Origin of the sequence: Acidovorax sp. ACV02, from assembly GCF_014851475.1 — a bacterium.
Lineage (GTDB): Bacteria > Pseudomonadota > Gammaproteobacteria > Burkholderiales > Burkholderiaceae_C > Acidovorax > Acidovorax delafieldii.
This window is the reverse complement of record NZ_JACUZU010000001.1, coordinates 1-56445: the sequence shown is the minus strand read 5'-3', so window position 1 is coordinate 56445 and position 56445 is coordinate 1. Positions and strand designations below refer to the sequence as shown.

Below are 56445 nucleotides of genomic sequence, written 5' to 3'. Positions count from 1 at the left end.
GCACGCAGCTTGCTGTCGGCCCCGAAGGGCGCCAGCACCGAGCCACCATCGATGCGGTGCATGCGCACGCTCTTGTAGCGGCGGGCGTCGAGCTTGCCCTCGGCGAGCAGGCGGCGAACGAACTCGATGGCGCGCAGCTCGGCCAGCAGGCTGGCGTTGAAGGTGACTTCGTTCATGCGCTCCATGATCTCGGAGGCGCTGCTGGGCACGTCCAGATGCTCCACGGGGTTTATCTGCACCAGCAGGATGTCCGAGGTATCAGTCTGGTAGATCAGCGGGTGCAGCGCGGGGTTGCCGGAATAGCCGCCGTCCCAGTACGCCTCACCCTCGATCTCGACCGCCTTGAACAGCATGGGCAGGCAGGCCGACGCCATCACCGCATCCGCGCTGAGCCGGGGCCCAAAAAAAATCTCGCCCCGGCCGGTGCGCACGTTGGTGGCACACACAAAAACCTTGGGGCCGACGACGCCGGTGCGGGCGGAGCACAGCAGGCTGAAATCCACTTCGCGCTCCAGCAGCTTGCGCAGGGGGTTGATCCCCAGCGGATTGGTCTGGTAGGGCGAGAACCACTGCGACATCATGCCCACGAGCGGATTGGCGGCAGACAACGGCGTTCCCCAGGTCAGGCTGCCCAGCGCGCCCACCCCTTCCCACAGGCGGGTGAGCGATTCGCGGGCCAGGGCGCAGCCAGCAAGATGTGCGTCCTCGGGGTCCTTGTGCTGCAGCGCTGCCTGCGCAAACCCGTGCGCCAGGGCCACCGCGTTCATGGCGCCTGCGCTGGTGCCACTGACACCGTCGAACTGCCACTGGCCGTCCTCCAGCAGCGCATCCAGCACGCCCCAGGTGAGCGCGCCGTGCGAGCCGCCGCCCTGCAGCGCCAGGTTCAGACGCGGGCGGGGACGGGCTGCTTCATGCATCCACGGCCTGGCTCTTGTTCATGGCGACCATGCCACGCACGATGCGGTACAGGAACCAGATGGAGATCAGGCCCCAGGCGATCCAGCCGGGCAGGAAGAACAGCAGCCACAGCGGCGCCGTGACGATGTAGAGCACGCCGGCCCAGATCACGGTGCGGATGCGCCATGAGAAATGGTTGGCCTGCCAGGTGCCTTCGGCATCGCCCTTTTTCACCAGGTCGATCACCAGCGCCACGATCAGCAGCGCAGCGCCGGGCTGCGCGCCCGGGATGACCGCCCCCAGCGCCACGATCAGGTGCAGCACATAGCTGACCCAGCCGATGGCCTTGAGGTCCTCGGCCTTCTGGTCGTTGGTCTGCACGTCAATGATGTCGCTCACGGTGTGCCTTCTTCGGCAGCGCGTTCCGCCACCTTGCGCAGGGCCTTTTCCTCGATGCCGCTGGTGCCTTCGCGGCGCTCCAGCTCGGCCACCACTTCGGCAGGCGTGAGCCCGTAATGGGCCAGCGCCACCATGGTGTGGAACCAGAGGTCGGCCACTTCATAGACGATCTTGGACTTGTCGGCGCCGTGGTCGACATCCTTCGCGGCCATGACCACCTCGGTGGCTTCTTCGCCGATCTTCTTCAGGAAGGCATCGGGCCCCTTGTGCAGCAGGCGCGACACGTAGCTGGTGGCCGGGTCGCCGCCGTTGGCGGGCTTGCGGCTTTCGATGACGGCGGCCAGGCGCGCCAGGGAATCGTGGGAACTCATGCTCTTGTCGTCCATTGCCATTACTTGTAGATGGATTCGGGGTCTTTCAAGACCGGATCGACCGCGTGCCAGGCACCGTCCTTGAGCACGCTGAAAAAGCAGCTGTGGCGGCCCGTGTGGCAGGCGATGCCGGGCTCGTGGCCCTGCTGGGTGACCTTGAGCAGCACCACGTCGTTATCGCAGTCCAGGCGGATCTCGTGCACCGTCTGCACGTGGCCGGACTCTTCGCCCTTGAACCACAGCTTTTTGCGCGAGCGGCTGAAGTACACGGCGCGGCCCAGTTCAGCGGTTTTCGCCAGGGCCTCGCGGTTCATCCACGCAAACATCAGCACGTCGCCCGTGCCCTGCTCTTGCGCAATCACGGGCACCAGGCCCTGCGCATCCCATTTCACTTCGTTGAGCCAGTTCATGGGGCCATTGTCGGTGATCCGTGTGGCGCGCCAGTGCCAAGAAGAGCGCGCACCTGCACTTTTCCGGTGTTTTTGACTACAAGCGCAGGTATTACATGCGCTTGCAGCTATCAAATCAGGAGCAAATGTTGATCACATCCGCACGGGGATGCCACGCTCTGCCATGCGCTGCTTGGCCTGGCCCACGGTGTATTCGCCGTAGTGGAAGATGCTGGCGGCCAGCACCGCGTCGGCGCCACCGGTCTGGATGCCGTCTGCCAGGTGGTCGAGATTGCCCACGCCGCCCGAGGCGATCACGGGCACGCTCACGGCATCGCTCACGGCGCGGGTCAGCTCCAGGTCAAAACCTGCCTTGGTGCCGTCGCGGTCCATGCTGGTCAGCAGGATTTCGCCCGCGCCGCGCTGCGCCATCTCGGTGGCCCAGGCAATGGCGTCCAGGCCCGTGTTCTTGCGCCCGCCGTGGCTGTAGACATCCCAGCCCGCGCCCACGGGCTGGCCGTGGGCGCCGATGCGCTGGGCATCCTCGGCCGAGCGGCGTTTGGCGTCGATGGCCACCACGATGCACTGCGCGCCGTACTTGGCCGACACGGCGTTGATCACCTCGGGGTTGGCGATGGCGGCCGAGTTGAAGCTGGTCTTGTCCGCACCCGCATTGAGCAGCCTGCGCACGTCTTCCACGGTGCGCACGCCGCCGCCCACGGTGAGGGGAATGAACACCTGGCTGGCCACCGCCTCGATGATGTGCAGGATCAGGTCGCGGCCATCGCTGGTGGCGGTGATGTCCAGAAATGTGAGTTCGTCGGCGCCCTGGGCGTTGTAGCGCGCAGCGATCTCGACCGGGTCGCCCGCGTCGCGCAGTTCGACAAAATTGACGCCCTTGACCACGCGGCCTCCGGTGACGTCCAGGCAAGGGATGATGCGTTTGGCGAGCATGCGGTCCTTAGCCGTTCAGTTCGTCGGCACGTGCTTGTGCCGCCGCAAAGTCCAGATCGCCGCTGTAGATGGCGCGGCCGCAGATCACACCCTCCACGCCCTCGTCTTCGACGGCGCACAGCTGCTCGATGTCGGCCATGTTGGACAGGCCTCCCGAGGCGATCACAGGGATGCTCAAAGCCTGGGCCAGCTTCACCGTGGCGTCGATGTTGATGCCCGACAGCATGCCGTCGCGGCCGATGTCGGTGTAGATGATGGATTCGACGCCCCAGTCCTCGAACTTCTTGGCCAGGTCCACGACCTCGTGGCCGGTGAGCTTGCTCCAGCCGTCGGTAGCCACCTTGCCGTCCTTGGCGTCGAGCCCCACGATGATGTGGCCGCCGAACGCGCTGCAGGCGTCTTTGAGGAAGCCGGGGTTCTTCACGGCCGCCGTACCGATGATCACGTAGCGCAGGCCGCCGTCGATGTATTTCTCGATGGTGTCCAGGTCGCGGATGCCGCCGCCCAGCTGCACGGGGATGTCGTCACCCACCTCTTTCAGAATGGACTTGATGGCGCTGTAGTTCTTGGGCACGCCCGCAAACGCACCGTTCAGGTCCACCAGGTGCAGGCGGCGTGCGCCGGCATCCACCCATTTGCGCGCCATGGCGGCAGGGTCTTCACCAAAGGTGGTGGATTGGTCCATATCGCCTTGCTTGAGGCGTACGCAGTGGCCGTCTTTGAGGTCGATGGCGGGGATGAGCAGCATGGTGGTGAAGTTCGGGTGAAAAAGGGCGAGACGCAGCTCGGCCCGAACGGGTGGGGGTTAAGGGATCAGGGATTCCAGTGCAGAAAATTGCGGTACAGGGCCAGGCCGTGCTCCGCGCTCTTCTCCGGGTGAAACTGGGTGGCAAAAATATTATCGCGTGCAACCGCGGCAGCAAACAAACCGCCGTAGTCGGCCTGCCCGGCGCAATGGGCAGGATTTTGCGGCACAACGTAGAAACTGTGCACGAAGTAGAAGTAACTGTTGTCGGGCACACCGGCCCACACCGGGTGCACGCCGCCGCCGTGGTGGGCGTGGGGCATCTGCCGCACCTGGTTCCAGCCCATCTGGGGCACCTTGAAGCGGCTGCCATCGGGCTGGGTGCGGCCTGCCAGGTCAAACTTGAGCACATCGCCAGGGATCAGGCCCAGGCCGGGCGTGTTGCCTTCAGCGCTGTGGTCCAGCAGCATCTGCATGCCCACGCACACGCCAAACATCGGCTTGGTGGCAGCGGCTTCGAGCACCGATTCCTGCAGGCCGGACTCGCGCAGCTCGCGCATGCAGTCGGGCATGGCGCCCTGCCCTGGCAGCACGATGCGCTGGGCGGCGCGCACGTCTTCGGGGCGCTGGGTGACGACCACGGTCCAGCCCGTGCCCTCGGCGGCGGCCTGCACGGCCTGCGACACCGAGCGCAGATTGCCCATGCCGTAGTCCACGACCGCCACTGTTTTTGCTTCCATATTCATAGCTGCTAGCGCATACAAATCAAGCGCTTACGCCTGATTTGACTGAAAAATTCACAGAGAACCCTTGGTGGAGGGGATGACACCGGCCGAGCGCGGATCACGCTCCAGCGCCGCACGCAGCGTGCGCCCGAACGCCTTGAAGATGGTCTCGCACTGGTGGTGTGCGTTGACGCCCTTGAGGTTGTCGATGTGCAGCGTCACGCCCGCGTGGTTCACAAAGCCCTGGAAGAACTCGAACACCAGTTGCGTGTCGAGCTGGCCGATGCTCCCGGCGGTGAACTTCACGTCCATGTGCAGCCCGGGGCGGCCCGAAAAATCGACCACCACGCGCGACAGCGCTTCATCCAGCGGCACGTAGGCGTGGCCGTAGCGGCGGATGCCTTTCTTGTCGCCCACGGCGCGCGCAAAGGCCTGGCCCAGGGTGATGCCCACGTCTTCCACCGTGTGGTGGCCGTCGATGTGCAGGTCGCCTTCGCAGTCGATGTCGAGGTCAATCAGCCCGTGGCGGGCGATCTGGTCGAGCATGTGGTCAAAGAAGCCGATGCCGGTGTGCAGCTTGGCCTGGCCGGTGCCGTCGAGGTTGATGCGCACACTGATGCGCGTCTCGGCGGTGTTGCGGCTGACCTCGGCAATGCGGTCGGCCATCGGGTCAGCCGATGGGGCGGAAGGTACGAGTGCGGAGGAAGTCATAGGGAGGCTTGGAGTGCGGCCAGCATCTGCGCGTTGTCTTCGGCATTGCCTACCGTCAGGCGCAGGCAGTTGGCCAGCAATGGGTGCATTGTAGAAACGTTCTTGACGAGCACCTTGCGGTTTTTCATGCCCTCGTAGGCCTTGGCGGAATCCGCCACACGGATCAGCACCATGTTGGCCTCGCTATCCCAGCACTTTTCGACTCCCGGCATCTGGCGCAACGCGGCGATGAGCGTGGTGCGTTCGACACGGATCTCGGCGGCCTGGGCGGCAAACACCTCGGCATGTTCCAGCGCAAACAGGGCGGTTTCGCAGTTGAGCACACTCACGTTGTAGGGCGGGCGCACCTTGTCGATCTCGCTCACGAACGCCGAGGGTCCGATGAGGTAGCCCAGGCGCACGCCCGCGAGGCCAAACTTGCTAAGCGTGCGCATGAGCAGCACGTGCGCATTGCGCGCAGGCTCGGTACGCATGCGGTCGATCCAGGTGCGGCTGGCAAAAGGCTGGTAGGCCTCGTCCATGACCACGATGCCGCCCTGCGCGCCCGCAGCGTCGATGATGCGCTGCACCGCGCCCTCGTCCCACAGCGTGGCCGTGGGGTTGTTGGGGTAGGCGATGTAGGTGATGGCCGGGCGGTGCTGTTCGATGGCAGCCAGCATGGCAGGCTCGTCCAGCTCGAAGTCGGGCGTGAGCGGCACGCCGACAAAGTCCAGGCCCTGCAGCTGCGCCGACAGCGGGTACATCACAAAACCGGGCATGGGTGCCAGCATGGTGGCGCGCTGGCCCGTGCCCGGCTGTGCGCAGGCCAGGGCCAGCAGGGTGATGAGTTCGTCCGACCCATTGCCCAGCACGATGCCATAGCCCTCCGGCATGCCCGCGTACTGCGCCAGGGCCGCCTTCAGGTCGGCAATGCGGTCGCCGGGGTAGCGGTTGAGTGCCACCGAACCCAGGCGCTGGCCCAGCGCGGCCTGCAAATGCGCGGGCAGGCGGAAGGGGTTCTCCATCGCGTCCATCTTGAGCATGCCGGTGGACGGCTGCACGACATAGGAATGCATCGCGCGCACGTCAGGGCGGATGCGGGCCAGGGCCTGGAGGGGAGACGACGCGGGAGTAGTCATTCGGTGGTGTCCAGTTCGTTGGGGGTGACAAGGAAAGGGTTGATGGGGCGCACGGCGTCCATCGGCTGATCGTGCGGCAGTGCCTCGGTCAGCAGGTAGCGGCAGCCTTGCTGGTGGGCGGACGAGAGGATGAGTGCATCCCAGTAGCCCAGGCGGTAGCGGTCCTGCAGGTCCCAGGCGCCGTCGACGGTGTAGGAGTCCAGGTGCGGCGGCAGCCACACGCGCAGGCGGCGCACCTGGGCGCGCACCTGCTGCAGCACGTGGGGGCCATCAAAACGCTGGATGGCCTGGTTGTACAGCTCGTTGAGCACCTGCGAGCTGATGCGGCCGCTGCGCGTCTGCCAGCAAAAGCTGATCCATTCGCGCGCCCGCGCCTGGCGCTCGGCATCGCGGTCGTCCACGCTGGCGAGCAGGATTTCGGTATCGACAAAGATGGGGACGGTGGCCATGCGTTATGCCCCGTTCAGCGCAGAAACAGGGTTTCGCGCGGCACATAGGGCCCGCTCGAAGCACCCCAGCTTTCAAAACTCAGCGCCTCGCGCATGGCCTGGGCGTAGGCGTCTTCCTGGCGCATCTTTTCGGCCAGCCATTCACCGAGCAGGCGGGACACGCTGCTGCCGCGCTTGGCGGCTTCCACGCGCACCCATTCGGCAACGGTGTCGTCCATGGTCACGGTGATGTTTTTCATGGGTTAAATACTACACGAACTTCGTGCGCCACGAACTTCGTGTTGATTAAAACACCACATTCAAGCCGCCTTGCGCTGTGCCCCGCTTTGCAGCATCTGGCACGCCATGTCACCCACGGTGCGCAGCGCCTCCAGGTGGGCGGGCGTCCAGTCGCCTCCCACGCCGATGCGCAGGCAGTTGCGGAACCGTCCGCTGGCGCTGAACACCGTGCCGGGTGCGATCAGGATCTGCCGGGCCAGGCAGGCCTCGTGCAGTTGCACCGAGTCGAGCGCGCGCGGCAGCTCCAGCCAAAGCAGCAGGCCGCCGGGCGGGTCACTCACGCGGGTACCCTGCGGGAAGTGCGCGGCAATCACATGGCGCACCTCGTCCATGCGCGCCGCCACGGCCGCGCGCAGCTGGCGCATGGCGGCGGCGTGGCCCGCCTGGGTGATGAGATCGGCCAGGGCCAGTTCCAGCACGGCGGACTGGCCGCCCGCCTGCAGGTCCTTGATGGCGCGCAGCTTGTCGGCCCAGCGGCCGGCCTCCAGCCAGCCCAGGCGCAGGCCCGGCGCCAGCGTCTTGGAGAACGAGTCGCACAGCATCACATGGCCGGTGGTGTCGTAGGACTTGACGGTGCGGCGCATCTCGTCCACCTCGACCAGGTCGTTGTAGATCGCGTCCTCGATCACCGCCATGTCGTACCGCGCCGCCATCTGCACCAAGCGCTTGCGCTCGGCCTGGGGCATGCAGCTGCCCAGCGGGTTGCTGAGCGTGGGCACCACCATCACCGCCTTGACGGGCTGGGTGTCCAACGCCAGTTGCAGCGCATCCAGCGAGAGGCCGTTGCGCGGGTGGGTGGGAATCTCCAGCGCCTTGAGGTGCAGGCCCTGCAGCACCTCCAGAAACGAAAAATGCGTGGGCGACTCCAGAGCCACCACGTCGCCCGGCTGCGTCACCGCGCGCAGGCACAGCGCAATGCTGTCCATGCAGCCTCCGGTGATCACGATGTTCTCGGGGTCCAGGCTGCAGCCCAGGCTGACGGCATAGCGCGCCAGGGCGCGGCGCGCGTCCTCATGGCCCGACGAACCGGGGTAGGTGCACAGCAGGTTGCGGTGGCGCTGCGCGGCTCGCACCACGGCGCGGCGCACGCGGTCAGGGTTGAACAGCTCGGGGCCAGGCGTGCCGCTGCTGTACGAAATGATGTCCACCGGCTGGTTGCGCCCCAGGATGCGCTGGCCCAGCCAATCCACCGACACCTCGCGGGGGCGGCGCATCGGGCGCGGCGTGCTGGGCTCGGGCAGGCTCACCGGCCGCGCCGCCACAAAAAAGCCGGAGCGCGGGCGCGCGGTGATCAGGCGCGCATCTTCGAGCCAGTGGTAGGCCTGCACCACCGTGGTCTGCGCCACGCCGTGCTGGCGCGCCAGCTCACGCACCGAGGGCAGCTTTTCGCCGCGCGCCAGGGTGCCGTTGCGGATCAGCTGCGCAAGCTGTTCGGCGATTTGAAGGTACAGCGGGGGTGCGTCATCGGTGGCCATGCTGCATTCTGTACTGGCATCTTGGCCGGCAGACAGTACAGAGACGGCCCAGTGCGTACAGTACAGATGGGCCGGTTCGCTGTTCTGTACTGGGCCAGATCGCACGCGCCTGTGGCTGGTGGCCCACGGCAGCTGGCCGCACAGTGAAGGCATGAACACGCTGCACACCCCCACCCCACCGTCGCCCACGCTGCCCACCCAGCCTGCGGTGCCCCTCACCCTGCAATGGAAGCGCCAGCCCCTGCCGCCGCTGCAGGCCGTCCAGGTGCTGGACTTCCGCGCGGGCGAGATCGCCCTGCTCGAAGTCGAACAGGGCCGCGTCTGGGTGACCTGTGATGGTCTGCTGGAGGATTATTTTCTGGAGGCTGGACAGCGCCTGTCGTTCGCCGGACCGGTGCGGCTGCGCGTCAGCGCCGAAGGCCACCGGCCAGCACGGCTCAACTGGGCGCAGCACCGGGCAGTGGAAGGCGCCGCGTATCCGCCAGCGCCCTCTACAACCGCAGCGCCGGCCGCACCCCCTCAGCCCAGGACAGCAGCCCCCACGCAGGGCGCCCTGCCCCGGGGTGCCATCAGCGCGGCTTGACGGGCGTGGTAAGCCGCATCTCTGCGGCTTGTGCGTGGGCCTGCAGGCCCTCGCCATAGGCCAGCTCGGCGGCAATGGTACCCAGCACCTGGGCACCGGCCTCGCTCACCTCGATGAGGCTGCTGCGTTTCTGGAAGTCGTACACGCCCAGCGGCGACGAGAAGCGCGCCGTGCCGCTGGTGGGCAGCACGTGGTTGGGGCCTGCGCAGTAGTCGCCCAGGCTTTCGGAGGTGTAGGCCCCCAGGAAGATCGCGCCCGCGTGGCGCAGCAGCGGCTCCCAGCGGTGTGGGTCGGTGCTGCTCACTTCCAGGTGTTCCGGTGCGATGCGGTTGCTGATCGCGCAGGCTTCTTCAATGTCCCTGGTGAGGATCAGCGCGCCGCGGCCGGTGAGGCTCTTGGCGATAATCTCGGCGCGCGGCATGGTAGGCAGCAGGCGGTCGATCTCGCGCTGCACGGCGTCGAGGTAGGCGGCGTCGGGGCACAGCAGGATGCTCTGCGCCAGCTCGTCGTGTTCGGCCTGGCTGAAGAGATCCATCGCCACCCAGTCGGGCGGCGTGGTGCCGTCGGCCAGCACCAGGATTTCGCTCGGGCCCGCGATCATGTCGATGCCCACGGTGCCGAACACGCGCTTCTTGGCGCTGGCCACGTAGGCGTTGCCGGGGCCGGTGATCTTGTCCACCTTGGGCACGGTCTCAGTTCCATACGCCAGCGCGGCCACGGCCTGGGCGCCGCCGATGGTGAAGGCGCGGGTCACACCGGCCACGTAGGCGGCTGCCAGCACCAGCTCGTTGCGCTCGCCCTTCGTCGAGGTGCCCTCGCCCGTTCCGCCGGTTGCCACGCTGCCGCGCACGGGCGTGGGCACCACCATGATGATTTCCTGTACACCCGCCACATGGGCCGGGATGGCGTTCATCAGCAGGCTCGACGGGTAGGCGGCCTTGCCACCGGGCACGTAGATGCCCACGCGGTCCAGCGGCGTGACCTTCTGGCCCAGCAAGGTGCCGTCTTCGTCGCGGTAGCTCCAGCTCTCGCCCGAGGCCTTCTTCTGCGCTTCGTGGTAGCTGCGCACGCGCTTCGCTGCAGCCTGCAGGGCGTCGCGCTGAGCCTGTGGAATGGCGTCGAACGCGGCCTTGAAGTCGGCCTGGGTCAGCTCCAGCGCGGCCATGTTGGGGGCGCTGAGGCCGTCGAAGCGGGCGGTGTACTCCAGCACCGCCGCGTCGCCGCGCTTTTGCACGTCGGCCAGGATGTCAGCCACGCGCTGCTCAATGGCCGCGTCGGTGTCGGCAGACCAATGCAGGCGGGCTGCAAAATCAGCCTCAAAAGTGGCCGCAGCGGTGGACAGACGGGCGGGAGCAGCTACCAAAGTCATAGTGTCAGTCGTTGGGTGGAGGTCAGTTCTTTTCGGCCGGTATGGCCGAGGCAAACGCATCGATGATGCGGCGCAGTGGTGCCTGCTTGAGCTTGAGCGCGGCCTGGTTCACGACCAGGTAGGAGCTGATGTCCATGATGCGCTCCACTTCGATGAGGTTGTTGGCCTTGAGGGTGTTGCCGGTGGAGACCAGGTCCACGATGGCATCGGCCAGGCCCGTCAAAGGCGCCAGCTCCATGCTGCCGTAGAGCTTGACCATGTCCACGTGCACGCCCTTGCTGGCAAAGAAGTCGCGCGCAATGCCGGTGTACTTGGTGGCGACCTTGAGGCGCGAGCCCTGCTTGACGGCCTGGGCGTAGTCGAAGTCATTGCGCACGGCCACGCTCACGCGGCACTTGGCAATGCGCAGGTCCAGCGGCTGGTACAGGCCCTGACCGCCGTGCTCGATGAGGGTGTCCTTGCCAGTCACGCCGATGTCGGCGCCGCCGTATTCCACATAGGTGGGCACGTCCGTGGCGCGCACCAGCACCACCCGCACATTGGGCTGGTTGGTGGGCAAGATGAGCTTGCGCGATTTTTCGGGGTCTTCGAGCACCTCGATGCCTGCAGCGGCCAGCAGCGGCAGGGTTTCGTCAAAGATGCGGCCCTTGGAAAGCGCCAGGGTGATCATGTTGCTGCTGCTCATGCTTTTACTCGTTCGATGTCGGCGCCAATGCCGCGCAGTTTGGCTTCCATGCAGTCGTAGCCGCGGTCCAGGTGGTAGATGCGGTCCACCACGGTTTCGCCGTCGGCCACCAGGCCGGCAATGACGAGGCTGGCCGATGCACGCAGGTCGGTGGCCATCACGGTGGCGCCGGACAGGCGGGACACTCCTTCGATGACCGCCACCTTGCCATCCACCTGGATTTTGGCGCCCAGGCGAACCAGCTCGTTGACGTGCATGAAACGGTTTTCAAAAATCGTCTCGGTCACCGTGGCCGTGCCCTGGGCGATGCAGTTCAGCGCCATGAACTGGGCCTGCATGTCGGTGGGGAAACCGGGGTACTCCGTGGTGCGAAAGCCCTGGGCCTTGAGCGTGGCCCCGCCAGCGCTTTGCACACGGATGCCGCCTTCGACCGCTTGCACATGGGCACCGGCCTCGCGCAGCTTTTCGATCACGGCGTCGAGGTGGTCGGCGCGGCCATGGCGCAGCACCACATCACCGCCCGTGGCGGCCACAGCGCACAGGAAGGTGCCGGCCTCGATGCGGTCGGCCACCACGCGGTGGGTGCAGCCGTGCAGTTGGTCCACGCCCTGGATGCGGATGCGGCTGGTGCCGTGGCCTTCGATCTTCGCGCCCATGGCGATCAGCATCTCGGCCAGATCCGAAATCTCGGGCTCTTGCGCGGCGTTTTCCAGCACCGTCTCGCCCTCGGCCAGCGCGGCGGCCATGAGGAAGTTCTCGGTGCCCGTCACCGTGACCATGTCGGTGGTGATGCGCGCGCCCTTCAGGCGCTTCCAGCCAGCGGGCAGCTTGGCGATCATGTAGCCGTGCTCGACCACGATCTCGGCGCCCATGGCGGCCAGGCCCTTGATGTGCTGGTCCACCGGGCGCGAACCGATGGCGCATCCACCGGGCAGCGACACCGTGGCCTCGCCAAAGCGCGCCAGCAGCGGGCCCAGGGCCAGCACAGAGGCGCGCATGGTCTTGACCAGCTCGTAGGGCGCCTCGGGCGTGCTCAGCGCGCTGGCGTTGATGCGCACGGTGCCGTCGTCAGCCCGCTCCGCCGCCACGCCCATGTTGCGGATCAGCTTGAGCATGGTGCTCACGTCCTGCAGCTGGGGCACGTTGAGCAGCGTCACGGGCTCGGCCGTGAGCAGGGCGGCGCACAACTCCGGCAAGGCGGCGTTCTTGGCGCCGGAGACCAGCACCTCGCCTTGCAAGCTGCGTCCGCCGCGAATCAGGAGTTTGTCCATCTCAAATCACCAAAATAGGGGTCAAAAGTGCTGCATGCGCTAGTGGAACATGCGCCAGCAGCTATCAAAAAGTGAGTTCTAGTGGGTGTGCAGGCGCTACTGCGCCTGGGCAGCCCATTCGGCCGGGGTGAAGGTCTTCATCGACAGCGCATGCACCTCGTCGGTGTGCATTTTGGCGCCCAGCGTGGCATACACGCGCTGGTGGCGCTGGATGGCGCGCTTGCCCTCGAACTCGGCCGAGACGATGGTGGCATACCAGTGGCGGCCATCACCTTCGAGCGTGATGTGTTCGCAGGCCAGGCCGGCAGCGATGATGTCTTTGAGTTGGTCAGCGGTCATGGTGGGGCGCTCGGGGTCAGTGAGAACTGACGCAAATCGGGATGCAACATCCGCCTCGCCCTGGAGGGAAGCGCATGCCTGAACCTTGTTTTGCGTCAGTCATGTCAGTTTCTAATTTTGTAGCCCGTGCGCAGCAGGTGCACGGCCAGGGCGCTCACGGCCAGCCAGGCGATGCCCACGATGCCCAGGCTGAGCCAGGGCGAGGTGTCGCTCTGGCCGAAGAAGCCGTAGCGAAAGCCGTCGATCATGTAGAAAAACGGGTTGAGGTGGCTCACGGCCTGCCAGAACGGCGGCAGCGACTGGATCGAATAGAACACGCCGGATAGGAAGGTCATGGGCACGATGATGAAGTTCTGGAACGCGGCCATCTGGTCGAACTTGTCGGCCCAGAGCCCCGCTATCAGCCCCAGCGTGGCCAGCAATGCCGCGCCCAGCAGGGCGAACGCCAGAATCCACAGTGGCGCAGCAAACTCGGGCCGCGCAAACACCAGCGTGACGATGAACACACCCAGGCCCACCACCAGCCCGCGCACGATGGACGAGCCCACGTAGGCGCAGAACCAAGCCCAGTGCGACAGCGGCGTGAGTAGCACAAACACCAGGCTGCCCATGATCTTGCTCTGGATGATGCTGGACGAGCTGTTGGCAAAGGCGTTCTGCAGCACGCTCATCATGACAAGGCCCGGCACAAGGAAGGCCGTGTAGCTGATGCGGTCGTAGACCTTCACATGGTCTTCGAGCACATGGCCGAAGATCAACAGGTACAGCACGGCTGTGAGCACGGGAGCCGCGACGGTCTGGAAGCTGACCTTCCAGAAACGCAACACCTCTTTGTAGAACAGAGTCTGCCAGCCGGTCATAGCGCAACGCCCTCCAGTGGGATGTTGGAAGCCGACGTGCCGGACATCACCTGCAGGAACACATCCTCCAGATCGGGCCGGCGAATCTCCATGTCCTGCACCTCGACCCCGGCCACGCGCAACGCAGCCAGGTGGTTTTCGATCTCTGCCGCGTCGTGCGCCGGCAACTGGACGATGCGACCGGTGACCCGCGCCACGGCAGCCAGCGCGGGCGGTAGGGCCGTGTCGGTCTTGAACTGCAGCACGCTGCCCGAGGCGGCCTTGAGCAGCTCGCTGGTGCGGTTGAGCGCCACCACCTGCCCCGCCTTGAGCATGGCAATGCGGCCGCACAGGGCCTCGGCTTCTTCGAGGTAGTGGGTGGTGAGCAGCACGGTGTGCCCCTCTTTGTTCAGGCGGGCGATGAAGTGCCACAGCGTCTGGCGCAGTTCCACATCGACACCGGCCGTGGGTTCATCCAGAACGATGATGGGCGGCTTGTGCACCAGGGCTTGTGCCACCAGCACACGGCGCTTCATGCCGCCCGACAGCTGGCGCATGTTGGCGTTGGCCTTGTCGGCTAGGCCCAGGTTTTCGAGCAGCTCGTCGATCCAGGCATCGTTGTTCTTCACGCCGAAGTAGCCGGACTGGATGCGCAGCGCCTCGCGCACGTTGAAAAAGGGGTCGAACACCAGCTCTTGCGGCACGATGCCCAGCTTGCGGCGGGCATCGGCGTACTGAGCCTGCACATCGCTGCCCTGCACCAGCACGCGGCCGCTGGTGGCACGCGCCAGGCCTGCGAGGATGCTGATCAGGGTGGTCTTGCCGGCACCATTGGGGCCCAGGAGCCCGAAGAACTCGCCCTCCTCAATGTCCAGATTGACCTGGTTCAGTGCCTGAAAAGGGCCTTTGGGCGTGGCAAAGGTCTTGGAGATGGCTTGGAAGGAGACTGCGGGCATGAAGCCTTCGATTTTAAGGCCTCAGCCCTCGGCGGGCGGGGCGGCCGCTTCAATGGCCCCTGGCGGGCGCTGCGGGCCCTCCGTTTCATGGCGTGGGTGGCAGAGCCACCCGGGACCATGAAAGCTATTTCATATCAAGGTGCGGCGACCAGCAGCGCATCCACCCCATACAACCCTGCCATGCCCGCCAAACCTGCAGGCATGCCTTGCACTGCAAACTGCTTGCCTTCGGACAGGGCTTCACGCCGGCATTCGAGCAGCACGGCGAGGGCCGATGTGTCGAACACCGTCAGCCCATGGGCATCCACCAGCACCGCGCTGTCACGGTGCACCCGCAACCCCTGCTTGAGCATGTGCAGGCAGGCAGTAGCCTGGCGGTGGGTGAGTTCGGGGGGCAGCACCAGCATGGCGAGGGGGCTGTCAGCCCTTGGCAGTGCCCGCATTGGTCTTGTTGCGCGCGGCCAGTGTCTCGATCAGGCCGTCGATGCCCTTGGCATTGATCTCCTGCGCGAACTGGCCCCGGTAGGTTTCCACCAGCCAGACACCCAGCACATTCAGGTTGTAGATCTTCCAGCCCGCGCCATCACCAGGAGTCTTTTCGAGGCGGTAGTCGAGCTGGATGGGGTCGCCCCGGCCCACGATTTCGGTGCGCACCAGCACGTCCTTGTCTTCGGCCGCCGCGCGCAGGGGCTTGACCTGGATGGTCTGGTCATTGACCTGGGCCAGCGCGCCGGCATAGGTGCGCACCAGCAAAATCTTGAACTCGTCCTGCAGGCGTTTTTGCTGCTCGGGCGTGGCCTGGCGCCAGCCGGGGCCGACGGCTGCAGCGGTCATGCGGCGGAAGTTGACGTTGGGCATCACCGTTTTATCGACCAGGGCGATCACCTTGCTCAGGTCCCCGGCCTGGATGGCCTTGTCGGACTTCACCGTGTTGAGCACATCGGCGGACAGCCGCTTGATCAGCGCGTCGGGCGCCTCGTCGGCCGCGAGGGCAGACAATGGCAGGCTCAGCACGGCACTGGCTGCAATGCAAAGGGCGGCACGGCCCAGGGAACGTCGGTTCATCATCTTCTCGGCTTTCATCGGTGCGGGCTTGTGCCCGTCAAATCATTGTGGAGGTGCGGGCCCACTGGCATGCGTCGCAGCGGTTGCGGATTGCAAGCAAGTGCAACAGGGCCAGACCCAGGGCGGCGCATCGGTGCATGTGCCCCGCCCGGCATGCCATCAGCGCGCAGGAGGTTCCTCGGGCAGCACGCCATTGCTGGCGCCGCCGTCGTCCTTGCCGTCCGCATTCGGCGCCTCACCGGCGTGGCTGCGCACCTGCAGGTACACATCACGCGTAAAGCTGTACTTGTCCAGGGCCGCACTGTCGAGCACAGAGCCCGCGCGCAGCAGGTTGGAGCGCACCTCGACGGCGCGCAGCGCATACAGCGAGTTGCGTGCCGAGACCGGGTCCACATAGCTCACCACGTTGCCCTTCATGTCCACAGGCAGAGCAAACGTGTCGCGCACGGTGGAAGGCCCCAGGATGGGCAGCACCAGATAGGGGCCAGTACCCACGCCCCAGCGCCCAAGGGTCAGGCCGAAGTCCTGCTTGTAGCGGTCGATGCCCAGCTCGCTGGCGATGTCCAGCAAACCACCCAGGCCCATGAACGTGTTCACATTGACCCGCATGAAGCTGGACGCAGCGGCTTCACCGCGCAGCTGCAGCACGTTGTTCACAAACGACCAGACATCGCCCAGGTTCCCGAAGAAATTGCTGACCCCCGTGCGTACCGGTGCGGGCGTGACCTCCTTGTAGGCTGTCGCCACGGGCTTGAGCACCATGGCATCGACCTGTTCATTGAAGTTGGTCATGCTGCGGTTGTAAGACTCCAGCGGGTCGCGGGGATCAGGGTTGGCCACCGTGGCGCACCCTGTGAGCAGCACAGCCCCCAGCAACAAGGCCAGGCTGGCTGCCAGGCGGGACATCGACAACCTGCCGCCATCAATGCGGGCACGGAGTGTATGGAGTGAATGCATCATTTTTTCCCACCTGTCCCTGCAGGTTTTGCGCCGTCTTCGGCTTTGCTGTAAAGAAATTGTCCGATAAGGTTCTCAAGCACCACCGCCGACTGGGTGGACGTGATCGTGTCGCCCGCCGCCAGATTTTTTTCGTCGGCACCTGCCTCGATCCCGATGTACTGCTCACCCAGCAGGCCGCTGGTCAGGATCTTGAGAGAGCTGTCCTTGGGAAAGGCATAGCGGTCTTCCATGGCCAGCGTGACCCGCGCCTGGAAGGTCTTGTCGTCAAAGGTGATGGACTCCACACGCCCCACCACCACACCCGCGCTGCGCACCGCCGCCTGGGGCTTGAGACCGCCGATGTTGTCGAACTTGGCGGTGACACGGTAGCCCGAATGGAATTGAAGGCTCAGCAGGTTGGCCGACTGCAGCGCCAGAAACACCAGTGCCACCGCGCCCAGCATCACGAAGAGCCCTACCCACAGATCGTTTTTGGAGCGTTGCATATGTTTGATTCCTAGAACTGCCAGCACCGCCAGCGTCAGATACTGAACATCAGTGCGGTGAGCACGAAGTCCAGTGCCAGCACCGCCAAAGACGCCATGACCACGGTGCGCGTGGTGGCGCGCGACACACCCTCAGGGGTGGGTTTGGCTGCATAGCCCTGCAGCAGCGCCACAAAAGTTACCGTGAAGCCAAAGACCACACTCTTGAGCACGCCGTTGCCCAGGTCTTTCCAGACATCCACCCCGCCCTGCATCTGGCTCCAGAACGCCCCGGGGTCAATACCGATCATGAGCACCCCGACGATCCAGCCGCCGATGATGCCCACCGCACTGAACACCGCGGCCAGCAGCGGCATGGTGATCACCCCTGCCCAGAAGCGAGGCGCCAGAATGCGCTGCACCGGGTCCACCGCCATCATCTCCATGGCGCTGAGCTGCTCCCCTGCGCGCATGAGGCCAATTTCTGCTGTGAGCGACGTGCCTGCGCGACCCGCAAACAGCAGCGCCGTGACCACGGGGCCCAGCTCGCGCACAAGACTCAATGCCACCAGCAGGCCCAAGGCCTCTGACGAGCCATAGCGCTGCAGCGTGTAGTAGCCCTGCAAGCCCAGCACAAACCCAACGAACAGGCCCGACACGGCAATGATGGCCAGCGAATAGTTGCCCAGAAAATGCACCTGGTCGCGCACCAGCGAGGGCCGCATCAAGGTCGCACCCAGGAGCCGCACCAGCCGCCCAAACAACCGCGCGCCCATGCCGATGTCAGCCAGCTTGTGGCGCACAGCAAAGCCTACGTCGGAGGGCTTGTACCAACTCACAGCGCACGTCCTCCTGCAGGTCCGAAATCCTCGGCAACGGCCGGGCCGGGGTAATGAAACGGCACCGGGCCAGTCGGTAGAGCGTTGACAAACTGGTGCACCAGCGGGTCACGGCTGGCGAGGACCTCCTCAGGCGTGCCCTCCGCCGCCACAACGCCTTCGCCCAGGATGATCACATGGTCCGCCAGGCGGAAAGTCTCCTCCAGGTCATGCGACACCACGATGCTGGTGAGGCCCATGGCGTCGTTGAGCTGACGGATCAACTGCGCAGCCGTGCCCAACGAGATGGGGTCCAGGCCCGCAAAGGGCTCGTCGTACATGACCAGTTCCGGGTCCAGCACGATCGCTCGGGCCAGCGCCACGCGGCGCGCCATGCCACCCGATATCTGGCTGGGCATCAGGTCGCGTGCACCACGCAGGCCCACCGCATGCAGCTTCATCAGCACCACATCGCGGATCAGTTCCTCGGACAAATCGGTGTGCTCACGCAGCGGAAAGGCCACGTTCTCAAACACGCTCAGGTCGGTGAACAGCGCACCGAACTGGAACAACATGCCCATGCGCCGGCGCGCAGCGTACAAAGCCTGTACGTCCATGCGCCCCACGTCCTGACCGTTGACCAACACCTGGCCACTCTGGGCCCTGTGCTGCCCCCCAAGCAGACGCAGCACCGTGGTCTTGCCCCCGCCCGATGCCCCCATCAGCGCCGTGACCTTGCCGCGCGGCACCGCCAGGGTCACGTCGCGCAGGATCACGCGGTCACCGTACGAAAACGTGACGTTGCGCAACTCGGCAAGAAATGTGGACTCGGCCATGCAAGAAATGGATGTCTGATCTGAGGCCTGCCAAAACGGCATCCGCCCCCGGAAAATGGAGCGCAGATGGTAGCCGAAGACACAAACATACATTCATGCATGTTTGTAAAGAAAAAGCACAACAGCCAGCGGTCCCAATCGAGCGAGACCGAGGCAAGCCCGGATTGACAGAACCCCTGATTGTGCCAACAAAGCGTCCAGAAGGCTGACGCCCGGCCATTGCACCACCGTCAAAGGCCCCGTCAACACAAACGGCGCCCGAAGGCGCCGTTGCTTGGAGGGTGCGAGAAACCGCAGGATCAGCGGGGCAGGTCCGAATATCCCATCAGGAACTCGTCCACCGCACGCGCGGCCTGGCGGCCTTCACGGATGGCCCAAACCACCAGTGACTGACCCCGGCGGATATCGCCCGCCGCAAACACCTTGGGCACGTTGGTGGCATAACCGCCGTCAAAGTCCGTGGTGGCGCGGGCATTGCCTCGGGCATCCTTCTCGACGCCGAAAGCCTCCAGCACCGGCGCGACCGGGCTCACAAAACCCATGGCCAGCAACACCAGATCGGCCTGGTAGTGTTTTTCGGTGCCAGGAATCTCGACCAGCTTGCCGTCCTTGAACTCGACCTGCACCGTAGTCAGGCTCTTGACCTTGCCTTTTTCGCCCGTGAACTCCTTGGTGGAGATCGCGAACTCGCGCACGCAACCTTCTTCGTGGCTGGAGCTGGTGCGCAGCTTGAGTGGCCAGTAAGGCCACGTCAGGGGGCGGTTTTCCACTTCAGGGGGCTGGGGCATCACCTCGAACTGGGTGACGCTGGCTGCACCATGGCGATTGCTGGTACCCACGCAGTCGCTGCCGGTGTCGCCGCCGCCGATCACGATCACATGCTTGCCCGTCGCCATGATCTGGCCCTTGAGCTTGTCGCCCGCGTTGACCTTGTTCTGCTGGGGCAGGAATTCCATGGCGAAGTGAATGCCGTCGAGCTCACGGCCTGGCACAGGCAGGTCGCGCGACTGCTCGGCGCCACCGGTGAGCAGCACGGCGTCAAACTCCTTGTTCAGCTGTTCGGGCGTGACGGTTTCCTTGGCCCAGTTGGTGACTTTGGAATCCTTGCCCAAGCCGTCCTTCGCGGCGCCCACGAATACACCGGTGCGAATCACCACACCTTCGGCTTCGAGCTGCTTCACGCGGCGGTCGATGTGCGACTTCTCCATCTTGAAGTCGGGGATGCCGTAGCGCAGCAGGCCGCCCACACGGTCGTTTTTCTCAAACAGCGTGACGCTGTGGCCAGCGCGGGCCAGTTGCTGCGCAGCCGCCAGACCTGCGGGGCCGGAGCCCACCACAGCCACCTTCTTGCCCGTCTGGTGCTTGGCGGGGCGCGGCTGCACCCAGCCTTCGGCCCAGGCGCGGTCGATGATCGCGTGCTCAATGCTCTTGATGCCCACAGCGTCGTCGTTCACGTTGAGCACACAGGCAGCCTCGCAAGGTGCGGGGCAGATGCGGCCGGTGAACTCAGGGAAGTTGTTGGTGCTGTGCAGCACCTCGATCGCGCTCTTCCAGTCCGCGTGGTACACGAGGTCGTTGAAGTCGGGAATGATGTTGTTCACCGGGCAGCCGTTGTTGCAGAACGGTGTGCCGCAGTCCATGCAGCGCGCGCCTTGCACCTTGGCCTGGGTCTCATCGAGCCCGACGACAAATTCCTTGTAATGCTTCAGGCGCTCGGGCACGGGCTTGTAGCCCTCTTCGACGCGCTCGTATTCCATGAAGCCGGTAGTTTTTCCCATGACGATGTCCTTGTCTATGAATGCTGTGCGAAGGGTGTGGCGCCGCCTTACTTGGCGGGGGCCACTTCTTTTTTGGTAGCAGCTACCGCTGGTGTAGCGGACTCCTCCAGCACTTTTCGTTCATAAATTTCAGCCAACGCACGCTTGTACTCGGTCGGGAAGACCTTGACGAACTTGCTGCGCGATGCGGCCCAGTTGTCCAGCAGCTCGCGCGCGCGCTTGCTGCCCGTCCAGCGGTTGTGGTCTTCCAGCAGCTTCTTGAGCTGGGCCTCGTCCGTCTGGCCGTTGTGCCAGATCGAGCGGGGGACCGTGGCTTCCTGCTCGGTGGCGGGCAGGATGCGCTCCAGCGTCACCATCGACAGGTTGCAGCGCGTGTCGAACTGTCCGTCTTCGTCGTACACATACCCTACGCCGCCGCTCATGCCTGCTGCAAAGTTGCGGCCGGTCTTGCCGAGCACCACCACCGTACCGCCAGTCATGTACTCGCAGCCATGGTCGCCCGTACCTTCGACGACGGCCGTGGCACCCGACAGACGCACCGCAAAGCGTTCACCGGCAACGCCGCTGAAGAAAGCCTCACCGGTGGTGGCGCCGTACATCACGGTGTTGCCCACAATGGTGTTGCGCACCGCCTCGCCCCGGAAGTCGATGCTGGGGCGCACGATGACACGGCCACCCGACAGGCCCTTGCCCGTGTAGTCGTTGGCGTCGCCGATCAGGTACAGCGTGATACCGCGGGTGAGGAACGCGCCAAACGACTGGCCGCCCGTGCCTTCCAGCTGGATGCGGATGGTGTCGTCAGGCAAGCCTTCGGGGTGCACACGGGTGACCGCGCCGGACAGCATCGCACCGACCGAACGGTTCACGTTGCGCGCCACCTCGATGAACTGCACGCGCTCACCCTTTTCGATGGCAGGCTTGCTGCGCTCGATGAGCTTGCGGTCCAGTGTGTGCTCAATGTTGTGATCCTGCACGTCCACGTGGAAGCGGGGCACATCGGCGGGCACGTTCGGCTGGGCAAATAGGCGGCTGAAGTCCAGGCCGCGTGCCTTCCAGTGTTCCAGGCCCTGGCGCATGTCGAGCAGGTCGGTGCGGCCGATCAGGTCGTCAAACTTGCGAATGCCCAGCTGGGCCATGATCTGGCGCACTTCTTCCGCGATGAAGAAGAAGTAGTTCACCACATGCTCTGGCTTGCCAGAGAACTTCTTGCGCAGCTCGGGGTCCTGCGTGGCCACGCCCACGGGGCAGGTGTTCAGGTGGCACTTGCGCATCATGATGCAACCTTCCACCACCAGCGGCGCCGTGGCAAAGCCGAACTCGTCAGCACCCAGCAGTGCGCCGATGGCGACGTCGCGGCCGGTCTTCATCTGGCCGTCGGCCTGCACACGGATGCGGCCGCGCAGGCGGTTCAGCACCAACGTCTGCTGGGTTTCGGCCAGGCCGATTTCCCATGGGCCGCCCGCGTGCTTGATGGACGACCAGGGCGAAGCGCCCGTGCCGCCGTCGTGCCCAGCGATCACCACGTGGTCGCTCTTGCACTTGGCCACGCCTGCCGCGATGGTGCCCACGCCCACTTCAGACACCAGCTTGACACTGATGCCAGCATGCGGCGCAACGTTCTTCAGATCGTGGATCAGCTGGGCCAGATCTTCGATCGAATAGATGTCGTGGTGCGGCGGTGGCGAAATCAGGCCCACACCCGGCACGCTGTGGCGCAGCTTGCCGATGTAGTTGGACACCTTGCCGCCAGGCAGCTGACCGCCCTCGCCGGGCTTGGCCCCTTGGGCCATCTTGATCTGGATCTGATCGGCGGACGACAGGTACTCCGCCGTCACGCCGAAGCGGCCCGACGCCACCTGCTTGATGCGGCTGCGCAGCGAATCGCCGTCCTGCAGGGGCAGATCGACCTCCACGTTCTCGGCGCCGATCACGCTCTTCAGGGTGTCGCCCTTCTTGATCGGGATGCCCTTGAGTTCGTTGCGGTAGCGTGCCGCGTCCTCGCCACCTTCACCGGTGTTGCTCTTGCCGCCAATGCGGTTCATGGCCACCGCCAGTGTGGCGTGCGCCTCGGTGGAGATGGAGCCCAGCGACATGGCGCCCGTGGCGAAACGCTTGACGATTTCCTTGGCAGGTTCGACCTCATCAATCGAGATCGCCTTGGACGGATCGATCTTGAACTCGAACAGGCCGCGCAGCGTCATGTGGCGCTTGCTCTGGTCGTTGATGATCTGGGCGTATTCCTTGTACGTGTTCCAGTTGTTGGCGCGCGTGCTGTGCTGCAGCTTGGCAATCGCGTCAGGTGTCCACATGTGGTCTTCACCACGGGCGCGCCAGGCGTACTCGCCACCGGCGTCCAGCATGGTTTCGAGCACGGGGTCGTCGCCAAACGCGGCCTTGTGCATGCGGATGGCTTCTTCGGCGATCTCGAACACGCCGATGCCTTCCACACGGCTGGCGGTGCCGGTGAAGTACTTGCCCACGGTTTCCGTGTTCAGGCCGATGGCCTCGAACAGCTGGGCGCCGCAGTAGCTCATGTAGGTGCTCACGCCCATCTTGGACATGATCTTGGACAGGCCCTTGCCGATGGCCTTGACGTAGTTGTAGATGGCCTTGTCGACCGACAGGTCGCCGCCCAGGTCCTTGTGCATTTCGGCCAGGGTTTCCATGGCCAGGTAGGGGTGCACAGCCTCGGCGCCGTAGCCCGCCAGCACGGCGAAGTGGTGCACCTCGCGCGCGGTACCCGTTTCGACCACTAGGCCGGCCGTGGTGCGCAGACCTGCGCCCACCAGGTGCTGATGGATGGCCGACAGCGCCAGCAGCGCGGGGATGGCCACCTGCGTGGCGCTCACGGCGCGGTCGCTGATGATGAGGATGTTGGCACCGCCCTTGATGGCATCCACGGCCTGCGCGCACAGCGAGGCCAGCTTGGCTTCCACGCCCTCACGGCCCCAGCTCAACGGGTAGGTGATGTCGATGGTCGCGCTCTTGAACTTGCCTTGCGTGTACTTCTCGATGTCGCGCAGCTTGGCCATGTCGGCAAAGTCGAGCACTGGCTGGCTCACTTCGAGCCGCATCGGTGGGTTGACCTGGTTGATGTCCAGCAGGTTGGGCTTGGGGCCGATGAAGCTGTTCAGCGACATCACGATGGCCTCGCGGATCGGGTCGATCGGCGGGTTGGTCACCTGGGCGAACAGCTGCTTGAAGTAGTTGTACAGCGGCTTGTTCTTGCCCGACAGCACGGCCAGCGGGCTGTCGTTGCCCATGGAGCCGATGCCTTCTTCGCCGTTTTTGGCCATGGGCGCCATCAGGAACTTGATGTCTTCCTGGGTGTAACCAAAGGCCTGCTGGCGATCCAGCAACGGCAGGCCGGCAGCTGCAGGGACCGCGGCGGCTTCGCCCGTCTCGATGCTGTCCAGCTTGATCCGCAGGTTTTCGATCCACTGCTTGTAGGGCTTGGTGTTGACGATGTTGGCCTTGAGCTCGTCGTCGTCGATCATGCGGCCTTGTTCCAGGTCGATCAGGAACATCTTGCCGGGCTGCAGGCGCCACTTGCGCACGATCTTGTTCTCGGGCACAGGCAGCACGCCTGACTCGGAGCCCATGATGACCAGATCGTCGTCGGTGATGCAGTAACGCGAGGGGCGCAGGCCGTTGCGGTCCAGCGTGGCGCCGATCTGGCGGCCGTCTGTGAACACGATGGAGGCCGGACCGTCCCAGGGCTCCAGCATGGCGGCGTGGTATTCATAGAAGGCGCGGCGGCGCTCGTCCATGGTGGTGTGCTGCTCCCAGGGCTCGGGGATCATCATCATCACGGCCTGGCTGATGGGGTAGCCCGCCATGGTCAGCAGTTCCAGGCAGTTGTCGAACGTAGCGGTGTCGGACTGGTCGGCAAAGCTGATGGGGTAGAGCTTTTGCAGGTCAGCAGCCAGCACGGGCGAGGCCATCACGCCTTCGCGGGCCTTCATCCAGTTGTAGTTGCCCTTGACGGTGTTGATTTCACCGTTGTGCGCCACGTAGCGGTATGGGTGGGCCAGCGGCCACTCGGGGAAGGTGTTGGTGGAGAAACGCTGGTGCACCAGGCCGATGGCCGAGATGCAGCGCTCGTCCGACAGGTCCTTGTAGTACACGCCCACCTGGTCGGCCAGCAGCAGGCCCTTGTAGACCACGGTGCGACTGGACATGCTGGGCACGTAATACTCTTTGCTGTGCTTGAGTTTGAGGGCCTGGATGTTGGCGCTGGCCGTCTTGCGGATCACGTACAGCTTGCGCTCCAGCGCGTCCTGCACGATCACGTCGTTGCCACGGCCGATGAACACCTGACGCAGGATGGGCTCCTTCTTGCGCACGGTGGGGGACATGGGCATGTCCACATTCACCGGCACATCGCGCCAGCCCAGTAGTACCTGGCCTTCGGCCTTGATGGCGCGCTCCATCTCCTGCTCGCAAGCCAGACGCGAGGCATGCTCCTTGGGCAGGAAGATCATGCCCACACCGTATTCTCCAGCCGCGGGCAAGGTCACGCCTTGCTTGGCCATTTCTTCGCGGTACAGCGCGTCAGGGATCTGGATCAGGATGCCGGCGCCGTCGCCCATCAGCGGGTCAGCACCCACCGCGCCACGGTGGTCAATGTTTTCCAGAATCTTCAGAGCCTGCGTCACGATGTCGTGGCGCTTGATGCCCTTGATGTGGGCCACAAACCCGAGGCCGCAGGCGTCGTGTTCGTTACCCGATGAATACAAACCGTGTTGTTGCAGATGCTGGATCTCGGCAGCCGTGGTCATGGCGCACTCCTATATTTTTCGCAGGGGAGCCGAGGTTAGTGCATTGCAGCATATTTTGGCAAGCAGTTTAATTAGGGTCAGATTCCTATTAAGCAAACCACAAATCAGATAAGCATATTATTGGGGACATATTAAAATCAATAGCAATGAGGCCAATGATTTCAAGCGCCCTCGTCGGTTTTCGCATGATTTTTTGCCATTCGAGGCCTGCCAGGCATTCCCCGAGTCACGCGGCGCGGGGTCTGCTGTTGCAGGCCCGCAAGAAACTCGGTGTCGCCCAAAGCCCACCCGCTGTGTGCCGAGTCGGTCAAAGCCGTTTGCACCGACGCCCCCAGGCCCGCCTGCACCAGTGCGCCATAGGCGGCCTCGCGCGCAAACGGGGTGTTGCCCAAAGCCCAATACAGCGCATGGGGCGTCAACCACCGGTCGTTGCGCAAGCCCAACCAGTGTGCATGGCTGGACCAGGCGTAGTCAGCGGGCTGCTGCACCAATCCGGCCCGTACAGGGTTGAGGTCCAGGTACACCATGCACGCCAGCAAATACCGTTCCGGCTGCAATACCGTGGAACGGTAGCGCCCCTCCCACAAAGTACCAGTGCGGGCATGCCGGCGGTTGAAGTACTGCACATACCGGCGCCCCACCGCCTGCATCATCTGAGGCAGTCCGTCTTGCGAGGCTGGCGTAACCAGCAGGTGAAAGTGGTTGTCCATCAGCACATAGGCATGGACGGCCACGGCATATTTCAGCGCGTTGTCCATCAACAGCGCCAGCAGCGCGTCGAAGTCTTCTACTCCATGGAAGATCGGCTGGCGGTTGTTGCCCCGCAGGATGACGTGGTGCAAATGACCCGGCAGGGTCAGGCGTGGCAAACGGGCCATGGGTCTTGATCAGGAATATGGGAGTCACGATCATAGACCTGTCCCCTATTTTTCATCGATGCAAGCTGGCAACGCCCATCGTCCGCCACGAAGATAGCGAGGCGCGCGCCTGATTCTGGCCTGCCCTTGCGCGCCTTTTGGGCACGCGTCAATGCGTAGCCAAGTTCTCCACTGGGTCTGCTACCACACCGACGCCAAACCGCGCCCCCATGACATGTTCCAGGCCAAATTCGCCGAGAAGCGTACGCAATCGCTCGGCCGCGCTGCGTTTTTTCTGTCCGGTGTAGCGCGCGATGATGAGCTCATTCTTCATGCTGTGCTCCCATCCCACCAGCTCGGTCACAGTGACCTGGTAGCCATTGGCCTCAAGGTACAGGCAGCGCAGCACATTGGTCACTTGGCTGCCGAGTTCGCGGGTGTGCAAGGGGTGACGCCACAGCTCCGCCAGGGGCGTGCGCGCCAACTGCAAGGCCTTGCCTTGGCGCAGGCAGGCTGCCATCTCCGCTTGGCAACAGGGCACCAGAACCATGGCCCGGGCCTTTTTTTGCAGCCCGAAGGCAATCGCGTCGTCAGTGGCGGTGTCGCAAGCATGCAAGGCGGTGACCACATCGATCTGGTCGGGCAACTCACGGGCATCCGCAGACTCGGCCACGGATAGATTGAGAAACGACATCCGCTCAAAATGAAGCCGTTGCGCGAGCGCCCGCGACTTCTCTACCAGTTCCGCCCGGGTCTCCACCCCGTAGATATGCCCGTGGCCCAGCGCCTTGAAATACAGGTCGTACAGGATGAAACCCAGATAGGACTTGCCAGCGCCGTGGTCCGCCAACGTGGGCCCACCGCCTTGGGCGGACAGCTCCGTGAGCAGGGGCTCGATGAAGTTGAACAGGTGGTACACCTGCTTGAGCTTGCGGCGTGAGTCCTGATTGAGGCGGCCATCCCGGGTGAGGATGTGCAGCTCCTTGAGCAGCTCTACCGATTGGCCAGGGCGTAGCTCGGACAGTTCCGCCGGATCGACTTTGACCCCTGACGCCGGAGAACGCGGGGTACCGGGCGACTGTGTGCGGGCTGCAGAGCGTTCTTTAGTCCTTTTCGTCATTACACAGCCTTGCTCGATACCGATGTCAGCCGCTCGCTAGCACCCGGCCCAATATCCAGCGCAGACCATCCCTGCATGCCCAGCGCCTGCAGCACTTCAATGTTTCGCTCGAAGATCGTTTCTGCCTCAGGGAACACCTCTACAGCTCGGTCAATGCTCCCCTCCCGCAGCAGGTGTAGCGTGGGATAGGGCGAGCGATTGGTACAGTTGGTTACGTCGTCCGCACCCGTGCCTGCAAACTGAAACTGGGGATGAAAGCTTGCGATTTGCAATACGCCATCGAGCTCAATCTCCTCCAGCAACGCCTCCGCACGCTCCAGAAAGTCATTGAAGTCCAGAAAATCCGGAAGGCAGTTGGGGAGTATCAGCAAACTGGTGTCTCGCACCTCGGCTGGTGTAGCTATGAGGGCGGACAACTCACTGCGCAAAATTTCCAGCACCTCATTCAGGTCTTTCGTCAGCGTGACCGCGTAGTGAATCTGCCCCTTGACGTGAACTCCCTTCGCAAAGGGACAGAGATTCAGACCAATCACCGCCCGCTCCAGCCACCGGACGGTATCGCAGATGAAGAGAGAGATGGAAGGGGGGGAGGAAGTCATGAAACGGGCGCTCAGAACGCGGTGAAGAGTCTTAGATTTTACAGACCCCTCCTCCACCCCATTGATCAGTCGAAAAGCCGCCGCCCCGTTATGCGCTCATGCTCCCGCGCCGCAAACCGGTCGGTCATACCGGCGATAAAATCCGCGACGGCTCTGGCACGCCGTGGGCCACTGTCCAGGGAAGCTTGCTCGGCAAATGCGGCCTTCATCTCGTGGGGCGAAGCTGTATATGCTGCAAACAAGTCACGCACAACCTCTTGGGCGCGCCGCGTTGTCTCCATGACGCGAGGATGGCGGTAAAGATTTTGAAAGAGGAACCGCTTGAGTTCCGAGGACCTTGCACGCATCACCCCGCCAAACATCACCAAAGGCGGCGATTGGCGAACCGCCAGCACATCGCAGGGCGCATGTTCAGCAAGCGCCGACTGCGTGGCGTCAATCACGTCATAGACCTGTGCACTGAGCATGCGCCGGATGGCCTCGTACAGAAGGCGTCGCTGCGCAAGCTCCGGATATTCTTTCTGAACGGCTGCGCGGTACATGTCAAACAGCGGCACTTCCCGCAACTGGGCCAGTGTGATCAAACCCGAGCGAACACCGTCGTCGATATCGTGCGCGTTGTAGGCAATTTCGTCCGCTAGGTTGCACAACTGTGCTTCCAAGCTGGGTTGCTGCCTGCGCAAGAACCGGGCACCAACGCCATCTGGCTCATCTTTCTCTAATTGCTGCGCATGCGACCGCGAGCAGTGCTTGAGAATCCCCTCACGCGTCTCGAAGGTTAGATTCAGCCCGTCGTACTGTGGATAGCGCTCCTCCAGCTGATCCACCACCCTCAGACTCTGCAGGTTGTGCTCAAACCCGCCATGGTCTGCCATACAGCCAAACAACGCATCCTGGCCCGCATGTCCAAAGGGCGTATGACCCAGGTCATGCGCCAACGATATAGCCTCCACCAGGTCCTCGTTGATGCGAAGTGACCGCGCAATGGAACGCCCTAGTTGCGCCACCTCCAGAGAATGGGTGAGGCGCGTACGGAACAGATCCCCCTCGTGATTGAGAAAGACCTGCGTCTTGTAGACCAGGCGCCGGAATGCCGTAGAGTGAACGATCCGGTCCCTGTCTCGCTGGTATTCGGTTCGAGTGGGCGCAGGCTTTTCAGGATAACGCCGCCCCCGTGTAGCAGCGGGATGACAAGCGTAGTCGGCCAGATCTTGCACTGGGATCAAATTAGCCTCCAGCGCCTAGAAGTCATATGCAGGCCGCCATTAATTCAACAGCCGTAGTGAAAAGAACCAGCAACCTCTCAACTGCAACAGGCATCGATCACTTCTCGCACCAAGGCATCAGGCGCGTTTCGTAACATGGCTCTCCCTGGGCCATCAATCAACACGAACTTGATTTCACCCGCTTCGGACTTTTTGTCCAAGCGCATCAGCTGTAGATAGCGCCCCGCGTTGTCTTTGTCGTCCAGAAGCGGACCGCGGGTCGGCAGCCCCGCGCGGCGGACGAGCCCTCTTAAGCGGCTCACAAAACTCTCCTCTAGCAAACCAAGTCTGTGCGACAGCTCAGCCGCCATGACCATCCCTGCCCCAACGCCCTCGCCATGGAGCCACACACCGTAGCCCATGCCTGCTTCGATGGCATGGCCAAAGGTATGACCGAAATTGAGAACGGCTCGCAACCCCGATTCGCGCTCGTCATGCCCCACCACCGAAGCCTTGATCTCACAGCTGCGGCACACGGCGTGAACCAGCGCGCTGCGCTCGTGCGCAATCAGATCATCCATGTGCTGTTCGAGCCAGCAAAAAAACTCCACGTCGGCAATCGGTCCGTACTTTATGACTTCAGCCAGACCAGCACTGAACTCACGCGCAGGCAACGTGCCAAGCACATCCAAATCGCAAATGACCCGCCGAGGCTGATAGAAGGCCCCCACCATGTTCTTGCCAAGCGGGTGATTGATACCGGTTTTACCGCCCACCGATGAGTCCACCTGGGCCAGAAGAGTGGTCGGGACTTGCACGAAAGGTACGCCACGCATGTAACTGGCCGCCGCAAACCCCGTCATGTCACCAACAACCCCTCCCCCCAACGCGAACAATACAGTCTTGCGATCACAACCGCGTTCCAATAGAACATCGAAAATCGATTGCAAGGTCTGCCAGTTTTTGTGCTCCTCGCCGTCCGGTAGCTGGACCTCGTGAATCTGCGCATATCGGCTGCAAAGTGCTGCTCGCAGTCGCTCCGCATAGAGGGGAGCCACCGTGGTGTTACTAACAATCAGCGCGGTAGAGGCGTGAGGCAGACCTTCATAGGATGCGGCATCAGCCAATAGACCACCGCCAATGGCGATGCTGTAGCTGCGCTCACCCAGATCAATAGAAACTTCTTGGGCAATCGGGGGCATGGATATTTGGGAACTCAAAGTGATAGACGGTGGGGTACACGACTCCTGCCATTTTGCCTGCATCACACTGCTTCTTTTGAAATAGTGATCGAAACCAGGTCATAGCGCCACCGACCGCTGGCCCAGCGAGCCGGGAAAATATCTCAAACCCAAGTCATCACCAACAGGTAGCCATGGGGCTGGCACGCAGTAGCGATACTCACTGGTAAATGTCACCCTCCAGTTCATGCCATTCGTGGCTAGAACAGAACAGTCAAAGAACACTAACAAGCTCAAGAAGCACCCAAAAAAATCCCCGGACATGCCGGGGATTCGAGTCGAGACGTCTCAGCAGTCGCGCGATTTGCGGACTAAGAGACCAGCCTTCTCATTAAGGGCAAGCGAGGGCAGGAGTGCTTCCGCTGACGACTGTTATGCTAAACCGGCGGGTTACTGTTGCAGCGCCCTTGGTTGCCGTCACCACAAACTGACTCGCACCGCAATTGGCGACCAAAGGCCTGCCGTTCAGAACACCTGCCGTACCGGTCGTTCCACTCGTCAGCCATGCAGGCAAACTGGTGAACTGCCACGTAACGCCACTGACCGAGGACACAAACGAGTAGGTGAAATTGACACCGACAGGAGCCGAACCGAGCGAGCACACAGCATTCGAATTGCAATCGCCAATCGCGAAATCTTCCGGCAATCCACCAACCAGCTTGAGCCTGACAACACCCGACGCAGAAACCTTATTTTTATCTGTTACGGTGACCGTAGCACGGTATTCACGCTCTTCCGCATCCTTGCTGGCCTTGCCACTGAGCAATCCTGTACTGGGGTCCACACTCAATCCAGCAGGCAATCCGGTGGCACTCCACGTGTACGGCGGCAAGCCCCCCGTGACTGTTAGCAGCGAAGTGAAGGGAACCTCCTTGGTCACATCGCCCAAATCCACGTCAGCGAATACTGGAGGCGCAGTGATAGCCTCGAGCACAGAAATGGGATAAATGGCGGTAATGGGGTCCGTGATTCCATTGCTCACGTTGTTGTCGAATCGATCCGTTGCCAACTCGAGAAAGATAGGCCCGGTTTCAGTACCGCTGAGCAAAGAGAATGTTGCCACGCCACCCACCGAAGGCAACTGCAACACGCTTCCACTCTGAGCACCTGCAACCAAACGGGCACCCTGCGCAGCCTCCGTGCCAGCAATAATGCGAACTTGCACATTGCCACCAGTGACGCTCGTAGCGGGCTGATTAGCATCGTCCAGCACAAACGCTTGTATTGCCATTTGAGACAAAAGACCGTTCGCGTTGTTCTTACTGCCCAGATAACCCGGTATCTGAGCCTCTAATCGGACACTAGCAGGTTTACCTGTAGCGCCGCCGACGGAAATATCAACACTCGCAAACTTCTGCTGTTTATCTCGCGGATCGGTAACAGAGCACACAATGCGCGCGGTCCCAGCTTGATTAGCCGAATGGAAGTGGAAGGAGTTTCCGCCGGAATTCGACCCCAAAGTAATGTTTCTAAAAGCGATGGGGACCTTAACCGTACCCCCATTACCATCACTAACTTCCGTCTCGTGCTCTGCCTTTCCATCCAAGTAGTACAGAGCCCCAGTATCCAAACCAGCACTCATATTGCAAGCAAATATATCTTCGCCTCCTGGAATAGGGAAACTGCCTTTACGAGCATCAACATAGACTGTTGTAGTATAAGGCCTGTAGACACCAATACCAGGTTGAATTCCAGCCACATTCAAAGGCAATTGACTTTTCTCAGCTCGTACAGTAATTGTGTAAGCTTCTTGGGTCTCACCCGAGCTGCCACCACCACCACCACAAGCCGACAAGGCAGCTGTCAATGCGAGGGACAAGATTTTAAAATATTTCAACATTGGCTTTCCTAAATTTTATACCAAATTTATCGACTCGAATTACGATCATTTATTACCTTAGGGCTAATAAAGATCAACATTTCGCGTTTAGTAGATTCTTTCGTCCTATTTTTAAACAAATTACCCAGAACAGGAACATCGCCAAGCACTGGTATTTTGTTTTCTTGATTGGTTTCTTCCATTTCAAAAATACCACCAATAACAACGGTACCACCATTTTCTATCAAAATCTGCGTCCTCACGTGTTTGGTATCAATAGCGACTCCTTGCGTGGTAGTCTCTCCGCGACTGTCTTTGTTGACATCGAGGTCCAAAATAATATTACCCTCTGGAGTAATTTGAGGCGTAACTTCAAGCTTCAACACCGCTTTTTTGAATGCCAAAGTTGTGGCACCGTTAGGAGCAGTAACCGCATATGGATACTCGGTGCCTTGCTCAATCAGTGCCTTTGTCTGATCTGCAGTAATGATACGTGGGCTGGAAACAATACGACCCTTACCATCCGCTTCCATCGCAGAAAGCTCTAGAGTTAAAAACCTGTTCGCTGCAGAGTTAAATATTGATAGTGCAAAGCTACCCACGCTACTAACATTCGAGAGGCTTGCAGGAAGGTTAACAAAATTTCCGCTTGTACTAGTCGTTCCACCGGCGCCACTTGACGCCACCGCGTTACTGTAAGAGGTGCCGAACGCAACACGATTATCGCCCCCAATGCCATATCCACCATCGCCCCCTCGGTTTGCCCTGAGATCCGTGGCACCCAAGCGAACCCCCAGAGACCTGCCAAAAGTATCCCGGGCCTCAACGATCCGTGCCTCGATTAAAACTTGGCGGACAGCTACGTCCAAGCTGGCCAACAGCAATCGAACCTCTTCAAGCTTGCCAGCAGTATCTGTCACAAATATCTGGTTAGTACGAGGCTCGGAAATCGCGCTTCCTCGTTCGGACAGGAAACGGGTGGATGTGCTCCCAGCACTTGCTCCAGATGTAGCAGTGAGCTGCGCAACTATATCTGCCGACTTTGCATAATTGAGTTGAAAGGCCTGTGTCTTGATTGGCTCTAGTTTCTGAATGGCTTGCGCTGCCTCAAAATCCTTTTTTGTGCGAGCATCTATTTCGTCTTTAGGCGCAATCCACAAGACCGATCCGGTCTTACGCATGCCCAAGCCTTTGGCATCCATAATAATTTGAAGCGCTTGGTCCCAAGGAACATCCTTGAGCCGTAGAGTTAGTGCGCCGGTCACTGTATCGGAAGTAACAATATTAAAGTTTGTAAAATCAGCAATGACCTGGAGCAGAGATCTCACTTCGATATTTTGAAAGTTTAGAGATAGCTTTTCCCCAGAGTAGCCAGGTCCCTGGGTTAGTTTACTAAGATCAATTTTTTTCTGGCGAATCTCAACAACAAATTGATTGTCGCTTTGATAGGCACTGTGCTCCCAGTCCCCATTGGATTCGATGAGCATTCTCACTCGCTCGCCATTCTGCGTAGCAGTCACCGTCTGGACTGGCGTTCCGAAATCCGTGACATCCAAGCGACGGCGAAGCCCCTCTGGTATCGAGGACTTCATAAAGTCTACGACGATGCCTTTGGACTGCTGCTGCAAATCCACACCAACTTGATTACTAGCAAGATTAACGACTATCCTGCCAGCACCATCTGCCCCACGACGAAAATCAATATCCCTTAGTGGAAGAACATCAGTGTTCTGACTCTCGGAAAAAGCGACAGGCGGCACGTTTGAAGAAGACGCGCCTGCAACAGGTTCCAAAAACAAAAACAATGTTTTTCCCTGCATCTCAGTCTTGTACGATGTAGGAGACTTCAGATTTAGAACAACGCGAGATCGCTCGCCTGCTTGAACAATATTGACAGATTTCAAATTACCCAAATTGGCTTCAAATGCGGACTTTCCAGCAGCGTTGACAACCCCTTGGAAATCAAGAGCGATGCGCGCGGGAGATTGTGTTGCGAATCCCGTTGGAGATACTGTAACTAAATCTGAAAAGTCAATTTTTAGCGTTTCGACCCCACCCTGGACACTGGCAGAAACAGCACTAATGGAGCCCTGAGCAAAAGCGCCAAAGGCGACAAAAAGGAGTGAAACGCCAACAGCAGCGCCACGGCAGTAATTCAGAAGTTTGCCACTATCTTGTTTCATTTTTTCCCCTCTTGCAGATCAAGCGATGCAGAACGCTCTATCCAATCCCCAGTTGCATCCTGTGCTATCTCGCGCAACTGAATTGAATTTTCAGTAATTTGAATCACTTTTCCGTAATTCTGCCCGAGATAACTCCCAACCTTTACTTGGTAAATTAAGTTATCAACCTTTATCAAAGCTGTCGGCGCCCCAGACTTGTTCAAACTCCCCACCATAGCCATTGAATCCAACGGAAAAGCCTCTAGAGGCTCTTTACGGCGGGCCATTTCTGGAGCAATCAGGGCCGCATTCGAGGCCACTTGATTCGAATCCCGCTTTAATGCCTGAGTTAACTTGATCTGATTGAATGGCTCTATTGCACCTTCTTGAGTGTATGGCTCAGGAATGAATTTTTTGGGTTCGGTCAAAGGCTGCACACTCGGCTTGGTACTAGCTCGCTGTTCAGCCATCCAAACTCTTAACTCATCCTCGCCCGAAGGCCCGCAGCCGGCGAGAATGAAAGACCAGCCGACAAGAAAAAGCCCGAAGTAAGTTTTCATCACTTCGCCCCCCCGGCTTTCTTTTGCGCCTGAATTTCCTCAGGGTCCAGATATCTAAACGTGCGTGCAGTCGCATCCATGGTTAACCCATCACGAGCCCCAGGAGCAATGGTCATATTGTTAATCGTCACAATACGCGACAAGTGGGCAATATCAGACGCAAAAGCACCAATATCGTGATATTTTCCAGTTACCCGAATGGAAATGGGCAATTCAGCATAGTAATCTCGAGCGACCACTTGTCCCGGCCGGAAAAGCTCAAACTGGAGGCTCCGCCCCAAGCCAGATTGATTGATATCCGATAAAAGCGCAGCCATTTCGGCCTTGCTGGGAAGCTGTTTTTCTAGCTGAATGACGTACTGCTGAATTTGCTCGCGCTGTTTTTTTAGCGCATCCAAGCTGACAGCTTTCACTAATTTTTTCTGATAATCCGTACGCAACGCTAGTTCTTTATTGCGCTCCGCGTCCAGCTGCACTTCATAATCCTGCAAAAATGCGAACCACGATACCGCAGCAACGGCCCCAGCAATAAAGGCGCAAAGAATTACTTTTGGCAACACAGGCCAAACCGATGGGTCTTTGGTATCCAGATTCTTAAATTGCCGTTGGACCGACTCCATTCGCTCAGCAAAAGTTATCGTTTTTTCTTTTGTTTTCGCCATGTCATTTACCTCCAGGCGAAGACGCCGCAGCACTCGCAGCTGCTATGGTTTTTTGCGCATCGCTGGCGCGCACCAACTGAAACCTCAAATTGAAGGAGGAAACCCGGCGTTGATCGCGCTGACTTAGGGCTACTGTACTGGCAGTAATTTCTACCAACTCTGGCTTGGTCAGCCACGGGGTGTTACTCGCCAAGTTACGCAACAATTCAGAAACACGCTCATTGGACTGTGCCATGCCCAGCATCGTGATCGTTTGTCCAGATTGTCTGATCGCCGTGATGTACACCCCATCAGGCAATTGTTTGACCAGTTCGGTAAGCAAGTGAACGGGCAGGTTTCTATCAGACTGGAGATCTTCCACGGCCTTCTGACGCGCACGCAATGAGGCGATCTCGTCTTCAATGGAGGCAATTTCCTTAATCTGACTCTCCAATACCTTGATCTCCTGTTGCAGAAAGGCATTCTGATTCTGCTGATCTGTGATCATGATCTGGAACCACCAATAAATGGCCCCGGCAATAGCAAGACCCAGCAGGAACGACGCAAACATCGTCGCTTGGAATGCCTCCTTGCGACGCTTGCGAGCCTCCTCACGGTGAGGCAATAAGTTGATGAGGATCACTGCAGAAACCTCCGCATAGCTAGACCGCAAGAGGTCAGGTAGGACGGCGCTTCACGCACCATTTTTTTCAGTCGCACGGAACTTCCGATTTCCATACCATCAAAAGGATTAACAGCACTGCACGCAAAACCGGTTTGCTGGGTGACAGCCTCTGTAAGCCCTGGCAGTGGAGCCGAGCCGCCAGCCAGCATGATGTGGTCCACACGGTTGTGGGGCGTGCTGGTGAAGAAGAATTGGAGGGCTCGGCCAATCTCTTGGGCCATGCTGTCGACAAAAGGACGAAGGACCGCTGATTGATAGTCTTCCGGCAAATCACCGCTGCGCTTTTTACTCTCGGCTTCTTCCACAGAGAAACCATATTGCCGAACAATCAGTTGGGTCAGCTGGGCGCCGCCGAAGGCTTGGTCGCGGTCGTACAGAACCTCTTCGTTCCGAATCACCTGCATACTGGTCGTCAAGGCTCCCACCTCGAAAAGCGCCACCATCGCATCGACGCCTTTATTCGGCAGCGCTTCAATGAGACGCCCTGCAGCCAATCGCGATGCATGGGATTCAATATCGACCACCACGGGCTTCAACCCAGCAGCCTCCGCCAAGCCCTGTCGGTCCTGGACTTTTTCGCGCCGGGAGGCAGCAATCAGAACGTCAACGTCCCCGGGCGCGTTTTTACTCGGACCAATAACGCAAAAATCTAAACTCACCTCGTCGAGCGAAAACGGGATGTACTGGTTGGCTTCGGATTCGACCTGAACCTCAAGCTCCTGCTCCGTCATTCCACCCGGCAGCGTAATCTTCTTGGTGATCACAGCGGAGGGGGGCAATGCCAGTGCCACGTTTTTGGTTCGAGTGCCGCTCTTCTTGACCAGTCGACGCAATGCGTCGGCCACTTCGTCAAATTTTTCGATGTTGCCATCGGTGATCCAGCCTCGCTCCAGCGGCTCGATCGCGCAACGCTCTAGGACCAGACTACCTGCCTTATCGCGCCCTAACTCCACCAGCTTGACACTGGAGGAGCTGATGTCGATTCCCAACAGCGGAGCAGACTGGCGATTGAACAAAGACCCCATTGAGATCAAGATTGGTCCCCTGTAACTTGCCAAAATGAGGCAACAAAACTTAACACTTCACATGAATGCTATCAGTAAGATAGTTCTCCGGCAAAGATTTTTCCCCCTGTAACGCCCGAAGAGCGTTGCCAAAAGCAGACGAAATTTCAGAGCACTGCAATACCGCTTGGCTACTACGGGAAGCCTTTCAGCGACACCTTGCCAAGTACGAAATCGGATTTCCAGCCCCAGCGGTGGACATTTTTATAATGGGTGGTCTTACCCCATCGGAGCGATATGCCGCCCTCCCCCTCGAAGTCCTCCGACAAGTCGGACTCCTCTCCTGCTCGCACCCGTCCCAGTTGGCTTCGCTGGTTGGTTCGCATCGCTCTATGGATCACTGGACTGGCGGCGGCCGCGGCCGTGGGCTTGGCGCTCACAATCGCTGTGGCTCTGTCGGTGGCCTACCCCAACCTGCCGGACATCTCTGATTTGGCGGACTACCGCCCCAAACTGCCGCTGCGGGTGTACTCCGCGGAAGGGGCCTTATTGGGCGAGTTTGGAGAAGAGCGTCGCAACCTCACGCCCATCGACGAGATTCCGCAGGTCATGAAAGACGCAGTGCTGGCGATCGAAGACTCTCGCTTCTTCCAGCACGGTGGTGTGGACTACAAAGGCGTGCTGCGTGCGGGCCTCGCCAATCTGGGCCGTGTGAAAAGCCAGGGCGCCTCGACGATCACCATGCAGGTTGCGCGAAATGTTTATCTGTCCTCAGAAAAAACATTTACTCGCAAAATTTACGAAATCTTACTGACTTTCAAATTGGAGCATTTGCTGACCAAGGATCAGATTCTTGAGATTTACATGAATCAGATTTTCCTTGGCAATCGTGCGTATGGATTTGCGGCAGCCTCCGAGGCTTATTTTGGGAAACCGCTGAAATCCGTTTCCATTGCTGAAGCAGCAATGCTTGCGGGCTTGCCCAAGGCACCATCTGCCTACAACCCCATCAGCAATCCCAAACGTGCCCGCGCTCGACAGCAGTACATCATCGAACGGATGGAAGAGAACGGCTTCATCACTGCACAACAAGCAGAGCAAGCCAAGAAGGAAGAGTTGAAAATCCGTACGGGGCCCGACAACACGCGCATCCACGCGGAATACGTTGCCGAAATGACCCGCCAGCTAATCTTCGCCCAGTACGGCAACGAGGCCTACACACGCGGCCTTAACGTGTACACCACCCTCAATGCGGCGGAGCAAGAGGCCGCATATGTGGCCCTGCGGCGCGGGATCATGGACTACGAGCGGCGCCAGCAGTACCGGGGACCGGAGAAGTTCGTTACGTTGCCCACAGCAGCCCAGGAAGTGGAGGACGCCATTGATGACGCCCTTGCCAACCACCCCGACAACGGAGACGTACTCTCCGCTGTGGTACTGGAAGCATCCACCAAACGCATCCTGGCCGCACGAGCCAATGGCGACTCACTGGAGATCACCGGCGATGGACTCAAACCAGCGCAGTCGGGGCTCAGCGACAAGGCGCCGCCCAATATCAAGATCCGGCGCGGCGCCGTCATCCGAGTAGTCAAGACACCAAAGGGCGCATGGGAGATTACACAGCTGCCCGAAGTGGAAGGGGCTTTTGTAGCCCTTGACCCCCGCAATGGCTCCATCCGGGCATTGGTAGGTGGATTCGACTTTGACAAGAACAAGTTCAACCATGCAGCGCAGGCATGGCGCCAGCCTGGTTCGAGCTTCAAGCCGTTCATCTATTCAGCAGCGCTCGAAAAGGGCTTCACGCCTGCCACCGTGATCAACGATGCTCCGCTGTTCTTTGATGCGGGTATCACCGGCGGTCAACCTTGGGAACCCAAGAACTACGACGGCAAGTACGACGGCCCCATGAGTATGCGCACGGGCTTGGCGAAGTCCAAAAACATGATCTCCATCCGGATCCTGCAAGCCGTAGGACCCAAAACCGCGCAGGAATGGGTGGGACGATTTGGATTCGACCCAGAAAAGCACCCGGCCTACCTGACCATGGCGCTGGGTGCGGGCTCGGTTACGCCCCTGCAAATGGCATCCGCTTATTCCGTGTTTGCCAACGGGGGCTACCGCGTCAATCCTTGGCTGATTGCCAAGGTGACTGACCACAAGGGGCGAGTGATTTCAGAAATTACGCCACCAGCGCTCAACGAGCAGCCCCGGGCCATCGACGCACGCAATGCCTTTGTGATGAGCAGTCTGTTGCAGGAGGTGACCCGCACCGGCACTGCAGCGCGGGCCCAGGCCACTCTCAAGCGCCCCGATCTTTATGGCAAAACCGGCACTACCAACGATTCGGTGGACGCGTGGTTCGCAGGGTTCCAGCCCACCATTGCGGCTGTCACTTGGATTGGATATGACACGCCACGCAATCTGGGCAGCCGCGAAACCGGTGGCGGGCTCAGCCTGCCCGTGTGGATCAGCTTCATGGAGCGTGCGCTGAAGGGCGTGCCAGTGATGGAGCCTACAGTGCCACCCGGTGTCGTGAATGTGGGCGGTGAGTGGTTCTACGAGGAGTACGCACGCAATGCGGGTGTTTCAAGCGTGGGTGTGGACGACCGGTCCGCGTCTCCCGCAGTAGCGCCCCAAGCACCTCCGCCTTCTGAAGAGCGCAGCCGCATCCTGGACTTGTTCCGAAACTGAGCGCCGCGTACTCCGCCGCGCCCCTCCTCAGCTGGGCGGGCGCGGGGTAAGTTACGGGGCAAACTGCAGCGACATCCCGGACTGTAGCGAGGCATCGCGCGTGAGGCATGCAAAAAATTCTCCAGCGCCCTTGGTGTCCTGCCAATGGCTGCCATCAAAACGATAGTGATAGCCGCCAGACCGGGCGGCCATCCACACCTCGTGCAGCGGTTTTTGCAGGTTGATCACGATCTGGCTGCGGTTGGGAAAGGTCAAGGTCACCATGCCCCCCGAGCGCTGGCTGTCCACATCGGCATCCGAGGTGTCATTGATGCGATCACAACTGCGTTCGACGGCAAGCAGCAGTTGTTCGGCGTGGTCCATGAATTCGAGGTCGGTCATTACAATTTGCGCATGTTGAAAGCTCCCCAAATTCTAGTCAGGACGCTTGTCCTTGCTGCCAGTGCGGCAGCCCTCTTCGGCTGCGGTCAGCGGGGGCCGTTGTATCTGCCCACCGGCCCTGCGGCAAGCCAGCGTGCCACGCTACCGCAAACACTCACCCCGGGCAACGACGCCAGCAGTGCGCCAACGCCCGCTGCCACCGCCTCCCAGCCACGCTGACGCACCCAGCCGCCTGCGCAGGATCGCCAGGCAATGCGGTTTCGCTTGATTTCCATCAAGCACAAACTCTAGGGGTACTCGTACAGTCTGCGCTTTATTGCACCGCAGGATGGCCATGGCCCTGGAACTCTACCGCGACAAAAATCATGCTTGCCTGATGTTCACCGACCTCATTGAGGAAGATGGGCAGGCCGTGCAGGCCAATCAGTTCTTGATCGTGGACGACGACACCGGCGCGATCATCGACCCGGGCGGCAACCTCGCGTTCAACGAGCTGTTCATGGGGATGACCAAACATTTCCCGCCACACAAGCTGTCGTACCTGATCGCTTCGCATGCAGACCCAGACATCATCGCCTCGCTGGACCGCTGGATGACCAGCACCAAGGCCAACCTGGTGATCTCGCGCGTCTGGGAGCGCTTTGCGCCGCACTTCACCAAGGTGGGCAAGACAGAAAACCGGGTGATCGGTGTGCCGGACGGCGGCGGCCATCTGCCCCTGGGACGCCATGAGCTGGTGTTGCTACCCGCGCACTTCATGCACTCCGAAGGCAACTTCCACTTCTACGATCCGGTCAGCCGCATCCTGTTCACGGGCGACCTGGGGGTGTCCATGATGTCGGGGGCCGAGGCCCGTGTCCCGGTGACCGACCTCAAGGCGCACATCCCGCGCATGGAGGGCTTCCATCGCCGCTACATGGTGTCCAACAAGATCCTGCGCCTGTGGGCACGCATGGCCCGGCAGCTCGACATTGCCATGCTGGTGCCGCAGCACGGCGCTCCCATCATGGGCAAGGAAGCCATCAACGACTTCTTTGAATGGATCGAGAACCTGATGTGTGGCATTGACCTGTTCGATGACCGCGCCTACCAGATTCCCACCGGGTACATCGACCCAGTGACCCGGCAAATGCGCCCAGCGCTGCGGGCAGTCAACGGTTAAAAATCAGCCAAATCGGCTGCTAGCGTATTGAAAATATTCGCTGACAGCTATCAATTTGGTAGTAGTCAACCTCAAGACGGTCCTGCGGCTGTCCGTCGTGCCGCAGCAACTGCCGGTGTGGCCGACCGCTTGCGCAGTCGTTGCCAGAACCGCCAGCCCAGCAGCGCGCCGAGGATGCCGGCGTAGACCGCCACTTCGCCAAAGTTGTTCTTGCCAGCACGCATCCAGAAAAAGTGCAGCAACGCCAACCCTGCCACCGCATACACGGTGCGGTGCAGCGCCTGCCAGCGTTTGCCACCCAGTGCCTTGATCGCACGATTGAATGAGGTGGCGGCCAGCAGGGCCAGCAGCACCAGGTCCAATGTACCCACCAGAATGAATGGCCGCTTGGCGATGTCGTGCAGGATGTCCGGGATGTCAAAACCCATGTCGAACCAGCTGTAGCTCAGCAGGTGCAGCACGCCATAGAAAAACACGAACAGCCCCAGCATGCGCCGAAACCGAGCCAGCTGAGGAGTGGAGGTGATGACGCGCAGTGGAGTGATGGCCAGCACCAGGCAGAGCGCCCGCAGCGTCCAGTCACCGGTTGCCCGGATCAATGCCTCCGCAGGGTTGGCACCCAGCTGGTTCGCCACCGCCGCATAGACAAGCCATGCCAGCGGCAACAGGCACAACACAAACACCACCGGCTTGGCGACGGGGTGGAGCAGTAGTTTTCGCATCGCGATCAAGAGAAGACCAAAGCCTCATACACCGCCAACGACGGCGCCGAGACCAGGGCCATCAGTAAAACTTCTTGAGGTCCATGCCCGCGTAAAGCTGGCCAACCTGGGCTTCGTAGCCGTTGAACATCAGCGTCTTGCGCTTCTTGGCAAACAAGCCGTCTTCGCCAATGCGTCGCTCGGTCGCCTGGCTCCAGCGGGGGTGGTCCACATTGGGGTTCACGTTGGAATAGAACCCGTACTCCTGCTGGGCCGCCTTGTTCCAAGCGGTGCCTGGTTCCTTTTCGACAAAGCGGATCTTCACAATGCTCTTGGCGCTCTTGAAGCCGTACTTCCATGGCACCACCAGACGCACCGGTGCACCGTTCTGGTTGGGCAGAACCTCGCCGTACATGCCAAAGGCCAGCAAGGTCAGAGGGTGCATGGCTTCGTCCATGCGCAGGCCTTCCACGTAAGGCCAGTCCAGCACGCGCGAGCCGACGAATGGCATCGTGGCCTTGTCGGCCAGGGTCACGAACTCGACGTACTTGGCGCTGCCCTGGGGCTCCACCCGCTTGATCAGCTCGGCCAGCGAATACCCCACCCACGGGATGACCATGGACCAGCCTTCCACACATCGCAAGCGGTAGATGCGTTCTTCCTGCGCGCTGAGCTTGATCAGGTCTTCAATGCCGTATTTGCCGGGCTTCTTGACCAGGCCCTCGACCTCCACCGTCCACGGACTGGTCTTGAGGGTGTGCGCATTGCGGGCGGGGTCGGCCTTGTCGGTGCCAAATTCGTAGAAGTTGTTGTAGGTGCTCGCGTCCTTGTAGTCCGTGAGCTTCTCCATGGAAACCGCACCTGCCACCGCCGACTTGGCGCCCGCCAGAGGCGCCAGCTTGCCGGGACGCGTGACCGCCACCTGCTGCGCCAGGGCCTCACGGCCCGCCCAGGCCGCCATTGCCGCACCTGCGGCGCCACCCGCCATCAGCTTGAGCATCTGGCGGCGGCCTTCATAGACCGAGCGGGGGGTGATTTCGGAGGAGTGTGGGTGGTGAAAACCCGAATCGCGCGAGGGGATCAGCATGGTGGCTCCGGTCATGTGGGGTGAGACAGCTGCAGCGGTAGAGCAGAACAACTGTTAGTTCGTTCCCTGGACCGCTCAGGTTACACCGAAGACGCAATAGTTGTTGCGCGCCACCGAATGCCCGACATGCCTGCCGCGCCTGCCAACAATCTCGCGGGGAGTCGTTAGCAGGCCTTGAATCATCACAGCGTGCCGTAGCTGTGCAGGCCGCTCAGGAACATATTGACGCCCAGGAACGCGAACGTTGTCACCGCCAGGCCAACCAGCGCCCACCAGGCGGACACGGTACCGCGCAAGCCCTTCATGAGCCGCATGTGCAGCCACGCCGCGTAGTTGAGCCAGACGATCAGGGCCCAGGTTTCCTTGGGGTCCCAGCTCCAGTAGCCGCCCCAGGCCTCGGCGGCCCACAGCGCACCCAGCACCGTGGCGATGGTGAAGAACGCAAAGCCCACCGCAATGGACTTGTACATCACGTCATCCAGAATCTCGAACGAAGGCAGACGCGCCGCGATGCGCTTGCGCCCCAGCAGGATGCCCGCAACGATCAGCGCAGAAATGCCGAAGTACACCATCCAGTAGCTGCCGCCATTCTCCGTCGCCCCCTGGCGGAACACGATGGGCTCGAAACACAGCACCACGCCCAGCAGCCACAGCGGCGCCAGCTTGTACCAACGGGTTTCGGTGGCCTGCTGCTTGATCAGGTAGGCAAACGCCACCATGGCCGACAGCGCAAACGTGCCGTAACCGATGAAGTTGGCGGGCACATGCAGCTTCATCCACCAGCTCTTGAGCGCAGGGACCAGCGGCTGGATCTCATGCGCTTCGCGCACCACGGTGTACCAGAGCAGGAAGCCCACCGCCGCGCTCACCACCAGCATCACGAAGCCGCCCAGGGCGCGCGTGTCGTACTGCTCTTCGTAGTACAGGTAGAACGCCGCTGTCATCCAGCAGAACAGCACGAACACTTCGTAGAGGTTGCTCACCGGGATGTGGCCGATGTCCGGGCCGATCAGGTAACTTTCGTACCAGCGCACCAGGGTGCCAATGAGCGCCATGGCCACCGCCACCCACGCAATGCGCGAGCCCAGCATGCTCATGGTCTTGCCTTCGCCACGTGCAAACATCCCCACCCAGTAAAACGCCGTGCTGATGAAAAACAGCATGCTCATCCACAGGATGGCCGACTGGCTGGACAGGAAATACTTGAGGCCGAACACCGTGTCGGCCCGCGTCAGGCTGCCTGCCCCATCTTGCTGGTACAGGCCAATGGCCATGAGCGCCACGGCCGCCACCACCAGCATCAGAACGCGCAGCGGGCGCCAGAACCAGCCCAGCCAGATGGTGCTCGGAATGGCGCCCAGCAAAATGCCTTTTTCGTAGACATCCATGAAGGCCCCGTAGCGCTGCAGCGCATACAACGCCCCCACGGCCACGATGGCGGCAAACAGCCAGTCAAACCAGTTGCGGCGAGCGAAGAACCCCTCGTTCAGGGTGATCGTGGTGACGGTCGAGGAAGAAGTCGCGGTGTTCATGCGGTGCCTTCGCGGGGCGATGCCCCGATCAGTTTCTGTGCGAGCTGGACAAACTCCTGGTCGCCATCCATGGTCTTGCGGTTGGTGGACAGGGCCATGGTGGCGTGGGTGCGGCCATCCTGCGGCGCCACCCAGACCCACACGCGCCGCTCGCGCACGTAGAGCATGGCAAAAACGCCCAGGATCAGCAAGGCGCAGCCCAGATAGACAACATTCTTGCCAGGGGCTCGCGCCACCTGGAACACGCTGGCCTGGACCTGGGTGAAGTCCTTGAGTTCAAACGCCAGGGGTGCAGGGTAGATCTGCGCATCGCTGAGCGAGAGCACGGCCTGTGTCATGAAACCCCGGGTCTGCTCGTCCTGCGCCAATGGCGGAAGCCCCTCGCGCTGGCGCGACAGCTGGGCCAGCTCGAACAACGTGCCATTCAGAATGCGCACCAGGACCTCGCCTGCGCGCGCGCGCTCGGCCTCGGGCACATTGGCTTCCATGAAGTCCGACACGGCCTGCAGCCCGCCCGTGGGCTTGCCATCGACCATGCCCCGCCCCGCAAAGAGCGCCAGCGCACGCACGGCAGACTGCTGCAATTGCTCGGCCAGCTCCGGGCGCGAGGCATCCATGGCCTGGGACACATAGCGGCGCACCGCCTGCTCCCGGGCTTGCGGATCGGCCAGGGCAGCTTTCATGCGCATGAAGCCATCCATGCTGCCCTTGTCGTCGGCTGGCACACGCAGGTAGCGGAAGGGCTCTGCCGGAGACTCGCGCACACCGAGCAGGAACACCGGCACGCCGTCGCCCGTGTCCACCGGCAGCATGTAGTTATGGAACTCGCGGGCCTGGCCAGCCGCATCACGCAGCTTGTAGCTCACGCTGGGGCCCACATTGCGCAGTTCTTTTTTGGTGGCGGTCTTGTTGGCTGCCCCCAGGCGCGACTCCACCGATTCGCGCAGGTTCACCTTGCGCACGTCTGCACCGCTGGCGCCAGGGCCAGCCCCACCAAAATTCTCGACGTTGATGGTGCGCAGCGCCGTGAACTCCAGCGTCAGCGTATCGCTGCCAGGGCCGCCGCCCTTGTTGGTGAGCTGGGTGGAGTTGCCCACCACACCCTCGACGTCGAATGCCTTGGCGCCCGCCACCATGGGCACGGCACGCAGCTTGAGGTGCGAGCCGCCGTCGTCAAAACTCGACTGATAGATCTCGATGCCCTTGTAGCTGGCCGGGTGGTTCACCTCGACGCGCGCGGGTGTCTTCTCTCCCGTGGCCTTGTCGTGGATGATGATCTCGCTGGCGAACAGCTTGGGCATGCCGGTGGAGTAGTGCTCCACGATGAACTTCTTGAGCTCGATCGCAAACGGCAGGTCCTGCAGCAACACGCCGTCGGACTGGCTCAGGATGGCGGTGCTCGACTGTGTGCCCTCTGCCACGAGCAGGTTGCCCCGGAAGGTGGGGTTGCGCTCGGACAGTCGGTGCTCGGGCTTCACATCGGCGATCAGCCCCCCCCCGGTGTAGACCGACTTGCCGCCCAGCAGCATCTGCGCACGCACGATGAGGTCGCCATCCAGCAGGCCGCCCACACACACCAGCACGATGGCGCTGTGCGCTGCGATGTAGCCAATCTTGTTGGCGGCGCCAGCCTTGGCAGCCACCATCCAGCCGGTGCCTGGACCTGCGGCTGTGTCGCGCTGCTGCAGGCGCACCTTCCACCCGCCACCGGTCAGCAGTGTGCCAATGCGGCGTGCCTCGGCCTCGGCCGATCCGGGCAGATCGGCCTGCGCCTTGTGGTGGAACGCCTTGAGGCCCTGCTCGCGGATGTTTTCCTTGTAGGCCTTGAGGTCCACCAGGATCTTGGGCGTGTTGCGGGCAATGCACAGCGAGGTGCTGATCACCAGGAACGCCAGGATCAGCAGAAACCACCAGGCGCTGTACACCGCGTTGAGCTGGATGGCGCCAAACAACTCGGCCCAGAACGGTCCGAACTGGTTGACGTAGTTGGCCGAAGGTTCGTGCTGCTTGAGCACCGTGCCGATGACCGAGGCGATGCAGATCACCGTCAGCAGCGAGATGGCAAAGCGCATGGAAGACAGCAGCTCGACCCCGGCGCGCAGGGCCTGGGAGCCGGACTTCATGCGAAGGCCCTGGGTGTTGTCGGACATGGGTGGGAGCGGTGTCTGCGAGGCGCGAAAGAAAAAGGGCGGGACCATCGCTGCGATGGACCCGCCCTTTTTGGGGTTGTTATTGGCGGTAGGTTCCGTGCCGCCCGGTCAATCAGGCCGGGTCATGACAAATATCAAGCAATCAATCAGCGCAGGCCGGCGATGTAGTCCGCCACGGCCTTGATTTCCTTGTCATTGAGCTTGGCAGCCACCTGGGTCATCTGAATGCTGTTGGCGCGCGAGCCGTCGCGGAACATGTTCAGCTGCGACACCGTGTAGTCGGCGTGCTGGCCCGACAGGCGGGGGTACTGCGCAGGGATGCCAGCGCCATTGGGGCTGTGGCAGCCAGCGCAAGCAGCGATCTGGCGGTCGGCAATGCCGCCACGGTAGATGCGTTCACCCATGGCAACCAGGTCTTTGTCCTTGGCAAAGCCGGCCTTGGCGGGCTTGGACGTGAGCCAGTAGGCGATGTTGCGCATGTCGTCATCCGACAGGGCTGTGGCGAAGCCCTTCATGATGGCGTTGTTGCGCTTGCCGGACTTGAATTCCTGCAGTTGCTTGACCAGGTATTCGGGGTGTTGCTGCGACAGCTTGGGGTTGGCCGCGATGGCCGAGTTGCCGTCGGCGCCGTGGCAGGCCGCACACACCGCAGTGAAGCTGGCCTCGCCCTTGACGAGATCCGGCTTGGCCGCTTTGGGTGCATCACCCGCTGCAAAGGCCGAAAAAACAGGTGCTGCCAGTGCGGCAGCCGTCAGCAATGAGGCGAGCAACTTCATATCGAGGGTGTGTGTTTATGTGCGCAAAACCTCGCGATTCTACAATGATGGTTCTTTCTCTCCCAACTCCCCATGACGACACCCCCCTCTGCGCCAGTTGCTGGCTCTCTCCCGCCCGCACCTGACGCCAAAATCGCCATGGGCTGGATGCACACCGCCAGGTTCCTGACCACCGCGGCGCAACTGCACCACCTGCCGCCCATCGACGTGCCCGAAATCGCTTTCGTGGGCCGTTCCAACGCGGGCAAATCCACCTGCATCAACACCCTCACCCAGCAAAAGCAGCTGGCATTTGCCTCCAAGAAGCCGGGGCGTACCCAGCACATCAATTTGTTCTCGCTGGGCAAACAAGGGGTGATGGACGCCGTGCTGGCCGACCTGCCCGGCTATGGGTATGCCGCCGTATCGCGCTCGGACAAGGTGCGCTGGCAGCAGGTGATGGTGAATTACCTGGTCAGCCGCCCCGGCCTCACGGGCATCGTGCTGTTGTGCGACCCCCGCCTGGGCCTGACCGAGCTGGACGAGGCGCTGCTCGAAGTGGTGCGCCCCCGGGTCGAGGAAGGTCTCAAGTTCCTCATCGTGCTGACCAAGGCCGACAAGCTCACGCGCGCCGAACAGGCCAAGGTGCTGTCGATTACGCGACTGCACGCGGGTGGCGGCGAGGTGAAGATGTTCTCGGCACTCAAAAAGCAAGGGGTGGATGAAGTGGCCCAGCTGCTGTGGCAGTGGGCGCACCCGGTGAAGCCCCTCGCCGAAGAGCCCCCTGTTGCTGCTGACAGCGTCAGCCCCACCCAGCCGTCATCCACCGGCGAATCGGAGTCCAACTAGCCGCAAGCGCAATCGTTTCATGCGCTGGCAGCTACAGAATGCATAGCGCCATGATCCAAGATTGCCCTGTTGACCTCCCCCACGGAATCACCCTGCACTGCCGCGTGAGCGGCATCCCCGGGCGCCCGGTGCTGTTGTTCCTGCACGGATTCCCCGAAGGGGCCTTCATCTGGGATGAACTGCTGCTGCACTTTGCCCGCCCCGAGAACGGCGGCTACCGCTGCGTGGCGCCCTACCTGCGCGGGTTTGGCCCGTCCAGCAGCCCACAGGCGGTGGATGCGTACCGCGCCAAGCACCTGGTGCAGGACCTGGTCGCGCTGATCGCCCACGAATGCCCCGGCAGTGCGCTGGAATGCCTGGTGGCCCATGACTGGGGCGGCGCCGTGGCATGGAACCTAGCCAACCAGCAGCCGCAGCTGATGAAGCGCCTGGCTATCATCAACTCACCCCACCCCGGCGCCTTTGTGCGCGAGCTGTCGCACAACGCCGCCCAGCAGGCGGGCAGCCAGTACATGCATTTTTTGTGCAGGCCCGATGCCGAAGCCCTGCTGGCCGAAGACGACTTCCGCCGCCTGTTTGCCTTTTTCAACGCCCCGGACGGCAGCGCCCCCGCATGGCTGACCGACGAGGTGCGCGCCCAGTACCGGGCCCTGTGGCAACAGGGGTTGCATGGTGCCTGCAACTACTACCGGGCCAGCCCCATCCGCCCGCCGCGCGAGGGCGACCCCGGCGCCCAGGCCATCACCCTGCCCGAGTCGATGTTGACGGTGGACGTGCCCACGCTGGTGCTCTGGGGCATGGACGACCCCGCCCTGCTGCCCGGCTTGCTGGACGGCCTGCCCGGCTGGATCCCCCGGCTGCAGGTGCAGCAGGTGGAGCAGGCATCGCACTGGGTCGTGCACGAGCACCCCGAGCGCGTGGCCGTGGAGCTGCAGCGTTTTTTGCTATCTAAACAATAGCTATCAGCGCATGATGCACTAGCGCATCAAGCCATTTTTGCTGATATTTCAGCGGGAATACACGGAGGGCTCGCCCTCCGGGCGGGTCTTGAAGCGCTTGTGCACCCAGTAGTACTGCTCGGGCATGGTGTCGATCACGGCCTGCAGCTCGCGGTTCATACGGGCCGTGTCGGCCTCAGCGTCGTCGGTGGGGTAGTTGGCCCAAGCGGGCGAAACCTCGGCCACGTACCCGGTGGGCGTCATGCGCGAATACACACCCACCACCTTGGCGCGGCCCAGTCGCGCAAACCGCGACAGCGACGGAATGGTGGCTGCCGTCACGCCATAGAACGGCACAAACACCGAATCATTGCGGCCGTAGTCCATGTCGGGCAGCAGGTACAGCAAGCCCCCCTTGCGCAGGTTGGCGATGATGGGTTTGACGCCGTCCGAACGGTTGAGCATGCGCACATCGCCAAAACGCTGGCGCCCGGCCATGAACCAGGCATCCACCGCCGGATCAGGGTGGGTGGCAAAGATGGACGTGAACGCACGGCCGCTGCGCAGCGGCAAGGCCAGGCCACCCGCGTCCATGCCGTAAAAATGCGGCGCAAACAAGATGGTGGGCGTGTCGCCCTCCAGCTCGTGCACGGCACCCGTCAAACGCACACGCTGCTCCACCACCGAACGCGGCGCGGCCCACAGCCAGCTGCGGTCCAGCCAGGTCTGGCAGAACGCGACAAAGCTGGCCCGCGCCACGGCGCGGCGGCGCGCTTCGGTCCAGTCAGGAAAACACAGCGCCAGATTGCGCAACGCCACCCTGCGGCGGGGCGCCACCAGCACAAAGGCCACCTGTCCGAGCAGCCAGCCCATGCCGCGCAACACCGGCAGCGGCAGCAGCGCCAGCACCCGCATGAACCACACACCCAAACGCCCTGTGAGGCCCTTCATGCGGCGCCTCCGGCGGCAGGTTCGACCGGAGCAGCCTCGCCACGCGGCTGCTTGTAGCGGCCATAGCCCCACAGATATTGCTCGGGGCATTGGCGAATGAGGTGTTCCATGGCTTGGTTGATTTGCAGCACGGCCTGGTCCATCTGGTCGGACAGCGGCTGGGGCAAGGGCTCGAAATGCGTGACATATCCACGACCCCATGGCAGACGCTCGCAACGCGCCAGCACCACGGTCGCGCCGGTCTGTTGCGCCAGGCGCACGGCCAGGGTCATGGTGTAGGCGTCGCGCCCAAAAAAAGGTGCCCACTGGCCCTGCCCCTCGGGCGGCACCTGGTCAGGCAGCAGGCCCACGGCCTCGCCCCGGCGCAGGGCCTTGATCATCTGGCGCACACCCGCCAGCGTGGTGGGCACGGCCAGCATGCCGGGGCGGTTGCGTGCGGTCTCCATCACCTTGGCCAGCCAGGCCTGGCGTGCCGGGCGGTACAACACCGTGATGGGGCCACGCTCCGCGCTCCAGCGGCGTGCAGCGGCCTGGGCCGACAGTTCAAAACACCCCTGGTGCGGGGTCAGAAATACGATGCCGCGACCGGCTGCATAGGCCTGCTCCACACAGGCTTCGCCCGTGAGTGCGCAGGGCATGGTCGCGCCCATCCAAAGGCGTGGCAGCTCGGCCACCATGCGGCCCGCATGGGCCACGGCGGCGCGCACATCGCCAAAGGCATAGCCCGCCAGCGCTGAGTTGGCGAGAAACCGGCGCCGGTAGGTGGGAGACGCCACAAACGCCACCCAGCCCATGGCCGCGCCCATGATGTGCAGCAACCACAGTGGAAATACGGAAAAGAATCGAAAGACGACTGGCATTAAAATGACGGGGTCGCTGAGTTAAATGAGCAACTTGCAGGGCGACGTTAAAAAAATCTGCTAAAGCGTTCGCCAGATCTCCTTCGGGGTGAGGGCAACGCCCCAAATGCCGGAACACAGGAGTTTATTCAAATGGCGAACGACTTTCTCTTTACCTCGGAATCCGTCTCCGAAGGCCACCCCGACAAGGTGGCCGACCAGATCTCGGACGCGATTCTCGATGCCATCTTCAAGCAAGACCCCCGCAGCCGCGTCGCCGCTGAAACGCTGACCAACACCGGCCTCGTGGTGCTGGCGGGCGAGATCACCACCAACGCGCATGTGGACTACATCCAGGTGGCGCGCGACACCATCAAACGCATCGGCTACGACAACACCGACTACGGCATCGACTACAAGGGTTGCGCCGTGCTCGTGGCGTACGACAAGCAGTCCAACGACATCGCCCAGGGCGTGGACCACGCGTCCGACGACCACCTGAACACCGGCGCTGGCGACCAGGGCCTGATGTTCGGCTACGCCTGCGACGAGACGCCCGAGCTGATGCCCGCGCCCATCTATTACGCGCACCGCCTCGTCGAGCGCCAGGCCCAGCTGCGCAAGGACGGCCGCCTGCCGTTCCTGCGCCCCGACGCCAAGTCGCAAGTGACGATGCGCTATGTGGACGGCAAGCCCCACAGCATCGACACCGTGGTGCTGTCGACCCAGCACCACCCCGACCAGAGCGAAACGCAAACCAAGATGAAGGCCTCGTTCACCGAAGCCATCATCGAAGAGATCATCAAGCCCGTGCTGCCCAAGGAATGGCTGCAGAACACGCGCTACCTGATCAACCCCACCGGCCGCTTCGTCATCGGCGGCCCCCAGGGCGACTGCGGCCTGACCGGCCGCAAGATCATCGTGGACACCTACGGTGGTGCCTGCCCCCACGGCGGCGGCGCATTCAGCGGCAAGGATCCAACGAAGGTGGACCGCTCGGCCGCCTACGCCGCCCGCTACGTGGCCAAGAACATCGTGGCTGCCGGCCTGGCGCGCCAGTGCCAGATCCAGGTGGCCTACGCCATTGGTGTGGCCGAGCCGATGAACATCACCGTCTACACCGAAGGCACCGGCGTGGTGTCGGACGAGCGCTTGGCCGCCCTGGTCCGCGAGCACTTCGACCTGCGCCCCAAGGGCATCATCCAGATGCTGGACCTGCTGCGCCCCATCTACGAAAAGACGGCAGCCTACGGCCACTTCGGCCGCGAAGAACCCGAGTTCAGCTGGGAAAAGACGGACAAGGCTGCTGCGCTGCGCGCAGCGGCGGGCCTGTAAAGGCCCGGAGCGAAGCGAGCTTGTCCGGCTTTCGGCGCAGGCTCATATCGCGCAGCGATGTGAAGGGCCGCAAGGCCCGTGCCGCAGCCAACGTACGGGCAAGGCTGTAAAGCCCGCTGCGCGAATAGCGCGGTATCGGCCTTCGGGCGAAGTTCATATCGCGCAAGCGATGTGAACGCAGGCCAAGGTACGGACAAGGCTGCTGCACTGCGTGCGGCAGCAGGGCTGTAAGCCCTCCGCGCGGCACGCGCGGCTTTCCGTACGTGGACGAAGCTCATATCGCGCCAGCGATGTGAGCGCAGGCCAAAAGACGATCAGGGCAGCCCCCCCACAAGCCGCAACGCCCCGCGTTGCGGCTTTTCTTTTGGCGCTTCACCACCGCCCGCCAGCGGCGCTCTCCTACACCCGCCGCCCGCTTGCACTGACGGCACACGCCACAGGCCGCGGGTATCGTTCCTGCACACCCTTTCGCAGCCCCGAGCTGCCTCAACATCCACCGCAAGGAGCGACCACCATGCTGAAGTACGCCATTATTTTTGCCCTGATTTCCCTCGTGGCAGGGGCTCTGGGTTTCAGCGGTGTGGCCGCAGGTGCAGCGGGCATTGCCAAGGTGCTGTTTGTGCTGTTCCTGGTGGTTGCCGTGGTGTTTGTGGTGCTGGCGGCCATCGGGGTGGGCGCCGCGCGCAAGGTGCTCAAGTAGTCCTGCACACCTTCGTCACTGCAACACAACACACAGCCCACCATGACCGATACGACCACCATTTTTGAAGCCCTGCGCGAGAGCCACGAGCGCCAGCGCGCGCTGTACGGCGCACTGACGGACACCAGCGGCGACACGCCCGAGCGGCGTGACCTGTTCGATCAACTCAAGAAGGAACTCGCCGCCCACGCCCAGGCCGAGGACCGCCACTTCTATGTGCCGCTGATGGCACACGACGCAGGCATTGATCTGTCGCGCCACGCCATTTCAGAACACCACCAGATCGACGAACTGGTGGAGTCACTGGAAGAGACCGAGCCATCGAGCCCTGCCTGGTTGCCGCTGGCCAAGAAGCTGGCCGAGAAGGTGGAACACCACCTGAAGGAAGAGGAACACCGCTTCTTCCAGATGGCGGGCAAACTGCTGACGGAGAAGCAGAAAACCGCGCTGGCGGCAGACTACCGGGCGGACTATGAGGACGCCAAGGCCGCTACGGCCTGAAACCACGCACCAACGCGAATCAGGCGGCGTCTTCGGCCTGGATCACGCAGTTGCGGCCGCTGGACTTGGCCTTGTACAACGCTGTGTCCGCGCGCTTGATGAGCGCATGGCTGTCTTCCTTGTGGTCCCAGGTGGCCACGCCAAAGCTGGCACTGACATGGCCCACGGCGTCGAATGGCACCCCTGCAATGCGCGCGCGCACCGCCTCGGCCATGGCCATGGCGGCGTCCACCGGGGTTTCCTTGAGCAGGATGATGAACTCCTCGCCCCCAAAACGCGCAGCGCAGTCGGACGACCGCAGCAACTCGCGCACACGCAGCGCGGTGCTCTTGAGCACCACATCGCCAGAGTCATGCCCAAAGGTATCGTTGATGCGTTTGAAAAAGTCGATGTCGAACATCACCACCGACAGACTCCCCTTCCTGATGCGGGTGTCGGCCATCTCAGTCTCCAGCCTCTCAAAAAAGCGCCGGCGGTTGACCAGGTCCGTCAGGAAGTCCTTGGTGGCGAGGTCTTCCAGCTTGCGGTTGAGCCGTGCCATGGGCTCTATCACCAGCGACGACAGCGACAGGTTGAGGCCCACGAACAGCAGCACAAAGCTGCCCACCAGCGCCGTCATCACCGTGTTGAAGGTCTGACGCGCCTTCTCCAGCGGGAAATACATGGGCACCTTCACCACCTGGATGCCGACCGTTTCGTTCATGCCCCAGCCAAAGCCGTTCTTGTCGCCATAGACCTTGAGCATGGTGGGTGGGGCCACGGCGGGCGTGCTGTGGCAGGCCATGCACTGCGGCTGCTTGATGGTGATGGGCCGTGCCACGTACATGGCACGGTGCATGCCCTCGCCCACCTCGCCGGTCACTTCCTTCTTGAGGTCGGCACGGCCTTCGCGAAAGTCGCTGATGATGCGCTCTTCCCACTCGTTGGCACGGTCGCGCAGGTTGGTCGGGTTGAGCACCGCCTCCTTGTATTCGTAACCGGGGAACCGGTTCTGCAGCCGGCGCAGGGTCTCGGTGGCGGCATAGGCGGGCACGGTCTGGGGCAGGAATTTTTCGGCCAGCGTCACGTCCAGGTGGGGCTTGACCAGCTCGGTGGTGTAGTCGCGGATGGCCATGGCGGCGTGCATCATGATCTGCGAGTTGTGCTGCACCTCCTCAATGGCAGACTGCTGCAGGAAGCGGTGCACATAGGCGCCCGCGCCCAGCACCGCCAGCAGCAGCACGCCCGCCAGCACCAGATTGAATTTGAGCCGCAACGACATGGATCTCCCTCGGTGGCCCGCGCACGGCGGGCCTGTTATTGGAGGTGCGGACACGCCATATCGGGCGCAGTCCCCCGGGTTCACACAGGTGGGCTTGCACGCCGCATCACGGGACCACGGCACGAAAAGGACGGATTCGCGCTACAGAAACTTTGCGCGCAGCGTGCAAGCGGCGCATTGTCGCCACGTTTGTACGGCCCGGTCCATCTCTTTTTTGCCACGCTGCCCTGCGCCCCCGCCCCATGCCCGGCATGAACCGCCGGGTCGCACAATAGCAACTTCAGAGGCGGGTGGCAGCGCCGCCCATCTGCCGCCGCCAGGGCGCCCTGCGATGGTCATCCCCCCACCCACGACACTGGCCGGCGGTAAAATCACTACAAAAAAGATAGCTACCAGCATATATACATCCAGCGCGTACAGCCCCATTGCTTGCTCGACCTGCTCCAACGCCGACCCAATGCCCCGGTCAACCCCTGGCATGCGACGGCCACCGCGAGGACATGGGCGGCCCCCAAGCCAGCAACGCGAAGGGCCCTGAAGCGCACCACCAGCCGGAGACACATGGTCGACACCGCCATCTACATCGGACGTTTTGAGCCCGTCCACAGCGGCCACATGGCGCTATTGCAACGTGCACTGGACAGCGCCCCGCAGGTCATCGTGGTGATCGGCTCGGCGTGGCAGGCACGCTCGCCCAAGAACCCTTTCACCTGGCAAGAGCGCGAAGCCATGCTGCGCGCTGCCCTGGCCCCCGCCGACAGCGCCCGGGTGCAGGTGCTGCCCATGCGCGACTACTACAACGAAGCCGTGTGGGTGCAGGCGGTGCGCCGGGGCGTAGCGCGCCTCACTGCCCCGGGCGCACGCATCGGCGTGGTGGGCCACTTCAAGGATGCGACCAGCGGCTACCTCAGCGCCTTTCCAGGCTGGCAGCTCATTCACATAGACCGCCAGGGCCGCATCGACGCCACCGCCATCCGGGACGCGTACTTTGGCGCCACGCCTGCCACCGCGCGCGCCGCCGTGGCGCCGCTGGCCGCAGAGATTCCCGAGAGCACCATCGCCACGCTGGAGCACTTTGCGCAGACCCCACACTACCCCGCGCTGCAGGAGGAGTGGCGCATGCTGCGTGGTTACCGCCAGGCCTGGTCTGCTGCACCCTACCCGCCCGTGTTCGTGACGGTGGACGCCGTGCTGCGCTGCCAGGACCATGTGCTGCTGATCCGCCGCGCGCACGCACCCGGCAAGGGCCAGCTGGCCGTGCCCGGCGGCTTCATCGAGCAGCGAGAAACCGTGTGGCAGTCCTGCCTGCGCGAGCTGGTGGAAGAAACCCACTGCAACCTGCCCGAGGCCCGCATGCGCGCCGCGCTGCAGTCAGTGGCCGTGTTCGACCACCCCGACCGCAGCCAGCGCGGTCGCACCATCACGCATGCACACTACTTTGACCTGGGCGATGCGCCCTTCCC

The 56445-nt window shown here is 62.1% G+C and carries 56 protein-coding genes (1 of these 56 only partly in view); 10 read left to right on the top strand and 46 right to left on the bottom strand.

All coding sequences use genetic code 11. From position 1 onward, the window contains the following. The 12 genes from IB236_RS00280 to IB236_RS00225 all read right to left on the bottom strand — a co-directional run. Nucleotides 1–917: the 5' portion of a patatin-like phospholipase family protein gene (locus IB236_RS00280; protein WP_192418197.1), read on the bottom strand. It extends 121 nt beyond the left edge of the window; the window shows 917 of its 1038 coding nt (coding positions 1–917); it begins with the start codon at nt 915–917; its stop codon lies beyond the left edge, outside the window. Further along, nucleotides 910–1296 carry a hypothetical protein gene (locus IB236_RS00275; protein WP_056060250.1) on the bottom strand — a complete coding sequence of 129 codons (387 nt, stop codon included), beginning with the start codon at nt 1294–1296 and terminating at the stop codon, nt 910–912. Before IB236_RS00275 ends, IB236_RS00280 begins: the two co-directional genes overlap by 8 nt. After that, on the bottom strand, nt 1293–1667 hold the full coding sequence (locus IB236_RS00270) for a phosphoribosyl-ATP diphosphatase (protein ID WP_192418195.1): 375 nt from the start codon (nt 1665–1667) through the stop codon (nt 1293–1295). The genes IB236_RS00275 and IB236_RS00270 overlap by 4 nt, the downstream gene beginning before the upstream one ends. Before the next feature lie 20 nt (nt 1668–1687). Further along, nucleotides 1688–2077, bottom strand: coding sequence for a phosphoribosyl-AMP cyclohydrolase (gene hisI / locus IB236_RS00265; RefSeq protein ID WP_008905178.1), 390 nt, complete (start codon nt 2075–2077; stop codon nt 1688–1690). Between the two features lie 132 nt (nt 2078–2209). Continuing rightward, a complete protein-coding gene (gene hisF, locus IB236_RS00260; protein WP_192418193.1) occupies nt 2210–3010 on the bottom strand; it encodes an imidazole glycerol phosphate synthase subunit HisF in 801 nt (266 codons plus the stop codon). A gap of 7 nt (nt 3011–3017) precedes the next feature. After that, nucleotides 3018–3758, bottom strand: coding sequence for a 1-(5-phosphoribosyl)-5-[(5-phosphoribosylamino)methylideneamino]imidazole-4-carboxamide isomerase (gene hisA / locus IB236_RS00255; RefSeq protein ID WP_056060243.1), 741 nt, complete (start codon nt 3756–3758; stop codon nt 3018–3020). A 65-nt stretch (nt 3759–3823) separates the two neighbouring features. After that, the gene (hisH, locus tag IB236_RS00250; RefSeq protein WP_192418191.1) at nt 3824–4501 is read right to left on the bottom strand and encodes an imidazole glycerol phosphate synthase subunit HisH; all 678 of its coding nucleotides are present in this window, start codon (nt 4499–4501) and stop codon (nt 3824–3826) included. A 51-nt stretch (nt 4502–4552) separates the two neighbouring features. Then, nucleotides 4553–5191, bottom strand: a complete 639-nt coding sequence (hisB, locus tag IB236_RS00245; RefSeq protein ID WP_015012685.1) for an imidazoleglycerol-phosphate dehydratase HisB — start codon at nt 5189–5191, stop codon at nt 4553–4555. After that, a complete protein-coding gene (hisC, locus tag IB236_RS00240; protein ID WP_056747258.1) occupies nt 5188–6309 on the bottom strand; it encodes a histidinol-phosphate transaminase in 1122 nt (373 codons plus the stop codon). Before hisC ends, hisB begins: the two co-directional genes overlap by 4 nt. Then, on the bottom strand, nt 6306–6758 hold the full coding sequence (locus IB236_RS00235; RefSeq protein ID WP_056060234.1) for a PIN domain-containing protein: 453 nt from the start codon (nt 6756–6758) through the stop codon (nt 6306–6308). The genes hisC and IB236_RS00235 overlap by 4 nt, the downstream gene beginning before the upstream one ends. Before the next feature lie 14 nt (nt 6759–6772). Then, the gene (locus tag IB236_RS00230; RefSeq protein WP_069103652.1) at nt 6773–6997 is read right to left on the bottom strand and encodes a CopG family transcriptional regulator; all 225 of its coding nucleotides are present in this window, start codon (nt 6995–6997) and stop codon (nt 6773–6775) included. A 60-nt stretch (nt 6998–7057) separates the two neighbouring features. Beyond that, the gene (locus IB236_RS00225) at nt 7058–8512 is read right to left on the bottom strand and encodes a PLP-dependent aminotransferase family protein (RefSeq protein ID WP_146869874.1); all 1455 of its coding nucleotides are present in this window, start codon (nt 8510–8512) and stop codon (nt 7058–7060) included. A gap of 151 nt (nt 8513–8663) precedes the next feature. Between IB236_RS00225 and IB236_RS00220 the strand changes: the two genes are divergently transcribed. Then, a complete protein-coding gene (locus IB236_RS00220; protein WP_099732211.1) occupies nt 8664–9095 on the top strand; it encodes a DUF2917 domain-containing protein in 432 nt (143 codons plus the stop codon). Here the strand turns inward: IB236_RS00220 and hisD are convergent. From hisD to IB236_RS00095, 25 genes are all read right to left on the bottom strand, one after another. Beyond that, a complete protein-coding gene (gene hisD / locus IB236_RS00215; RefSeq protein ID WP_192418190.1) occupies nt 9082–10464 on the bottom strand; it encodes a histidinol dehydrogenase in 1383 nt (460 codons plus the stop codon). The two genes, IB236_RS00220 and hisD, sit on opposite strands and share 14 nt — an antisense overlap. Before the next feature lie 22 nt (nt 10465–10486). Next, the gene (gene hisG / locus IB236_RS00210) at nt 10487–11134 is read right to left on the bottom strand and encodes an ATP phosphoribosyltransferase (RefSeq protein WP_056641761.1); all 648 of its coding nucleotides are present in this window, start codon (nt 11132–11134) and stop codon (nt 10487–10489) included. 11 nt (nt 11135–11145) lie between these two features. Next, nucleotides 11146–12420 carry a UDP-N-acetylglucosamine 1-carboxyvinyltransferase gene (gene murA, locus IB236_RS00205; protein ID WP_192418188.1) on the bottom strand — a complete coding sequence of 425 codons (1275 nt, stop codon included), beginning with the start codon at nt 12418–12420 and terminating at the stop codon, nt 11146–11148. A 96-nt stretch (nt 12421–12516) separates the two neighbouring features. Further along, on the bottom strand, nt 12517–12759 hold the full coding sequence (locus tag IB236_RS00200) for a BolA family protein (RefSeq protein WP_010462096.1): 243 nt from the start codon (nt 12757–12759) through the stop codon (nt 12517–12519). 104 nt (nt 12760–12863) lie between these two features. Then, a complete protein-coding gene (locus IB236_RS00195; protein WP_108497071.1) occupies nt 12864–13619 on the bottom strand; it encodes an ABC transporter permease in 756 nt (251 codons plus the stop codon). Then, nucleotides 13616–14554: an ABC transporter ATP-binding protein gene (locus tag IB236_RS00190; protein ID WP_015012675.1), complete on the bottom strand. Its 939-nt coding sequence runs from the start codon at nt 14552–14554 to the stop codon at nt 13616–13618. The genes IB236_RS00195 and IB236_RS00190 overlap by 4 nt, the downstream gene beginning before the upstream one ends. A gap of 134 nt (nt 14555–14688) precedes the next feature. Next, nucleotides 14689–14961, bottom strand: coding sequence for an STAS domain-containing protein (locus IB236_RS00185; protein ID WP_192418186.1), 273 nt, complete (start codon nt 14959–14961; stop codon nt 14689–14691). A 13-nt stretch (nt 14962–14974) separates the two neighbouring features. Continuing rightward, nucleotides 14975–15622 carry a phospholipid-binding protein MlaC gene (locus tag IB236_RS00180; protein ID WP_192418927.1) on the bottom strand — a complete coding sequence of 216 codons (648 nt, stop codon included), beginning with the start codon at nt 15620–15622 and terminating at the stop codon, nt 14975–14977. Between the two features lie 156 nt (nt 15623–15778). Continuing rightward, nucleotides 15779–16525: a VacJ family lipoprotein gene (locus IB236_RS00175; RefSeq protein ID WP_056747250.1), complete on the bottom strand. Its 747-nt coding sequence runs from the start codon at nt 16523–16525 to the stop codon at nt 15779–15781. A 50-nt stretch (nt 16526–16575) separates the two neighbouring features. Beyond that, entirely contained in the window at nt 16576–17064 is a 489-nt protein-coding gene (mlaD, locus tag IB236_RS00170) for an outer membrane lipid asymmetry maintenance protein MlaD (RefSeq protein ID WP_056060215.1), read from the bottom strand. Nucleotides 17065–17099: 35 nt separating this feature from the next. Then, nucleotides 17100–17882 (bottom strand): lipid asymmetry maintenance ABC transporter permease subunit MlaE, encoded by a 783-nt coding sequence (mlaE, locus tag IB236_RS00165; RefSeq protein WP_099731118.1) that lies wholly within the window; start codon nt 17880–17882, stop codon nt 17100–17102. Further along, nucleotides 17879–18697, bottom strand: a complete 819-nt coding sequence (locus tag IB236_RS00160; protein WP_192418183.1) for an ABC transporter ATP-binding protein — start codon at nt 18695–18697, stop codon at nt 17879–17881. Before IB236_RS00160 ends, mlaE begins: the two co-directional genes overlap by 4 nt. Nucleotides 18698–18996: 299 nt before the next feature. After that, nucleotides 18997–20475 (bottom strand): glutamate synthase subunit beta, encoded by a 1479-nt coding sequence (locus IB236_RS00155; RefSeq protein WP_192418181.1) that lies wholly within the window; start codon nt 20473–20475, stop codon nt 18997–18999. A 47-nt stretch (nt 20476–20522) separates the two neighbouring features. After that, complete coding sequence (locus IB236_RS00150) at nt 20523–25256, bottom strand: glutamate synthase-related protein (protein ID WP_192418179.1); 4734 nt, start codon at nt 25254–25256, stop codon at nt 20523–20525. 161 nt (nt 25257–25417) lie between these two features. Next, entirely contained in the window at nt 25418–26134 is a 717-nt protein-coding gene (locus IB236_RS00145; protein ID WP_192418177.1) for a transposase, read from the bottom strand. Between the two features lie 148 nt (nt 26135–26282). Next, nucleotides 26283–27233: an SAM-dependent methyltransferase gene (locus IB236_RS00140; protein ID WP_225580889.1), complete on the bottom strand. Its 951-nt coding sequence runs from the start codon at nt 27231–27233 to the stop codon at nt 26283–26285. Continuing rightward, the gene (locus IB236_RS00135; protein ID WP_192418175.1) at nt 27233–27832 is read right to left on the bottom strand and encodes a DUF1415 domain-containing protein; all 600 of its coding nucleotides are present in this window, start codon (nt 27830–27832) and stop codon (nt 27233–27235) included. The genes IB236_RS00140 and IB236_RS00135 overlap by 1 nt, the downstream gene beginning before the upstream one ends. 65 nt (nt 27833–27897) lie before the next feature. Beyond that, nucleotides 27898–29055 (bottom strand): deoxyguanosinetriphosphate triphosphohydrolase, encoded by a 1158-nt coding sequence (locus IB236_RS00130; protein WP_370539875.1) that lies wholly within the window; start codon nt 29053–29055, stop codon nt 27898–27900. Nucleotides 29056–29135: 80 nt separating this feature from the next. After that, nucleotides 29136–30239: a 3-dehydroquinate synthase gene (aroB, locus tag IB236_RS00125; protein ID WP_192418172.1), complete on the bottom strand. Its 1104-nt coding sequence runs from the start codon at nt 30237–30239 to the stop codon at nt 29136–29138. A 370-nt stretch (nt 30240–30609) separates the two neighbouring features. Next, the gene (locus IB236_RS00120) at nt 30610–32118 is read right to left on the bottom strand and encodes an Ig domain-containing protein (protein WP_192418170.1); all 1509 of its coding nucleotides are present in this window, start codon (nt 32116–32118) and stop codon (nt 30610–30612) included. Between the two features lie 26 nt (nt 32119–32144). Then, nucleotides 32145–34280, bottom strand: coding sequence for a type IV pilus secretin PilQ (gene pilQ / locus IB236_RS00115; RefSeq protein ID WP_192418168.1), 2136 nt, complete (start codon nt 34278–34280; stop codon nt 32145–32147). Further along, a complete protein-coding gene (locus IB236_RS00110) occupies nt 34277–34819 on the bottom strand; it encodes a pilus assembly protein PilP (RefSeq protein WP_192418166.1) in 543 nt (180 codons plus the stop codon). The genes pilQ and IB236_RS00110 overlap by 4 nt, the downstream gene beginning before the upstream one ends. Next, a complete protein-coding gene (locus IB236_RS00105) occupies nt 34819–35481 on the bottom strand; it encodes a type 4a pilus biogenesis protein PilO (RefSeq protein WP_192418164.1) in 663 nt (220 codons plus the stop codon). The genes IB236_RS00110 and IB236_RS00105 overlap by 1 nt, the downstream gene beginning before the upstream one ends. Before the next feature lies 1 nt (nt 35482). Beyond that, entirely contained in the window at nt 35483–36103 is a 621-nt protein-coding gene (locus IB236_RS00100) for a PilN domain-containing protein (RefSeq protein ID WP_192418162.1), read from the bottom strand. After that, nucleotides 36100–37179 carry a pilus assembly protein PilM gene (locus IB236_RS00095; RefSeq protein ID WP_015012658.1) on the bottom strand — a complete coding sequence of 360 codons (1080 nt, stop codon included), beginning with the start codon at nt 37177–37179 and terminating at the stop codon, nt 36100–36102. The genes IB236_RS00100 and IB236_RS00095 overlap by 4 nt, the downstream gene beginning before the upstream one ends. Nucleotides 37180–37446: 267 nt before the next feature. On the opposite strand from IB236_RS00095, the gene IB236_RS00090 reads away from it, so the two are divergent. Beyond that, a complete protein-coding gene (locus tag IB236_RS00090; RefSeq protein ID WP_192418160.1) occupies nt 37447–39840 on the top strand; it encodes a penicillin-binding protein 1A in 2394 nt (797 codons plus the stop codon). Nucleotides 39841–39891: 51 nt separating this feature from the next. Here IB236_RS00090 and cyaY read toward each other — a convergent pair whose 3' ends face one another. Beyond that, on the bottom strand, nt 39892–40221 hold the full coding sequence (gene cyaY, locus IB236_RS00085) for an iron donor protein CyaY (RefSeq protein WP_192418158.1): 330 nt from the start codon (nt 40219–40221) through the stop codon (nt 39892–39894). Nucleotides 40222–40233: 12 nt separating this feature from the next. Between cyaY and IB236_RS00080 the strand changes: the two genes are divergently transcribed. After that, a complete protein-coding gene (locus IB236_RS00080; RefSeq protein ID WP_082753564.1) occupies nt 40234–40440 on the top strand; it encodes a lipoprotein in 207 nt (68 codons plus the stop codon). A gap of 115 nt (nt 40441–40555) precedes the next feature. Next, on the top strand, nt 40556–41383 hold the full coding sequence (locus IB236_RS00075; protein WP_056062016.1) for an MBL fold metallo-hydrolase: 828 nt from the start codon (nt 40556–40558) through the stop codon (nt 41381–41383). A 71-nt stretch (nt 41384–41454) separates the two neighbouring features. Here the strand turns inward: IB236_RS00075 and IB236_RS00070 are convergent, their stop codons facing one another. From IB236_RS00070 to IB236_RS00050, 5 genes are all read right to left on the bottom strand, one after another. Further along, nucleotides 41455–42105 carry a sulfite oxidase heme-binding subunit YedZ gene (locus tag IB236_RS00070; protein WP_192418156.1) on the bottom strand — a complete coding sequence of 217 codons (651 nt, stop codon included), beginning with the start codon at nt 42103–42105 and terminating at the stop codon, nt 41455–41457. 61 nt (nt 42106–42166) lie between these two features. Further along, nucleotides 42167–43171: a protein-methionine-sulfoxide reductase catalytic subunit MsrP gene (msrP, locus tag IB236_RS00065; RefSeq protein WP_192418154.1), complete on the bottom strand. Its 1005-nt coding sequence runs from the start codon at nt 43169–43171 to the stop codon at nt 42167–42169. A gap of 182 nt (nt 43172–43353) precedes the next feature. Continuing rightward, nucleotides 43354–44703: a c-type cytochrome biogenesis protein CcsB gene (gene ccsB, locus IB236_RS00060; RefSeq protein ID WP_146869894.1), complete on the bottom strand. Its 1350-nt coding sequence runs from the start codon at nt 44701–44703 to the stop codon at nt 43354–43356. Continuing rightward, on the bottom strand, nt 44700–46853 hold the full coding sequence (locus IB236_RS00055; protein WP_146869895.1) for a cytochrome c biogenesis protein ResB: 2154 nt from the start codon (nt 46851–46853) through the stop codon (nt 44700–44702). The genes ccsB and IB236_RS00055 overlap by 4 nt, the downstream gene beginning before the upstream one ends. A 146-nt stretch (nt 46854–46999) precedes the next feature. Continuing rightward, nucleotides 47000–47629: a cytochrome c gene (locus IB236_RS00050; RefSeq protein WP_015012649.1), complete on the bottom strand. Its 630-nt coding sequence runs from the start codon at nt 47627–47629 to the stop codon at nt 47000–47002. Nucleotides 47630–47701: 72 nt separating this feature from the next. Here IB236_RS00050 and yihA point away from each other — a divergent pair, with 72 nt between their 5' ends. Beyond that, a complete protein-coding gene (gene yihA, locus IB236_RS00045; RefSeq protein WP_146869896.1) occupies nt 47702–48457 on the top strand; it encodes a ribosome biogenesis GTP-binding protein YihA/YsxC in 756 nt (251 codons plus the stop codon). A gap of 50 nt (nt 48458–48507) precedes the next feature. Further along, entirely contained in the window at nt 48508–49416 is a 909-nt protein-coding gene (locus tag IB236_RS00040) for an alpha/beta fold hydrolase (protein WP_192418152.1), read from the top strand. A 48-nt stretch (nt 49417–49464) separates the two neighbouring features. Here IB236_RS00040 and IB236_RS00035 read toward each other — a convergent pair whose 3' ends face one another. Both IB236_RS00035 and IB236_RS00030 read right to left on the bottom strand, forming a co-directional pair. Next, a complete protein-coding gene (locus IB236_RS00035; protein WP_192418150.1) occupies nt 49465–50346 on the bottom strand; it encodes a lysophospholipid acyltransferase family protein in 882 nt (293 codons plus the stop codon). After that, nucleotides 50343–51206, bottom strand: a complete 864-nt coding sequence (locus IB236_RS00030) for a lysophospholipid acyltransferase family protein (protein WP_146869898.1) — start codon at nt 51204–51206, stop codon at nt 50343–50345. The genes IB236_RS00035 and IB236_RS00030 overlap by 4 nt, the downstream gene beginning before the upstream one ends. 132 nt (nt 51207–51338) lie before the next feature. Between IB236_RS00030 and metK the strand changes: the two genes are divergently transcribed. The 3 genes from metK to IB236_RS00015 all read left to right on the top strand — a co-directional run bounded on the left by metK (nt 51339) and on the right by IB236_RS00015 (nt 53721). Further along, a complete protein-coding gene (gene metK, locus IB236_RS00025; protein WP_056060126.1) occupies nt 51339–52520 on the top strand; it encodes a methionine adenosyltransferase in 1182 nt (393 codons plus the stop codon). A gap of 514 nt (nt 52521–53034) precedes the next feature. Beyond that, nucleotides 53035–53220: a DUF1328 family protein gene (locus IB236_RS00020; RefSeq protein ID WP_056060124.1), complete on the top strand. Its 186-nt coding sequence runs from the start codon at nt 53035–53037 to the stop codon at nt 53218–53220. A 42-nt stretch (nt 53221–53262) separates the two neighbouring features. Then, nucleotides 53263–53721 carry a hemerythrin domain-containing protein gene (locus IB236_RS00015; RefSeq protein WP_146869899.1) on the top strand — a complete coding sequence of 153 codons (459 nt, stop codon included), beginning with the start codon at nt 53263–53265 and terminating at the stop codon, nt 53719–53721. 19 nt (nt 53722–53740) lie between these two features. Here IB236_RS00015 and IB236_RS00010 read toward each other — a convergent pair whose 3' ends face one another. Next, nucleotides 53741–54982 carry a diguanylate cyclase gene (locus IB236_RS00010; RefSeq protein ID WP_192418148.1) on the bottom strand — a complete coding sequence of 414 codons (1242 nt, stop codon included), beginning with the start codon at nt 54980–54982 and terminating at the stop codon, nt 53741–53743. Between the two features lie 561 nt (nt 54983–55543). On the opposite strand from IB236_RS00010, the gene IB236_RS00005 reads away from it, so the two are divergent. Further along, on the top strand, nt 55544–56445 hold a 902-nt coding region (locus IB236_RS00005; protein ID WP_192418140.1), incomplete at its 3' end, for a bifunctional nicotinamide-nucleotide adenylyltransferase/Nudix hydroxylase.

Bases quoted from the DNA above. Each gene is read 5' to 3' on its own strand.
- IB236_RS00270 (WP_192418195.1), bottom strand. From the start codon at position 1,667: ATGAGTTCCCACGATTCCCTGGCGCGCCTGGCCGCCGTCATCGAAAGC.
- hisI (WP_008905178.1), bottom strand. From the start codon at position 2,077: ATGAACTGGCTCAACGAAGTGAAATGGGATGCGCAGGGCCTGGTGCCC.
- hisF (WP_192418193.1), bottom strand. From the start codon at position 3,010: ATGCTCGCCAAACGCATCATCCCTTGCCTGGACGTCACCGGAGGCCGC.
- hisA (WP_056060243.1), bottom strand. From the start codon at position 3,758: ATGCTGCTCATCCCCGCCATCGACCTCAAAGACGGCCACTGCGTACGC.
- hisH (WP_192418191.1), bottom strand. From the start codon at position 4,501: ATGAATATGGAAGCAAAAACAGTGGCGGTCGTGGACTACGGCATGGGC.
- hisB (WP_015012685.1), bottom strand. From the start codon at position 5,191: ATGACTTCCTCCGCACTCGTACCTTCCGCCCCATCGGCTGACCCGATG.
- hisC (WP_056747258.1), bottom strand. From the start codon at position 6,309: ATGACTACTCCCGCGTCGTCTCCCCTCCAGGCCCTGGCCCGCATCCGC.
- IB236_RS00235 (WP_056060234.1), bottom strand. From the start codon at position 6,758: ATGGCCACCGTCCCCATCTTTGTCGATACCGAAATCCTGCTCGCCAGC.
- IB236_RS00230 (WP_069103652.1), bottom strand. From the start codon at position 6,997: ATGAAAAACATCACCGTGACCATGGACGACACCGTTGCCGAATGGGTG.
- IB236_RS00225 (WP_146869874.1), bottom strand. From the start codon at position 8,512: ATGGCCACCGATGACGCACCCCCGCTGTACCTTCAAATCGCCGAACAG.
- IB236_RS00220 (WP_099732211.1), top strand. From the start codon at position 8,664: ATGAACACGCTGCACACCCCCACCCCACCGTCGCCCACGCTGCCCACC.
- hisD (WP_192418190.1), bottom strand. From the start codon at position 10,464: ATGACTTTGGTAGCTGCTCCCGCCCGTCTGTCCACCGCTGCGGCCACT.
- hisG (WP_056641761.1), bottom strand. From the start codon at position 11,134: ATGATCACCCTGGCGCTTTCCAAGGGCCGCATCTTTGACGAAACCCTG.
- murA (WP_192418188.1), bottom strand. From the start codon at position 12,420: ATGGACAAACTCCTGATTCGCGGCGGACGCAGCTTGCAAGGCGAGGTG.
- IB236_RS00200 (WP_010462096.1), bottom strand. From the start codon at position 12,759: ATGACCGCTGACCAACTCAAAGACATCATCGCTGCCGGCCTGGCCTGC.
- IB236_RS00195 (WP_108497071.1), bottom strand. From the start codon at position 13,619: ATGACCGGCTGGCAGACTCTGTTCTACAAAGAGGTGTTGCGTTTCTGG.
- IB236_RS00190 (WP_015012675.1), bottom strand. From the start codon at position 14,554: ATGCCCGCAGTCTCCTTCCAAGCCATCTCCAAGACCTTTGCCACGCCC.
- IB236_RS00185 (WP_192418186.1), bottom strand. From the start codon at position 14,961: ATGCTGGTGCTGCCCCCCGAACTCACCCACCGCCAGGCTACTGCCTGC.
- IB236_RS00180 (WP_192418927.1), bottom strand. From the start codon at position 15,622: ATGATGAACCGACGTTCCCTGGGCCGTGCCGCCCTTTGCATTGCAGCC.
- IB236_RS00175 (WP_056747250.1), bottom strand. From the start codon at position 16,525: ATGTCCCGCCTGGCAGCCAGCCTGGCCTTGTTGCTGGGGGCTGTGCTG.
- mlaD (WP_056060215.1), bottom strand. From the start codon at position 17,064: ATGCAACGCTCCAAAAACGATCTGTGGGTAGGGCTCTTCGTGATGCTG.
- IB236_RS00160 (WP_192418183.1), bottom strand. From the start codon at position 18,697: ATGGCCGAGTCCACATTTCTTGCCGAGTTGCGCAACGTCACGTTTTCG.
- IB236_RS00155 (WP_192418181.1), bottom strand. From the start codon at position 20,475: ATGGGAAAAACTACCGGCTTCATGGAATACGAGCGCGTCGAAGAGGGC.
- IB236_RS00150 (WP_192418179.1), bottom strand. From the start codon at position 25,256: ATGACCACGGCTGCCGAGATCCAGCATCTGCAACAACACGGTTTGTAT.
- IB236_RS00145 (WP_192418177.1), bottom strand. From the start codon at position 26,134: ATGGCCCGTTTGCCACGCCTGACCCTGCCGGGTCATTTGCACCACGTC.
- IB236_RS00140 (WP_225580889.1), bottom strand. From the start codon at position 27,233: ATGACGAAAAGGACTAAAGAACGCTCTGCAGCCCGCACACAGTCGCCC.
- IB236_RS00135 (WP_192418175.1), bottom strand. From the start codon at position 27,832: ATGACTTCCTCCCCCCCTTCCATCTCTCTCTTCATCTGCGATACCGTC.
- aroB (WP_192418172.1), bottom strand. From the start codon at position 30,239: ATGCCCCCGATTGCCCAAGAAGTTTCTATTGATCTGGGTGAGCGCAGC.
- IB236_RS00120 (WP_192418170.1), bottom strand. From the start codon at position 32,118: ATGTTGAAATATTTTAAAATCTTGTCCCTCGCATTGACAGCTGCCTTG.
- pilQ (WP_192418168.1), bottom strand. From the start codon at position 34,280: ATGAAACAAGATAGTGGCAAACTTCTGAATTACTGCCGTGGCGCTGCT.
- IB236_RS00110 (WP_192418166.1), bottom strand. From the start codon at position 34,819: ATGAAAACTTACTTCGGGCTTTTTCTTGTCGGCTGGTCTTTCATTCTC.
- IB236_RS00105 (WP_192418164.1), bottom strand. From the start codon at position 35,481: ATGGCGAAAACAAAAGAAAAAACGATAACTTTTGCTGAGCGAATGGAG.
- IB236_RS00090 (WP_192418160.1), top strand. From the start codon at position 37,447: ATGCCGCCCTCCCCCTCGAAGTCCTCCGACAAGTCGGACTCCTCTCCT.
- cyaY (WP_192418158.1), bottom strand. From the start codon at position 40,221: ATGACCGACCTCGAATTCATGGACCACGCCGAACAACTGCTGCTTGCC.
- IB236_RS00080 (WP_082753564.1), top strand. From the start codon at position 40,234: ATGTTGAAAGCTCCCCAAATTCTAGTCAGGACGCTTGTCCTTGCTGCC.
- IB236_RS00075 (WP_056062016.1), top strand. From the start codon at position 40,556: ATGGCCCTGGAACTCTACCGCGACAAAAATCATGCTTGCCTGATGTTC.
- IB236_RS00070 (WP_192418156.1), bottom strand. From the start codon at position 42,105: ATGCGAAAACTACTGCTCCACCCCGTCGCCAAGCCGGTGGTGTTTGTG.
- msrP (WP_192418154.1), bottom strand. From the start codon at position 43,171: ATGCTGATCCCCTCGCGCGATTCGGGTTTTCACCACCCACACTCCTCC.
- ccsB (WP_146869894.1), bottom strand. From the start codon at position 44,703: ATGAACACCGCGACTTCTTCCTCGACCGTCACCACGATCACCCTGAAC.
- IB236_RS00055 (WP_146869895.1), bottom strand. From the start codon at position 46,853: ATGTCCGACAACACCCAGGGCCTTCGCATGAAGTCCGGCTCCCAGGCC.
- IB236_RS00050 (WP_015012649.1), bottom strand. From the start codon at position 47,629: ATGAAGTTGCTCGCCTCATTGCTGACGGCTGCCGCACTGGCAGCACCT.
- yihA (WP_146869896.1), top strand. From the start codon at position 47,702: ATGACGACACCCCCCTCTGCGCCAGTTGCTGGCTCTCTCCCGCCCGCA.
- IB236_RS00040 (WP_192418152.1), top strand. From the start codon at position 48,508: ATGATCCAAGATTGCCCTGTTGACCTCCCCCACGGAATCACCCTGCAC.
- IB236_RS00035 (WP_192418150.1), bottom strand. From the start codon at position 50,346: ATGAAGGGCCTCACAGGGCGTTTGGGTGTGTGGTTCATGCGGGTGCTG.
- IB236_RS00030 (WP_146869898.1), bottom strand. From the start codon at position 51,206: ATGCCAGTCGTCTTTCGATTCTTTTCCGTATTTCCACTGTGGTTGCTG.
- metK (WP_056060126.1), top strand. From the start codon at position 51,339: ATGGCGAACGACTTTCTCTTTACCTCGGAATCCGTCTCCGAAGGCCAC.
- IB236_RS00020 (WP_056060124.1), top strand. From the start codon at position 53,035: ATGCTGAAGTACGCCATTATTTTTGCCCTGATTTCCCTCGTGGCAGGG.
- IB236_RS00015 (WP_146869899.1), top strand. From the start codon at position 53,263: ATGACCGATACGACCACCATTTTTGAAGCCCTGCGCGAGAGCCACGAG.
- IB236_RS00010 (WP_192418148.1), bottom strand. From the start codon at position 54,982: ATGTCGTTGCGGCTCAAATTCAATCTGGTGCTGGCGGGCGTGCTGCTG.